60 protein-coding genes (2 of these 60 cut by a window edge) are annotated in these 53,590 nt (G+C 66.2%); 36 read left to right on the top strand and 24 right to left on the bottom strand.

The window, feature by feature from the left end:
• A protein-coding gene (locus tag AC1RM6_RS09100) for an FkbM family methyltransferase (RefSeq protein ID WP_493100307.1) crosses the window boundary here: on the bottom strand, nt 1-346 show its 5' portion. It extends 593 nt beyond the left edge of the window; the window shows 346 of its 939 coding nt (coding positions 1-346); the start codon lies at nt 344-346; the stop codon falls past the left edge of the window.
• A gap of 155 nt (nt 347-501) precedes the next feature.
• Here AC1RM6_RS09100 and AC1RM6_RS09095 point away from each other — a divergent pair, with 155 nt between their 5' ends.
• From AC1RM6_RS09095 to AC1RM6_RS09080, 4 genes are all read left to right on the top strand, one after another.
• Complete coding sequence (locus tag AC1RM6_RS09095) at nt 502-1,332, top strand: LytTR family DNA-binding domain-containing protein (RefSeq protein ID WP_493100305.1); 831 nt, start codon at nt 502-504, stop codon at nt 1,330-1,332.
• Nucleotides 1,333-1,525: 193 nt separating this feature from the next.
• The gene (locus tag AC1RM6_RS09090; RefSeq protein WP_493100303.1) at nt 1,526-1,732 is read left to right on the top strand and encodes a hypothetical protein; all 207 of its coding nucleotides are present in this window, start codon (nt 1,526-1,528) and stop codon (nt 1,730-1,732) included.
• Nucleotides 1,732-1,959, top strand: a complete 228-nt coding sequence (locus AC1RM6_RS09085; RefSeq protein ID WP_493100301.1) for a DUF6326 family protein — start codon at nt 1,732-1,734, stop codon at nt 1,957-1,959. Before AC1RM6_RS09090 ends, AC1RM6_RS09085 begins: the two co-directional genes overlap by 1 nt.
• Nucleotides 1,956-2,699, top strand: a complete 744-nt coding sequence (locus tag AC1RM6_RS09080) for a DUF4386 domain-containing protein (protein WP_493100299.1) — start codon at nt 1,956-1,958, stop codon at nt 2,697-2,699. The genes AC1RM6_RS09085 and AC1RM6_RS09080 overlap by 4 nt, the downstream gene beginning before the upstream one ends.
• Here AC1RM6_RS09080 and AC1RM6_RS09075 read toward each other — a convergent pair.
• On the bottom strand, nt 2,668-3,045 hold the full coding sequence (locus tag AC1RM6_RS09075) for a MerC domain-containing protein (protein ID WP_493100298.1): 378 nt from the start codon (nt 3,043-3,045) through the stop codon (nt 2,668-2,670). The two genes, AC1RM6_RS09080 and AC1RM6_RS09075, sit on opposite strands and share 32 nt — an antisense overlap.
• 129 nt (nt 3,046-3,174) lie before the next feature.
• Here AC1RM6_RS09075 and AC1RM6_RS09070 point away from each other — a divergent pair, with 129 nt between their 5' ends.
• From AC1RM6_RS09070 to rpsI, 5 genes are all read left to right on the top strand, one after another.
• Nucleotides 3,175-3,420 carry a hypothetical protein gene (locus AC1RM6_RS09070; protein ID WP_493100296.1) on the top strand — a complete coding sequence of 82 codons (246 nt, stop codon included), beginning with the start codon at nt 3,175-3,177 and terminating at the stop codon, nt 3,418-3,420.
• Between the two features lie 28 nt (nt 3,421-3,448).
• Nucleotides 3,449-3,799 (top strand): diacylglycerol kinase, encoded by a 351-nt coding sequence (locus AC1RM6_RS09065; protein WP_493100294.1) that lies wholly within the window; start codon nt 3,449-3,451, stop codon nt 3,797-3,799.
• 59 nt (nt 3,800-3,858) lie between these two features.
• Nucleotides 3,859-4,920, top strand: a complete 1,062-nt coding sequence (locus AC1RM6_RS09060; protein WP_493100292.1) for a COX15/CtaA family protein — start codon at nt 3,859-3,861, stop codon at nt 4,918-4,920.
• A gap of 123 nt (nt 4,921-5,043) precedes the next feature.
• Nucleotides 5,044-5,523, top strand: coding sequence for a 50S ribosomal protein L13 (rplM, locus tag AC1RM6_RS09055; RefSeq protein ID WP_493100290.1), 480 nt, complete (start codon nt 5,044-5,046; stop codon nt 5,521-5,523).
• Nucleotides 5,523-6,077 carry a 30S ribosomal protein S9 gene (gene rpsI, locus AC1RM6_RS09050; protein ID WP_493100288.1) on the top strand — a complete coding sequence of 185 codons (555 nt, stop codon included), beginning with the start codon at nt 5,523-5,525 and terminating at the stop codon, nt 6,075-6,077. Before rplM ends, rpsI begins: the two co-directional genes overlap by 1 nt.
• Before the next feature lie 185 nt (nt 6,078-6,262).
• Here rpsI and AC1RM6_RS09045 read toward each other — a convergent pair whose 3' ends face one another.
• A complete protein-coding gene (locus AC1RM6_RS09045; protein WP_493100286.1) occupies nt 6,263-6,691 on the bottom strand; it encodes a Ros/MucR family transcriptional regulator in 429 nt (142 codons plus the stop codon).
• A gap of 318 nt (nt 6,692-7,009) precedes the next feature.
• Here AC1RM6_RS09045 and AC1RM6_RS09040 point away from each other — a divergent pair, with 318 nt between their 5' ends.
• From AC1RM6_RS09040 to AC1RM6_RS09025, 4 genes are read left to right on the top strand one after another with little or no spacing between them, the layout of a single operon-like run.
• Nucleotides 7,010-7,609, top strand: coding sequence for a TIGR02466 family protein (locus AC1RM6_RS09040; protein ID WP_493100284.1), 600 nt, complete (start codon nt 7,010-7,012; stop codon nt 7,607-7,609).
• Entirely contained in the window at nt 7,602-8,663 is a 1,062-nt protein-coding gene (locus tag AC1RM6_RS09035; protein ID WP_493100282.1) for a PLP-dependent cysteine synthase family protein, read from the top strand. The genes AC1RM6_RS09040 and AC1RM6_RS09035 overlap by 8 nt, the downstream gene beginning before the upstream one ends.
• 32 nt (nt 8,664-8,695) lie before the next feature.
• Nucleotides 8,696-9,241 (top strand): helix-turn-helix domain-containing protein, encoded by a 546-nt coding sequence (locus AC1RM6_RS09030; protein WP_493100280.1) that lies wholly within the window; start codon nt 8,696-8,698, stop codon nt 9,239-9,241.
• A gap of 58 nt (nt 9,242-9,299) precedes the next feature.
• Nucleotides 9,300-10,532, top strand: a complete 1,233-nt coding sequence (locus AC1RM6_RS09025) for an MFS transporter (protein WP_493100278.1) — start codon at nt 9,300-9,302, stop codon at nt 10,530-10,532.
• Here the strand turns inward: AC1RM6_RS09025 and AC1RM6_RS09020 are convergent.
• The 4 genes from AC1RM6_RS09020 to AC1RM6_RS09005 all read right to left on the bottom strand — a co-directional run bounded on the left by AC1RM6_RS09020 (nt 10,475) and on the right by AC1RM6_RS09005 (nt 14,153).
• A complete protein-coding gene (locus tag AC1RM6_RS09020; protein WP_493100276.1) occupies nt 10,475-11,431 on the bottom strand; it encodes a TIGR03557 family F420-dependent LLM class oxidoreductase in 957 nt (318 codons plus the stop codon). The genes AC1RM6_RS09025 and AC1RM6_RS09020 overlap by 58 nt on opposite strands.
• Before the next feature lie 83 nt (nt 11,432-11,514).
• Nucleotides 11,515-12,714, bottom strand: coding sequence for an MFS transporter (locus AC1RM6_RS09015; protein ID WP_493100274.1), 1,200 nt, complete (start codon nt 12,712-12,714; stop codon nt 11,515-11,517).
• Nucleotides 12,715-12,823: 109 nt separating this feature from the next.
• Entirely contained in the window at nt 12,824-13,819 is a 996-nt protein-coding gene (locus AC1RM6_RS09010) for an amidohydrolase family protein (protein WP_493100272.1), read from the bottom strand.
• A gap of 76 nt (nt 13,820-13,895) precedes the next feature.
• Complete coding sequence (locus tag AC1RM6_RS09005; protein ID WP_493100270.1) at nt 13,896-14,153, bottom strand: hypothetical protein; 258 nt, start codon at nt 14,151-14,153, stop codon at nt 13,896-13,898.
• A gap of 163 nt (nt 14,154-14,316) precedes the next feature.
• On the opposite strand from AC1RM6_RS09005, the gene AC1RM6_RS09000 reads away from it, so the two are divergent.
• Nucleotides 14,317-14,730: an HIRAN domain-containing protein gene (locus tag AC1RM6_RS09000; RefSeq protein WP_493100268.1), complete on the top strand. Its 414-nt coding sequence runs from the start codon at nt 14,317-14,319 to the stop codon at nt 14,728-14,730.
• A gap of 68 nt (nt 14,731-14,798) precedes the next feature.
• The gene (locus AC1RM6_RS08995; protein ID WP_493100266.1) at nt 14,799-14,972 is read left to right on the top strand and encodes a hypothetical protein; all 174 of its coding nucleotides are present in this window, start codon (nt 14,799-14,801) and stop codon (nt 14,970-14,972) included.
• Nucleotides 14,973-14,991: 19 nt separating this feature from the next.
• Here AC1RM6_RS08995 and AC1RM6_RS08990 read toward each other — a convergent pair whose 3' ends face one another.
• Entirely contained in the window at nt 14,992-15,378 is a 387-nt protein-coding gene (locus tag AC1RM6_RS08990) for a winged helix-turn-helix transcriptional regulator (protein ID WP_493100264.1), read from the bottom strand.
• Between the two features lie 104 nt (nt 15,379-15,482).
• Between AC1RM6_RS08990 and AC1RM6_RS08985 the strand changes: the two genes are divergently transcribed.
• The 3 genes from AC1RM6_RS08985 (at nt 15,483) to AC1RM6_RS08975 (ending at nt 19,203) form a co-directional block, all read left to right on the top strand.
• Nucleotides 15,483-16,238 (top strand): SDR family oxidoreductase, encoded by a 756-nt coding sequence (locus tag AC1RM6_RS08985; RefSeq protein WP_493100262.1) that lies wholly within the window; start codon nt 15,483-15,485, stop codon nt 16,236-16,238.
• A 56-nt stretch (nt 16,239-16,294) separates the two neighbouring features.
• Entirely contained in the window at nt 16,295-17,677 is a 1,383-nt protein-coding gene (locus AC1RM6_RS08980; protein ID WP_493100260.1) for a glycoside hydrolase family 47 protein, read from the top strand.
• A gap of 128 nt (nt 17,678-17,805) precedes the next feature.
• Nucleotides 17,806-19,203, top strand: a complete 1,398-nt coding sequence (locus AC1RM6_RS08975) for an aromatic ring-hydroxylating oxygenase subunit alpha (RefSeq protein WP_493100258.1) — start codon at nt 17,806-17,808, stop codon at nt 19,201-19,203.
• A 38-nt stretch (nt 19,204-19,241) separates the two neighbouring features.
• On the opposite strand, the gene AC1RM6_RS08970 is transcribed toward AC1RM6_RS08975, so the two are convergent.
• A complete protein-coding gene (locus AC1RM6_RS08970) occupies nt 19,242-19,766 on the bottom strand; it encodes a GNAT family N-acetyltransferase (RefSeq protein WP_493100256.1) in 525 nt (174 codons plus the stop codon).
• 30 nt (nt 19,767-19,796) lie between these two features.
• Entirely contained in the window at nt 19,797-20,282 is a 486-nt protein-coding gene (locus AC1RM6_RS08965; RefSeq protein WP_493100254.1) for an SH3 domain-containing protein, read from the bottom strand.
• Between the two features lie 171 nt (nt 20,283-20,453).
• On the opposite strand from AC1RM6_RS08965, the gene AC1RM6_RS08960 reads away from it, so the two are divergent.
• Nucleotides 20,454-20,744 carry a hypothetical protein gene (locus AC1RM6_RS08960; RefSeq protein ID WP_493100252.1) on the top strand — a complete coding sequence of 97 codons (291 nt, stop codon included), beginning with the start codon at nt 20,454-20,456 and terminating at the stop codon, nt 20,742-20,744.
• Between the two features lie 64 nt (nt 20,745-20,808).
• On the opposite strand, the gene AC1RM6_RS08955 is transcribed toward AC1RM6_RS08960, so the two are convergent.
• The 4 genes from AC1RM6_RS08955 to AC1RM6_RS08940 form a co-directional block, all read right to left on the bottom strand.
• A complete protein-coding gene (locus AC1RM6_RS08955) occupies nt 20,809-21,507 on the bottom strand; it encodes a glutamine amidotransferase (RefSeq protein WP_493100250.1) in 699 nt (232 codons plus the stop codon).
• A gap of 78 nt (nt 21,508-21,585) precedes the next feature.
• Entirely contained in the window at nt 21,586-22,989 is a 1,404-nt protein-coding gene (locus AC1RM6_RS08950) for an NAD(P)H-dependent flavin oxidoreductase (protein WP_493100248.1), read from the bottom strand.
• A gap of 72 nt (nt 22,990-23,061) precedes the next feature.
• Nucleotides 23,062-24,204, bottom strand: a complete 1,143-nt coding sequence (locus AC1RM6_RS08945; RefSeq protein ID WP_493100247.1) for a glycosyltransferase — start codon at nt 24,202-24,204, stop codon at nt 23,062-23,064.
• The gene (locus tag AC1RM6_RS08940; protein WP_493100244.1) at nt 24,204-25,088 is read right to left on the bottom strand and encodes an alpha/beta fold hydrolase; all 885 of its coding nucleotides are present in this window, start codon (nt 25,086-25,088) and stop codon (nt 24,204-24,206) included. Before AC1RM6_RS08940 ends, AC1RM6_RS08945 begins: the two co-directional genes overlap by 1 nt.
• 138 nt (nt 25,089-25,226) lie before the next feature.
• Between AC1RM6_RS08940 and AC1RM6_RS08935 the strand changes: the two genes are divergently transcribed.
• The 7 genes from AC1RM6_RS08935 to AC1RM6_RS08905 all read left to right on the top strand — a co-directional run bounded on the left by AC1RM6_RS08935 (nt 25,227) and on the right by AC1RM6_RS08905 (nt 31,343).
• On the top strand, nt 25,227-26,615 hold the full coding sequence (locus tag AC1RM6_RS08935; RefSeq protein ID WP_493100240.1) for an ethanolamine ammonia-lyase subunit EutB: 1,389 nt from the start codon (nt 25,227-25,229) through the stop codon (nt 26,613-26,615).
• Nucleotides 26,612-27,349 carry an ethanolamine ammonia-lyase subunit EutC gene (gene eutC / locus AC1RM6_RS08930; RefSeq protein WP_493100238.1) on the top strand — a complete coding sequence of 246 codons (738 nt, stop codon included), beginning with the start codon at nt 26,612-26,614 and terminating at the stop codon, nt 27,347-27,349. Before AC1RM6_RS08935 ends, eutC begins: the two co-directional genes overlap by 4 nt.
• Nucleotides 27,350-27,418: 69 nt before the next feature.
• A complete protein-coding gene (cobA, locus tag AC1RM6_RS08925) occupies nt 27,419-28,213 on the top strand; it encodes a uroporphyrinogen-III C-methyltransferase (protein WP_493100236.1) in 795 nt (264 codons plus the stop codon).
• Nucleotides 28,214-28,237: 24 nt separating this feature from the next.
• On the top strand, nt 28,238-28,525 hold the full coding sequence (locus tag AC1RM6_RS08920) for a DUF2849 domain-containing protein (RefSeq protein ID WP_493100234.1): 288 nt from the start codon (nt 28,238-28,240) through the stop codon (nt 28,523-28,525).
• A gap of 8 nt (nt 28,526-28,533) precedes the next feature.
• Nucleotides 28,534-30,168, top strand: a complete 1,635-nt coding sequence (locus AC1RM6_RS08915) for a nitrite/sulfite reductase (protein WP_493100232.1) — start codon at nt 28,534-28,536, stop codon at nt 30,166-30,168.
• Nucleotides 30,161-30,586, top strand: a complete 426-nt coding sequence (locus AC1RM6_RS08910) for a DUF934 domain-containing protein (RefSeq protein ID WP_493100230.1) — start codon at nt 30,161-30,163, stop codon at nt 30,584-30,586. The genes AC1RM6_RS08915 and AC1RM6_RS08910 overlap by 8 nt, the downstream gene beginning before the upstream one ends.
• Nucleotides 30,579-31,343, top strand: coding sequence for a phosphoadenylyl-sulfate reductase (locus AC1RM6_RS08905; protein WP_493100228.1), 765 nt, complete (start codon nt 30,579-30,581; stop codon nt 31,341-31,343). Before AC1RM6_RS08910 ends, AC1RM6_RS08905 begins: the two co-directional genes overlap by 8 nt.
• A 482-nt stretch (nt 31,344-31,825) precedes the next feature.
• On the opposite strand, the gene AC1RM6_RS08900 is transcribed toward AC1RM6_RS08905, so the two are convergent.
• Nucleotides 31,826-33,340: a replicative DNA helicase gene (locus AC1RM6_RS08900; RefSeq protein ID WP_493100226.1), complete on the bottom strand. Its 1,515-nt coding sequence runs from the start codon at nt 33,338-33,340 to the stop codon at nt 31,826-31,828.
• Nucleotides 33,341-33,488: 148 nt separating this feature from the next.
• On the opposite strand from AC1RM6_RS08900, the gene AC1RM6_RS08895 reads away from it, so the two are divergent.
• The 7 genes from AC1RM6_RS08895 to AC1RM6_RS08865 all read left to right on the top strand — a co-directional run bounded on the left by AC1RM6_RS08895 (nt 33,489) and on the right by AC1RM6_RS08865 (nt 39,139).
• Nucleotides 33,489-33,971 carry a UPF0262 family protein gene (locus tag AC1RM6_RS08895; RefSeq protein WP_493100224.1) on the top strand — a complete coding sequence of 161 codons (483 nt, stop codon included), beginning with the start codon at nt 33,489-33,491 and terminating at the stop codon, nt 33,969-33,971.
• 10 nt (nt 33,972-33,981) lie between these two features.
• Complete coding sequence (locus AC1RM6_RS08890; protein ID WP_493100222.1) at nt 33,982-34,440, top strand: cytidine deaminase; 459 nt, start codon at nt 33,982-33,984, stop codon at nt 34,438-34,440.
• A gap of 7 nt (nt 34,441-34,447) precedes the next feature.
• Complete coding sequence (gene dcd / locus AC1RM6_RS08885) at nt 34,448-35,002, top strand: dCTP deaminase (RefSeq protein WP_493100220.1); 555 nt, start codon at nt 34,448-34,450, stop codon at nt 35,000-35,002.
• Nucleotides 35,003-35,155: 153 nt separating this feature from the next.
• On the top strand, nt 35,156-35,827 hold the full coding sequence (locus AC1RM6_RS08880; RefSeq protein WP_493100218.1) for a phosphorylase family protein: 672 nt from the start codon (nt 35,156-35,158) through the stop codon (nt 35,825-35,827).
• 134 nt (nt 35,828-35,961) lie between these two features.
• A complete protein-coding gene (locus tag AC1RM6_RS08875) occupies nt 35,962-37,491 on the top strand; it encodes a M20/M25/M40 family metallo-hydrolase (RefSeq protein WP_493100217.1) in 1,530 nt (509 codons plus the stop codon).
• Between the two features lie 270 nt (nt 37,492-37,761).
• On the top strand, nt 37,762-38,610 hold the full coding sequence (locus AC1RM6_RS08870; RefSeq protein WP_493100216.1) for a DUF4386 domain-containing protein: 849 nt from the start codon (nt 37,762-37,764) through the stop codon (nt 38,608-38,610).
• A gap of 304 nt (nt 38,611-38,914) precedes the next feature.
• The gene (locus tag AC1RM6_RS08865) at nt 38,915-39,139 is read left to right on the top strand and encodes a hexameric tyrosine-coordinated heme protein (RefSeq protein WP_493100214.1); all 225 of its coding nucleotides are present in this window, start codon (nt 38,915-38,917) and stop codon (nt 39,137-39,139) included.
• 54 nt (nt 39,140-39,193) lie between these two features.
• Here the strand turns inward: AC1RM6_RS08865 and AC1RM6_RS08860 are convergent, their stop codons facing one another.
• Together AC1RM6_RS08860 and AC1RM6_RS08855 are read right to left on the bottom strand one after the other, a co-directional pair.
• Nucleotides 39,194-39,601: a hypothetical protein gene (locus AC1RM6_RS08860; RefSeq protein ID WP_493100213.1), complete on the bottom strand. Its 408-nt coding sequence runs from the start codon at nt 39,599-39,601 to the stop codon at nt 39,194-39,196.
• A gap of 270 nt (nt 39,602-39,871) precedes the next feature.
• Nucleotides 39,872-40,888 carry an NADP-dependent oxidoreductase gene (locus tag AC1RM6_RS08855; protein WP_493100211.1) on the bottom strand — a complete coding sequence of 339 codons (1,017 nt, stop codon included), beginning with the start codon at nt 40,886-40,888 and terminating at the stop codon, nt 39,872-39,874.
• A 92-nt stretch (nt 40,889-40,980) separates the two neighbouring features.
• Here AC1RM6_RS08855 and AC1RM6_RS08850 point away from each other — a divergent pair, with 92 nt between their 5' ends.
• Nucleotides 40,981-41,910, top strand: a complete 930-nt coding sequence (locus tag AC1RM6_RS08850; RefSeq protein ID WP_493100209.1) for a LysR family transcriptional regulator — start codon at nt 40,981-40,983, stop codon at nt 41,908-41,910.
• Nucleotides 41,911-41,973: 63 nt separating this feature from the next.
• The gene (locus tag AC1RM6_RS08845; protein WP_493100207.1) at nt 41,974-42,138 is read left to right on the top strand and encodes an oxidoreductase-like domain-containing protein; all 165 of its coding nucleotides are present in this window, start codon (nt 41,974-41,976) and stop codon (nt 42,136-42,138) included.
• Nucleotides 42,139-42,435: 297 nt separating this feature from the next.
• Here AC1RM6_RS08845 and AC1RM6_RS08840 read toward each other — a convergent pair whose 3' ends face one another.
• The 6 genes from AC1RM6_RS08840 to AC1RM6_RS08815 form a co-directional block, all read right to left on the bottom strand.
• A complete protein-coding gene (locus AC1RM6_RS08840; protein ID WP_493100205.1) occupies nt 42,436-43,029 on the bottom strand; it encodes a TIGR02594 family protein in 594 nt (197 codons plus the stop codon).
• A 243-nt stretch (nt 43,030-43,272) separates the two neighbouring features.
• Nucleotides 43,273-46,533, bottom strand: coding sequence for a hypothetical protein (locus tag AC1RM6_RS08835; protein WP_493100203.1), 3,261 nt, complete (start codon nt 46,531-46,533; stop codon nt 43,273-43,275).
• Entirely contained in the window at nt 46,530-47,279 is a 750-nt protein-coding gene (locus AC1RM6_RS08830; protein WP_493100201.1) for a hypothetical protein, read from the bottom strand. The genes AC1RM6_RS08835 and AC1RM6_RS08830 overlap by 4 nt, the downstream gene beginning before the upstream one ends.
• Nucleotides 47,280-47,831: 552 nt before the next feature.
• Entirely contained in the window at nt 47,832-50,099 is a 2,268-nt protein-coding gene (locus AC1RM6_RS08825; RefSeq protein ID WP_493100199.1) for a ribonuclease R family protein, read from the bottom strand.
• A gap of 88 nt (nt 50,100-50,187) precedes the next feature.
• Nucleotides 50,188-51,300 carry a non-hydrolyzing UDP-N-acetylglucosamine 2-epimerase gene (wecB, locus tag AC1RM6_RS08820; RefSeq protein ID WP_493100197.1) on the bottom strand — a complete coding sequence of 371 codons (1,113 nt, stop codon included), beginning with the start codon at nt 51,298-51,300 and terminating at the stop codon, nt 50,188-50,190.
• Nucleotides 51,301-51,393: 93 nt separating this feature from the next.
• Entirely contained in the window at nt 51,394-52,485 is a 1,092-nt protein-coding gene (locus tag AC1RM6_RS08815; protein ID WP_493100195.1) for a cation diffusion facilitator family transporter, read from the bottom strand.
• A gap of 94 nt (nt 52,486-52,579) precedes the next feature.
• Between AC1RM6_RS08815 and AC1RM6_RS08810 the strand changes: the two genes are divergently transcribed.
• Nucleotides 52,580-53,359 carry a GDSL-type esterase/lipase family protein gene (locus AC1RM6_RS08810; protein WP_493100193.1) on the top strand — a complete coding sequence of 260 codons (780 nt, stop codon included), beginning with the start codon at nt 52,580-52,582 and terminating at the stop codon, nt 53,357-53,359.
• 43 nt (nt 53,360-53,402) lie between these two features.
• Here AC1RM6_RS08810 and AC1RM6_RS08805 read toward each other — a convergent pair whose 3' ends face one another.
• Nucleotides 53,403-53,590, bottom strand: partial view of an outer membrane protein gene (locus AC1RM6_RS08805; protein WP_493100192.1) — the final stretch only. It continues 631 nt past the right edge of the window; the window shows 188 of its 819 coding nt (coding positions 632-819); its start codon lies beyond the right edge, outside the window — the gene reads right to left on this strand; the stop codon is at nt 53,403-53,405.

The following is a 53,590-nucleotide window of genomic DNA, read 5'->3' as shown; positions in this document are numbered from 1 at the left end:
TGAAATAGCCGAAATTCGCGCCGACATCGATGCAATGGCTATCGCGCTTCAAATGGCGAACGAAGAAGCGGGTCAGATCGAGTTCGAACTTGCCGGTAACGATGAACCATGGGCTGAGCAGGCGGTCGTCGGCCTCGACATAATAAGCGATGGTGCGATTGCCGACCCTCGCCCCCAGCAACACCCGGTTGTTGCCGACATAAGTGGCGATCGGACGACGTCCTTCGACAAAATGATACCGCACCCAGGCGAGCAGCCTGAACTTTAGCCATGCGAGGCGCCTCTTCAGCGTCGGGCGCTGTTGCCAGCGTGGCTTCACCACCTTGTCCGAGGTTCTCGCCAGCATCGTCCGGATTCCCTAGCTTCGTCGTCTTGCCTGATCCCGGCGCCCTTCTTTGCGATCGCGTGGCGGCAGGCGAACGATAGTTCGCGAATGGGCGAATGGGCGAACGGGCGCGCGGATCGTCTTGATGAATGCCGGGCGTTGGCACATCATGGGCTATGGACTTCGACGATCTCCTCGGGCGCCCCGAACGCTGGGCGAGCGTGCTCGGCTGGGCGACGCTCGCGGGGATCGAGTTCGGCCTGATCGGCCCGTTCGGCAGCTATGCCTCACACCTGTTCACGCGGGTCGCCTATTGGACCGCGCTGTTCTGGGTCGGCAGCCTGCTGCTCTGGCCGAGCGTGGTCACGGGGCTCAGACTGGGACCGCGCCGCGGTTTTCCGCCGCTGTTCTCGGGCGTCGCGGTCTGCCTGATCGCCTGTGTCCCGCTCGCCGCGCTCGGCGCCGTCGAGACCTATATCTTCTGGCCGATGCGCGCGTCGCGGATGCGCCTGCTCGACTGGTATGCGCTGACCGTGGTGGTCGCGCTCCCGGCGATGGCCGCGCTGATGTGGCTCGAACTGCGCGGCGGGGTCTCGATCCGGGCCCGTCTGGCGCACGCTTCGAACGACGGGACCGGTGTCGACGACAGCATCGGCCAGCCCGTTCAGCCCGCCTTGCCCGACCATATCCTCGCAACCGCTTCATGCCTGCAGATGGAGGACCATCATGTCCGCGTGCACCTGCATGGCCGATCCTTCCTCCATTTCGCGGTGATGCGGGAGGTCGTCGAAGCCATGGACGCACAGCGCGGAGCGCAGGTGCACCGGTCCTGGTGGGTGGCCCGCGACGCCGTACGGGGCTGGTACCGCGAAGACCGCGCGGTCATGCTCGTCCTGATCAACGGCCTGCGCGTGCCCGTCGCCCGCAACCGCGTCGCCAGCCTGCGCGCGCAGGGCTGGCTCGATGGCGCGACCGAATGCCGGAATCTGGAGCAAGACCTGGCGTGATACCGGCCCGTGCGGCGCTTGAGCCAATCTATCTGGAATGCGTCGGCATCTTCAGCATTGCCTGCCCGCATCCAGCCCGGGTTCGGCACCGCCCGTCGATCGTCCAACCGACGAAAACCCGAAAAGACGTTCGAGACTTGCGTCGATCGGCACCTTGTGTATTATATTAATAATACAGTCGATGAGGTCGCTCATGCCATATCGTCTCAGCGTCCCGCTCGAGGATTTTCGCCCAGCGCCCCAGCAGCGCCTGTCGGCGCTCTGGGTCTCGCTGATGTTCTGTTACAGCTATGGCGACTATTTCGGCCCGTATCTGCCTGGCAAGCTGATGGCGATGAACGCGGGACGGATGGGGCCGCTGGGCCTTTTGACTCGGCGAAACTGGTCGCGGTCTCGCTGATGATGGCGATCCCCGGCCTCATGGTCGCCATGTCGCTGCTGCTGCCACCGACCATCAATCGCTGGCTCAACCTCGTTCTGGGCGCCGCTTACAGCGCGATCATGCTGCTGACCCTGACCGGCGGCGCGCCGCCTTATTATCTTGTGCTCGCCATTGTCGAGATCGCCCTTTGCCTCGCTATCATGCTGACCGCCTGGACATGGCCGCGCAAGGCTCGCGGAGCATGATCCTGGTCGAGGACGCATCCACGACCGCATCCCCGTTTCCGCAGGCAAAGGCGCGTCTTGCCGGCCTCCTTTATCTCGCTACGATCGTCGCGGGCCTGTTTGCCGAGATCGGCGCCCGGTCGTCGGTTTCGGTCCGCGGCGACGGCAGCGCGACCGCCGCCGCCATCGTGAAGAATATCGCCTTGTACCGTGCCGGCGAAGCCGCCGATATCGTGATGCTCGGTTGCTACATCGGCGTGACGGCCCTGCTCTACGAACTGTTCGCGCGCTCGGGCCGTGCGCTCTCGCTGACGGCGATGGGGTTCAGTCTGGTCGGGATCGCGGTACTGGCCGCCAATGGCCTGTTCCACATGGCGCCGCTGGTGCTGCTCGACGGGGCGGGGACGCCTGCCCTGCCGATCGCGCAGCGCGACGCGCTGATCCGGCTTTCGCTCGATCTTCATGGCGACCTCTATGGCGTCAGCCTGATCTTCTTCGGCATCTATTGCATCCTGATCGGTTGGCTGGCGATCCGCAGCCGGGCGCTTCCGCCCGCGGTGGGTGCGCTGATGATCGTCGGCGGATCCTGTCATCTATTGACGAAGCTTACCGCGATCCTGGCACCCGAACTGGCACATGGGCTGCCCGGCCTGATGAACCTTGCGCCGCTGGTCGGTGAGACCGCGTTGTCTGCATGGCTGCTGCTGTTCGGAGTCCGGATGCCGAACCTCAGTGCGCGGCAACCATGGCCCGGCGGTTGAGGATATGGGCGAGCGCGACGCACATGACCCCGCTCATCGTGTAAGCGACTTCGCCGAGGCCGTGCTGCGAAAGCAGCGCGATCCCCATCAGCACGATGCCGGCACTCCCGAGCATCATCGGCATCGGACGGCGGTGCGCGAGGAAACCGCGGCCGAGGCCGAACAGCGCCAACACGATCGCAAGGCCCAGCCCGATCTCATGAATCGCCGGGTGAAGCAGCGCCCCGCCCGCCGACGCAAGGAAGGCGACGAACGCGACGCTCGCCGCGCAATGCACGAGACACAGCGCCGACAGGCCGATCGCCAGTCGGTCGAACAGATCGCGTGCGGGGGTCAGACTGGTCACGGACAGATCATCCTCTCGAAGGCCCCAATGCCATAGCGAAGATTAAGATACAATATATCATTGCAAGATTCCTTGCCGATGACACCGCATCGATCCCGGTGTAAGCATCGCTCGATCAGGGAGGTCGATATGCTGGCGATGCTGATGATGGCCGCGGTCGTTGCGAACGACGCGAAGGCACCCGATACATGTTTGAAGATCGAGCCCGCCATGGCCGTCGCCGCCGAACGAGGTGCCGGCTTCAAGCGACTCGGCGACCTGCCGCCGGCCGCGCATGTGCTGAGCGTCTTTCGCAAGATCGATGGCTGCGTGACCCCGGTGGTGCTGCGCAACGGAATCGAAGCGGGCGTGACGACGGCGCCGGCGCAGGAATGACATAGGCAAGCGACGCGACCATCTCCGCGTGAAGAACCGGCCCTTCCATGTCCGGCTGGGCTATGCGCTCGCCGGTCTGCGCGCATGCTGGCGCAGCGAACGCAGCTTTCGCACCCATGTCGCGCTCGGCAGCCTCGCCGCCATCGGCCTGCTGGCAGTGCGGCCGGCGCCGGTCTGGTGGGCGCTCGTCGGGCTGGTGATCATGCTCGTACTCGGTTTCGAGCTGATCAATTCGGCGTTCGAACGGCTGATCGACCATCTCCATCCCGAAATCCATCCCGAGATCGGCCTGATCAAGGATATGGCCGCCGGCGGCGTGCTGCTGATCAGCGTCGCCGCACTGATCATTGCCGCCGCACTGCTCGTAGATCGGATGTGAGCATGCCGCACCTGCGGGCATGCTTGCCCTCGCCCATCCGCTGACGCATTAGCCCGCGCATGTCATCGAGCCCGTTCGCGCGTCCCGCCGCCCCCGCCCCCCGCCCCCATGCGCTCGCGCTCTGGCTGCTGGTCGTCGCCGCCCTGGTGTTCGCGATCGTCGTCGTCGGCGGGATCACCCGGCTGACCGAATCCGGGCTGTCGATCACCGAGTGGAAGCCGATCCGCGGGATCGTCCCGCCGCTGAACCAAGCCGAATGGCAGGCCGAATTCGATAATTACAAGACGATCCCGCAATATGCGGCGTTCAACACCGGCATGACCCTCGACGGGTTCAAGGCGATCTTCTTCTGGGAATATCTCCACCGGCTGCTCGCGCGCGGAATCGGGATGGTGCTCGCCGCGGTGATGCTGGTCGCCTGGTGGAAGCGCGCGATCCCCACCGGCTATGGCCGGCGGATGCTGATCATCTTCGCGCTGGGCGGGCTGCAGGGGGTAATCGGCTGGTGGATGGTCTATTCGGGCCTGTCCGAACGCACCGAGGTCAGCCATTTGCGGCTGGCCACCCATCTGGTCGCGGCGCTGATCATCTTCTCCGCGCTGATCTGGACCGCGCTCGATCTGTTCGCGCTCGCCCGCAACCCCGGCTATCGACCGGCGCGGATCACCCGGCTGGGGGCGATCGCGCTGCTGATCCTGACGATCCAGATCATCCTCGGCGCGTTCGTCGCCGGGCTGCGCGCGGGCTATGCCTATGCCAGCTGGCCGAAAATGGGCGACGAATGGTTTCCGAGCGGCGGCTGGAACGCCGCGTGGGACCCGATCCGCAACGCGATCGACAATCCGATCGTCGTCCAGTTCCTCCACCGCTGGTGGGCGTGGGTCGCGGTCGCAGCCGCCATGATGCTCGCGCGCCGCGCCCGCGAAACCGGTGCGATCGGGCCGGTCCATGCGATCGGCACCTTCGTCGCGCTGCAGATCCTGCTCGGCATCGGCACGCTGATGACCGGGGTGATGATCCCGATCGCCGCCGCGCACCAGGCGGTCGCGGCGCTGCTGCTGGCGTCGATGGTCGCCGCTGCGCACCATATCGGCCGAGTCCGGAATGGCGCGGTATTATAATACCTCTTTTAATTGAGCCCGGAAATCTTGACTCTTTTGGGCATGTCTGCGCATTAGCCCCCGGTCAGCGCCGCTCCTCACCGGGCGGCGCGGTTCGTTTCAGGAACAAAAGGTCTAAAGCCCATGAAGGCGCTCATGAAGACCACCAAGGTGGCGACGCCCGCCACGGTGGAAAAGAAATGGCATATCGTCGATGCCGAAGGTCTGGTCGTCGGCCGCATGGCGTCGATCATCGCCAACATCCTGCGCGGCAAGCATAAGCCGAGCTACACGCCGTTCATCGATTGTGGCGACAACGTCATCATCATCAACGCCGAGAAGGTTCGCTTCACCGGCAAGAAGGCGAGCCAGAAGGTCTATTATCGCCACACCGGCTATGCCGGCGGCATCAAGGAAGCCCGCGCGGACAAGATCCTCGAAGGCCGCTTCCCCGAGCGCGTGCTCGAAAAGGCGATCGAACGCATGATCCCGCGCGGTCCGCTGGGCCGTCAGCAGATGCGCAACCTGCGCATCTTCAAGGGCACCGAGCATCCGCACGCCGCCCAGAACCCCGAGACCCTCGACATCGGGTCGATGAACCGCAAGAACAAGGTGGGCGCATAATGTCCGACAATCGCCAGTCCCTTTCGGACCTCGCGTCGCTGACCGGCGCTCCTGCCCCGGTCGAAGCGGCTGCTCCGGCCAGCGACGGCCCGGCCTACACCACCACCGAAGCGCCGATCGCACCGGTGCTGCCGACGATGCCGCTGCGCGAGCAGATCATCGACGCGCAGGGCCGCGCTTATGCGACCGGCCGCCGCAAGGACGCCGTCGCCCGCGTGTGGATCAAGCCGGGCACCGGCAAGATCACCGTCAACGGCCGCGACCAGGAAGTCTATTTCGCACGTCCGACGCTGCGTCTCGTCATCAACCAGCCGTTCGGTATCGCCGAGCGCGAGGGCCAGTATGACGTCGTCTGCACCGTCAAGGGCGGCGGGCTTTCGGGCCAGGCCGGCGCGGTCAAGCATGGCATCAGCCAGGCACTGACCAAGTACGAGCCGATCCTGCGCGCCCCGGTCAAGGCCGCGGGCTTCCTGACCCGCGACAGCCGCGCGGTCGAGCGTAAGAAGTACGGCAAGGCGAAGGCCCGCCGCAGCTTCCAGTTCTCGAAGCGCTAAGCCGAAGGGGTTCGCCCCTTACGCAAAAACGAACGGGCCGCCAGCGATGGCGGCCCGTTTTGTTTGTGCCTACCAAAATTTAGGCGGCGCTTTCCGCCAGGGTTTCGGCGAAGATGGACGAGCCTCCACCTTCGCCGGACCCTGATCGGGACATAAAAAGCCGGGGAAGGCCCCCGGCTCTTCATTCACTTCCGCGCAGTCTTCGCGGCCTTTGCGGGAACCTTGGTGCCCGGCTTGCGCCCAAGACCGATCTTGACCGCCAGTTCCTTGCGCTGCTGCGCATAGTTGGGGGCGACCATCGGATAGTCGGCGGGAAGCTTCCACTTCGCGCGATACTGTTCCGGCGTCATCTGATAATGCGTCATCAGGTGGCGCTTGAGCATCTTCAGCTTCTTGCCGTCCTCGAGGCAGACGATATAGTCTGGCTTGATCGACGAGCGGATCGAAACCGCCGGCTCCTGGGCCGGCTGCGGTTCGACGGTGGGGGTACCGAGGCCCTTGAGGGCTTCGTGGACGCTTTTGATGAGCGTGGGCAGATCGCTCACCGAAACACTATTATTCTCGACATGCGCCGATACGATCGCAGCCGTCAGTTCGACCAGTTCTTCGTTCATTTTTGAAACGCCTTACTCTTGCGGGACGGCTGTCTTACGCCGCTTCGCAGCGGCTGTCGCTATTTTCATTACTGTGGACAATCGAACAGGCGCCGCGCCCCAGTCGACCAAAGGAGACTTTGCCGAATTTGGCTGAATTGCGTCGATTTCGCCAAGCTTCGTCAAGGTTCCGACCGGTGCATGTTCATGGACGGCATCGATCCGGCGACTTGCGACGCCGCGATACGCCCTTCGCGCCAGACCCCGCCGGAACACCGCTGGGCCCGGGCAGAGACGACCAAGGCTTGATCCCGCCGATGTCCCGTGCTTGTGCGCGTCATGACTATCCGCACCCTGTTCGTGACCCGCCTCTACGAGGGCCAGCTCGACGATCCCGAGATGATCGACGAGATCGAAGCCTCGTGCCACATGCTCGCCGACGAAGATCGCGCCGGACGGCAATGGGCCAAGGCGCATGGATATCGCGGCTATACATCCTATGCGTCGCTCGACGACCTGCCGCAGCGCGATCCGGTCTTCGCCGATCTCAAACGCAAGCTCGACGCCCATGTCCGTCGCTTCGCCGAGGCATCGCATTTCGACCTCGGCCGCAAGCTCAAGCTCGACAGCCTGTGGGTCAACGTCCTGAAATCGGGCGGCGGCCATTCGGGGCACCTCCACCCGCACAGCGTGGTGTCGGGGACGCTCTACATCGCAGTGCCGCCGGGATCGGGATCGCTCAAGCTCGAGGATCCGCGGCTGCCGATGATGATGGCGGCGCCGGGCCGCACCGCCGACGCACCCGAGGACAGCCGCAGCTTCGTCTATGCCGAGCCTAAGCCCGGCACGATCTTCCTGTGGGAAAGCTGGCTGCGCCACGAAGTCCCCGCCGGCACCACCAAGACCGACCGGATCAGCGTGAGCTTCAACTATGCCTGAGCGCACATCGACCGACCGCCAATGGCTGCACTGGGCGGTCGGCGAGATCGAGGCCGATCTCGCGCGATCGGCCGACACCCATCTGGTGCGGGTGCCGATCGCCGGGCTGCCCGACATCGACATCTATCTGAAGGACGAATCGACCCATCCGTCGGGATCGCTCAAGCACCGGCTCGCCCGGTCGCTGTTCCTCTATGCGCTGTGCAATGGCTGGATCGGGCCCGACACCCCGGTGATCGAAGCGTCGTCGGGATCGACCGCGATCTCGGAGGCCTATTTCGCGCGGCTGCTGCGGCTGCGCTTCATCGTGGTGGTCCCCGAGGGGACCGCTCCCGCCAAGCTTGCCGAGATCGAGCGGCTCGGCGGCGAATGCCACCGCGTCACCGGCGCGATCTACCCGGCGGCCGAGGCCTTGGCGCGCGATCTCGGCGGCCACTACATGGATCAGTTCACCTTTGCCGAGCGGGCGACCGACTGGCGCGGCAACAACAACATCGCGCAATCGATCTTCGCGCAGATGGAGCGCGAACGGCACCCCTGCCCGTCATGGATCGTCGTCGGCGCCGGCACCGGCGGCACCTCGGCGACGATCGGCCGCTATATACGCTATCGCCGATCGAGCTGCCGCGACACGATGTTGGCGGTGGTCGATCCCGAACATTCGGTGTTCGCCGAGGCTTGGCGGACCGGGCGGACCGACCTCACCTCCGACCGCCGCTCGCGGATCGAGGGGATCGGCCGGCCACGGGTCGAGCCCTCATTCCAGGCGCAGGTGATCGACCGGATGATCGAGGTCGAGGACGATGCCAGCTTTGCCGCCGCCCGCTTCCTGTCCGAACGGCTCGGCCGGCGGGTAGGCCCGTCGACCGGCACCAATCTGGTCGGGGTGCTCCGGATCGCCGAGCAGATGGCAGCAGCGGGCGAAGCGGGCAGCATCGTCTCGCTGATCTGCGATCCCGGCGAGCGCTATATGGACAGCGCCTTCGACGAGGCGTGGCTCGACGCGAACATGCCCGACCATGGTCGCTGGGCGGCGTGGCTGGCGCGGTTCTAGCCCGTAACGACGATATCTGCTATCGACCGGGCATGATCAGCGATCTGCCCATCGGACGTGCGCTGCGCCGGTTCCGGCGGCTGAACGGCATCAAGCAGGGCCATGTCGCCGAGCTGCTGGCGGTGTCGCAGGGCAGCGTATCGCGCTGGGAAAGCGGCGCCCACGAACCCGAGGGCGTCCACCGCGAACGGATCGTCGCGATGATCGCCACCCATAGCGGCAACAAGGGCGATGCCGCGCTGAAGCGGCTGGTGTCGTCCTCGGCGCTGCCGCTGCACCTGATCTGCGACGCCACCCACCGGCTGCTCGCCGCCTCGCCGGTGCGCGCGGCGTCGTGGCAGGTCGATGTCGGTCCCTATCTCGGCACCTCGCTCTGGCGCTTCGCGACCCCCGAGATCGTCGCCGCCGAGGACAGCCTGGGCGATCGCGGCTGGTTCGAGCGGCCATGGCAGACCCTGTGCTTCGAGACCGGCGGCAACGGCAGCGACGAAATCCCGGTGCGGCCGAGCCGGATGCGCTGGGAAACGATCGCGCTGTCTGACGGGCGGGTCGGGCGACTGACGACGACCATCGGCTGACAGCTCGCGCATATTTTATTCGTAGGCTCCGCCGCTCTGCCGCCTTACGAGCCTGCGCATGACCAGCAACTGGCCCAGGATCATCGCACTCTGGCTGATCGGCATCTTCGCGGCAGGCCAGCTCGCCAAGGTCGCGACGCTGGCGCCCGCGCTGCGCTTCCGCTTCGGACTCTCCCTCGCGCAGACCGGCCTGCTGGTCTCGCTGCTCGAAATCGGCGGCGCGCTGTTCGGCTTCGCCGCGGGGCTGGCGGTCGGCCGCTTCGGAACCCGGCGTTTCCTGTTCTGGGGGCTCGCCATCCTGCTGCTCGCCGGCATGGCCGAGGCCGCGGCGTCGAACGGCGCCGTCTTCTTCGCCGCCCGCGCGGTCGAGGGGATCGGCTATCTGCTGGTGGTGATCGCGCTGCCGACCGCGATCGTCGCGCTGACCGACGAGCGCAACCGCGGCGCCGCGCTGACGCTGTGGAGCAGCTTCTTCGCGGTCGGGGTCGCGATCGGCAGCGTCGCCACCGGCTTTGCGAGTGGACTGGCGGGCCCGGGCGGGGCGCTGTGGTTCTGGGCGGCGATCGCCGCGGTCGCGCCCTTCCTGGTCGCGAAGATGCCGATCCCGACGCAGGCCGATCGCCGCGCGATCGCGCTGCCCGCAGCTGCAGCCTGGCTGTCGACCTTCGCCTTCGGCCTCTACACCATGGCCTTCTGCTCGCTGACGATGCTGCTGCCGACCTTCCTGATCGAGGTGACCGGCACGAACCTCGCCACCGCGAGCATCGTCGTCGGGCTGGTGTCGCTGGCATCGCTGCTGGCGACCGCGATCGGCGCCTGGCCGATGCGCGCGGGACCGGTCGAGGGTCGTCGCGTGATCGCGATCGTCGCCCCCGCCCTGCTGCTGTCCGCGCTGGCGGCCCCGGCGATCTTCCTCGCCGCCCGCCCGACCGGCGCCGCCCTGCTCGCCACCAGCGCGATCGCCATCGCGGTGGTGCTGCTCAGCACGATCGCCGCCCCCTTCATCTTCGCGCGGCTGCCGCTGATGGCCGGCGCCCGCACCGCCGACGATCCGCGGATCGCCGCGGTCAACGGCTTGGTCACCCAGTTCGGCGCGGGCGGCGCGCTGATCGGCCCGCCGCTCGCCGGGCTGGTCGTCGAGCGCTGGGGCTGGTCCGCACTGGGAATCGCGATGGCGGCGATCCTGACGGCAATGCTCGCGATGATCTGTCTCGCGGAATATCGGCTCGCCGTTCAGTCCGCGAGCGCGGGGCGCAGTTCCTTCTCGAAGAAGCGGATGAAGCCGTCCTGATCGGGGCCGATCCCGGTCAGGACGATATGGTCGAAACCGGCGTCGATATATTTGCGGATCGCGGCGAGATGGGTTTCGACATCCGGACCGGCAGCGATCGTCTCGGCAAGGTCGGCGGGCTTCACATATTTCGACGCCGCCTCGAAGCCCGCCACGGCGGGTAGCTCGCTGTTCACCGACCAGTCGAACGCCGAGAAGCGGAACCGGTCATGCGCAAGCTCGAGCGCCGCTTCCCTGGTCGCGCCGAGCGCCAGAGCGACCTCGGCATAGCAGGGGCCCTGCCCCTTGGCCTTGCGGAAACCCTCGACCAGTCCGGCCTCGGGCGAGGTCGTCATGATCCCGTCGGCCTTGTCGGCAGCGAGCGCGATCGAGGCCGGGCCGCTCACCCCGACCACCACCGGGATCGGCTTGGCGGGCAGGTCGTAAAGCTGGGCATGGTCGACGACGAAGCTCTCGCCCTTGAAGCTGTGAACGCCGCCGCTCCACAATGTCCGGAAGATGTCGATCGCCTCGCCGAGCATCGCATGGCGCTCGGGCACCGACGGCCAGCGCGCGCCGGTGACATGCTCGTTGAGCCGCTCGCCGGCGCCGACCGCCAGGGTGAAGCGGTCGCCGCTCATCACCGCGATCGTCGCCGCCGCCTGGGCGACGATCGCCGGATGATAGCGGATGATCGGGCAGGTCAGCCCGGTGGTGATCGCGATCCGGCTGGTGGCATGCGCGATCGCGCCGAGCACGCTCCACGCGAACGGGGCATGGCCCTGCGAATTGAGCCAGGGATGGAAATGGTCCGAGATCGAGACGAAATCGAAGCCTGCCGCCTCGGCCTTCACCGCATTGTCGACCAAGGCGACGGGGCCATGCTCTTCGGTCATCAGCTTGTACCCGAACTTCACCATCCGACGCCTCCTTCTTGTCAGGGGCGTCAATGCCGCGGACGGGCGAACGATCCGCTCGTTTCGCCCGCGGCGACGGAAGCGCTTCAGGCGATCGCGGGGGACCTGCGGGCGGCGAGGCTGTAGGAGACGAAAAAGATCAGCAGGCCGCCGGCAGCAAGCGCCGCACCGATCGGCCCGGTCGAGGTCCAGCCGAGTCCCGCCGCGATCGCGACCCCGCCGAGCCACGCGCCGAGCGCATTGGCGACGTTGAACGCGCTGTGGTTGAGTGCTGCGGCGAGCGCCTGGGCATCGGCGGCGACGTCCATCAGCCGGGTCTGCAGCGCCGGCCCGAGCGCCAGGCCAGCGAAGCCGATCATGAACAGGTTGAGCGCCGCGGTCACCGGATGGTGCGCGCTGAGCGCGAACAGCGACAATGTGGCGATGTTGAGCAGCATGATGATCAGGATCGCCCGCATCAGCCCGCGATCGGCGAGCCAGCCGCCGAACAGGCTGCCGGCGATCATCCCGAGGCCGATCGCCGACAGCATCGGCGGAACGCTCGACTCCTGCATGCCCGCGACGAACATCAGCGTCGGCGCGATATAGGAGTAGACCGCGAACAGCCCGCCGAAGCCGACCGCGGCGATGCCCAAGGTCAGCCAGACCTGCCCGCGCCTGAGCGCGCCCAGTTCGGTCATCGGGCTGGCATCGTCGGCGGCCGGCATCGGATGGAGGCACAGCCGCACCAGCGCCGCGGTGGCGAGGCCGGTGGCCGCGACCACGACGAACGCCGCGCGCCAGCCGGCGACCTGGCCGATCCAGGTCGCGAACGGCACGCCGATGACATTGGCGATGCTCAGCCCGAGCATCATCCGCGCCACCGCCTGCGCGCGCTTGTTGGGCGGCACCAGCGACGCCGCGACCAGCGAGGCGATCCCGAAATAGGCGCCGTGCGGCAGCCCCGCGACGAAGCGCGCGACCACCACGAAGCCATAGTTCGATGCAACCGCGCAGCCGAGATTGGCGAGCGCGAACAGCAGCATCAGCCCGATCAGCATCGTCCGCCGCCCGACCCGCGCGAACGCCGCGGCGATCAGCGGCGCGCCGATCACCACGCCCAGCGCATAGGCGCTGATCATATGGCCCGCGACCGGAATCGAGACATGGATGTCGCTCGCGACATTGGGCAGCAGCCCCATCGAGGCGAATTCGCCGGTGCCGAGCGCGAAGCCGCCCAGCGCCAGCGCGAACTCGGCGGCGGTCACGCCGTGCGGGGGCGCGGTTTCGGAGGTGATCGGGGTCATCGACGGTCCTGCGGAGATGAGCGGCATCTCTCCCGGGGACGGCACGTCGACGCGCTCTGCGCCCTATATGGGGACGCGAGGCGCCCGAGACAACCGCCGATGCCCGCGATCAGAAATGGCTATCGCGCTGCAACCGATCGATCGTGGCCGCATCGAGCCGCAGGAAGCGCGCGGCATTGTCGAACAATATGTCGCGCTTCTGCGCGGCGCTCAGCCGCGGGTCCTCCTCGATCACCGCGATCGACCGGCCGATCGTCTCCGGCCAGACCATCTGGTCCGATCCGAACAGGATGCGCTTGCCGAAACCGGCGGTGACGATCCGGCCGATATAGTCGTAAAAATCGGCGCGAGGCTGGGTGTAGACGATCACCCCGGTGTCCACATAGACCTGCGGGTGCGCGTACATCAGCGCCAGCAGGTCGTCGATCATCGGATAGCCGGCATGCATCAGATAGACGCGCAGCCGTGGATGCCTGACCAGCACCTCCTCCATCGTCAGCGCGCTGTGGAGCCGCGCCCGATAGCCGTCGGCGCCCATATAGATGATCCCGGGCGGCCCCGGACCGACATGGATCCCGACCGGGATGTCGAGCTTTTCGGCAAGCGCCCAATAGGGTTCGAGCCGGCGGTCGGTCGGCGCGATCCCTTCATATTGGGTGGTGACCTCGGCGAGTATGTCGAGCGTCCCCGCCTTGTGCAGCGCCTCGACCGTCGCGACCGGATAATCGCGGCCGATGTTGAAATCGAGCCCGCTCAGGAAACGCCCCGGCGCCGCCTTGCGCCACGCCGCCACCCGCGCCGGCGTGCCGCTGAGCACCCCGACGACATGATGCTTCTCCATCTCGGCGATGGTCCGCCGCATCAACTCGGGCTCGGTCGTCGGCGACCATACCGGATCCTGGCAGGCCGGCTTCTTGAACAGCTCGAGAAACTGGTCGGGATAGGGGGTGCGCTGGTCCCAGACCGGCATCGCCGCGAGCGGCGTGCACATCGCCATCGGCGGCGGTCCCTGATCGTCGGGCGCCATCGCGTGGAGGTGCATGTCGATCACCGGCGCCGCGGCATGCACCGCCTGCGCCGCGCAGATCAGGACAAGAATCGCCATCCACCGCATCGCGCTTTCCCCCCGTGAGCCAGCCTACCCTATAAACACGGGTCGATCACGCAAGCGGCAAGACGTTTCAGAGCGGCGCGAGCTTGGTCGTCGGCTGCAGCGCATCCTTGCGGACCTTCTCGCCGATCAGCGCCGACAGATTGCCCGAAATCGCCCGCACCGCACCGACCGGATCGACGGTGGCGTTGTCGACCCCGAAATGCGCGAAATCGGCGATGCTCATGATGAACTTGCGCGCCTCGCCATCGACGTCGCCGCTGAAGGCGATCATGCGCTTTTCCTTGAGCGCGCTCGAGGCATCGATCGAAATCACGGCATCGGTCATCTGTGGAACCCTGTCTGCAACATATAATGTGTGGATATGGCGCGCGATTAGCACAGATGCGCCGCAATGTCGGAGTTTTTCGCAGGTGCAGCATTCGGCTCAGCGGCCGATCGCCCTTGTCGGTTTGACCGCCACCCGATCGATGTGCTCCAGCGCAGCCATCATGCCCCAGCAATTGAGCCTCGCCGTGGTCGGCGCGATCCACAGCAACCCCGACGGCAGCAACCGGCTGTTCGAGATCGCGATGCTGCGGCCGGGCGAACCGGTCGCGCTTCGGCCGGAGCCGACCAACAAGGTCGATCCTTCGGCGGTCGCGGTCTTTTCGGCGCGCGGTATCCAGATCGGCTATCTGAGCGCCGAACGCTGCGGATGGATCGGCGGCCGGATCCGGCAGGGTCGCGACATCGTCGCGATCTTCCAGGAGAAGACGAGGACCGGCGCGGTCATCCGCGTCCATCTCGATGGCGGGACACCGACATTGCCTTCCCCGCGGACCGCTGTGGATGCGCCGCCGGCCGAGGGCCAGATCGATCCCGACGACGGCTTCTGGCCAGATTATATCCCGCCCGATGAATGACGGGCGGCCCGTTACGCTTTCGTAAGACGCGTCGATGCATGCTGCCCGCGGCTCAGGGGAGATCGACCATGGAAATCCACGCTTATGACTGGGATGCACCGACCGCGATGACCGCCAAGGGGCGGGCGCAGCATCGGATCAAGGTCGCGCGCACGACGCTGTCGGCGCTGTCGCTGGCGGGAACCGCGCTGGTCGGCGCCGGTATCCTGATGCGCTGGCGGAACAGCCACAAGAACGGCTGAACGACCGAACCGCCGCCACTCAAACCTCTTCGCGTTCGGCGAACGCCGCCCGCGCCGCCTCGATCTGGGCATGATAGGTTCCTGCCCAGATCCACACCCCGCAAAAGGCCGCCCCCAGGGTACGGCCGAGCTCGGTCAGGCTGTAATCGACCCGCGGCGGCACCACCGGATGGACGACCCGGCTGACCAGCCCGTCGCGCTCCATCTGCCGCACCGTCTTGGTCAGCATCTTCTGGCTGATGTCGCCGACATGTCGGCCAAGTTGGGTGAAGCGCAGCGTGCCATGCTCCTCGAGCGCCTCGAGGATCAGCATCGTCCATTTGTCGGCGACCCGGCCGATGATCTCCTGCACCAGCGCGGCGATCTTCGGATCGTCTTCGCCGGGATAGAAAGCGGGTTTGTCCATCACGGTATCCATCAGGTTAGTATCGCACTTTCAGGTGCCTACTTTCCAAAAGAGAGTGTCAGCTTTATCTCCGAATCACAACGTTTTTACGAGGTGATTTCGACATGAAGAGCAGCGACAACACGATATTGGTCACCGGCGGCGGATCGGGCATCGGCCGTGCGCTCGCCGAGAAATTCCATGGCTTGGGCAACCGGGTGATCATCGCCGGGCGCGATGCGGCGAAGCTCGAAGCGGTCGTCGCCGCCAATCCGGGCATGGCGTGGATGACCTTCGACGTCGGCGATGCCGGATCGATCGAAGCATTTGCGCGCGATCTGGTCGCGGCACACCCGACCCTCGACGTCATCGTCAACAATGCCGGCATCATGCAGGCCGAGGATCTGAAGGCCGCGCCCGCCAATCTCGCGACCAGCGAGGCGACGATCGCCACTAATCTGCTCGGGCCGATCCGGCTGACCTCGGCACTGCTGCCGCATCTGCTGACACGGCCGTCGGCGACGGTGATGATGGTGTCGTCGGGGCTCGCGTTCGTGCCGATGATCGCGACTCCGACCTACAGCGCCACCAAGGCCGCGATCCACGGCTATGCGATGGCGCTGCGCGAGCAGCTGCGCGGGACCTCGACCGACGTCGTCGAGATCGTCCCGCCTTATGTCCAGACCGAATTGATGGGCGACCGCCAGGCCAACGATCCCAATGCGATGCCGCTCGCCGCTTTCATCGACGAGGTGATGGCGATCCTCGCCGCCGATCCGGCGGTCGCCGAGGTGGTGGTCGAGCGTTGCAAGCCGCTGCGCTTCGCCGCGCAGAACGGCCATTTCGACCAGGTCTTCGCGATGGTCAACGCCCAGCATTGACGGCGCATTGTCGCCTCCTCAACCCGCGGCTACCTTGCCGCGCAGCGGAGGATGATATGCGGATCGGCAGGCGCGGCATGATGACGGGAACCGCGGCGGCGATCGCCGCTGCGGCCTCCCCCGCAATCTCCGCCGGCGAAAACTGGAAGGCGCTCGGCGCGGCGGTGAAGGCCGAGATGGCCTGGGCCTGGGATCTCTACCGCGAGCACGCCTGGGGCAAGGACGAGATCAAGCCGGTCAGCGGCGGCCATTCGAGCTTCCCGATCCGCAAGGGGCCGCATCTCGGACTGACCCTGATCGAGGCGCTCGACACGCTCTGGGTGATGGGGCTCGACGACCGCTTCCAGGACGGGATCGACTGGGTCAGGGCGCATGCCGATTTCGACGTCGACGGCGAGGTGTCGGTGTTCGAGACCTCGATCCGGCTGGTCGGCGGGCTGCTGTCGGCGCACCATGCCTCGGGCGATCCGGTGCTGCTCGCCAAGGCGCGCGACCTCGCCGACCGGCTGCTGCCGGCGTTCGATACCCCGACCGGTTTTCCATACCGCTTCATCAACCTGCGCACCGGCGCGGTGCGCGACCCCGAGACCAACCCGGCCGAGATCGGCAGCTTCCTGCCCGAATGGGGCACGCTCAGCCGGCTGACCGGCGACCGCCGTTATGGCGAGGTCACCAGGCGGGCGATGGTGACGCTGTTCGAGAAGCGCTCGAAGCTCGACCTGCTCGCGGTCAAGATTGACGCGCGCACCGGGCAATGGCTCGACCGGCGCGCGACGGTCGGCTCCTATGCCGACAGCTATTATGAATATCTGTGGGACGCCTGGCAGCTGTTCGGCGACAACGAATGCCGCCGCATGTACCAGGTCTGCACCGCGGCGATCCTGCGCCACCAGCAGGACTGGCGCGACGGCCGGCTGTGGATCGCCGACGTCGATTTCGAGACCGGCAGGATCGTCTCGACCGAACAGGACGAGCTCGCCTCCTTTTATGGCGGGCTGCTCGCGCAGGGCGGCGCGGTGAAGACCGGCGCCGCACTGACCGAAAGCTGGGCGGCGCTCCAGGATCGGTTCGGCGTGCTCCCCGAAGGCTATGACTATGCCACCGCCAGGCCGACCGCGCCCGGCAATGCGCTGCGCCCCGAGCTCGCCGATGCAGCCTTCAACCTCTGGCTGATCGACCGCAACCCGCGCCGGCGGGCGATCTGCGCCGCCCATTTCCGCGCGATGCAGCGCTGGAACAAGGCCCGCTACGGCTATACCGACCTCGCCGACGTCACCACCGATCCCAAGCGCCAGGCCGATCATTGTCCCGGCTATTGGTGGTCCGAGCAGATGAAATATTATTATCTGATCTTCGCCGACACGCCGCGCTTCGACTATCGCCGCAACTATCTGACCACCGAGGGCAACGTCCTGCTGGGCTTTCGCCGCGCCGGATGACGGGGCTTCATCGGCGTGGCGATATCGCGCATCGGCCCGGTTTGCGGGCGCTGGCGGAGCGATAGGCGTTTGCGAAGGCGGGGCCTTCCTGTACGATCGGCTACAGCAATGAAAACGAGGTAGTCCCGATGGCAGAGGGTGTGAGCGCTCCGATCAGGCCGGTGCCGTTCCTGGTCAAGGACCCGGAACAGATTCCGACCAAGCGCTATTATGACGAGGAATTCTACAAGCTCGAGAACGAGCGTCTCTGGCCGCATGTCTGGCAGATGGCGTGCCGGCTCGAGCAGATCCCGAACGTCGGCGACTTCATCGAATATAGCAATCTCGGCAAGTCGGTGGTCATCGTCCGCACCAAGGACGGGGTGAAGGCGTTCCACAATGCCTGCCGCCACCGCGGCGTCCAGCTCGCCGAGGGCCATGGCAACTGCAAGCGCGAGGGCTTCATCTGCCCCTTCCACGGCTGGCGCTGGAATATCGAGGGCAAGAACACCTTCGTCTATGGCCGCCACATGTTCAGCGAGGCCGCGCTCGAAGAGGCCGAACTGGCACTCAAGCCGTGCCGGGTCGAGGAGTTCATCGGCTGCGTCTTCATCAACCATGACGACGACGCGCTGTCGCTGCGCGAGAGCGTCGGCCCGCTCGCCGACGGCCTCGACGCCTACCAGTCGGACTCGATGCGCGCCGAATGGTGCTACGGCACGGTGCTGCCGGCCAACTGGAAGGTCGCGATGGAAGCCTTCATGGAAGGCTATCATGTGATGAAGACCCATCCGCAGCTCCAGCATGCGGTGCCGATCCTCTACAACATGATGTACGGCATGGAGACCGGCGGCATCGGCGTGCCGGTCAACCCGAACATGAGCATCCAGGACAATATCAAGGCGCAGTTCAAGCATCTCCAGCTGCTGAGCGAGGGCATGGCCGGTATGTGCCATGCCAAGGACGTCGCGGTCGCCGAACAGATGCTCGACGTGCCGCTACCCGAGGATCTCGGCCAGGCGATCATGACCTGGTACGGCATGCTCAACCATCAGGTGACCGAGGCCGCCCGCGCCCGCAACGAACCGGTCGGCGATCTCAACCACATCGCGGTCAACACGCCCGTGAAGGCTGTCGAGTTCATCTATCCGAACTATTTCCTGCTGCCGTTCCTGTCGAGCATGTCGGCCTACCGGATCCGTCCGCTCGGCCCCGAAAGCTGCATGTTCGAGATCTGGTCGCTGACCAACTTCCCCCCGGGCGAGGAGCCCGAGCCGGTGATGGAACCGATCATGCTGCCGCACGACAGCGACCAGTTCCCGCCGATCCCGCGCCAGGATTACAGCAACATCCCGCGTCAGCAGATCGGCCTGCACGCCGACGGTTTCGACTATATGCGGCTGTCGAAGGACATCGAGGGGCTGATCAGCAACTTCCACCGCCTGCTCGACGGCTATCTCCAGGGCGACGACGTCAAGAAGCTCGGTGCCGCCGGCGCGCATCTCAGCGGCAATTTCGATGGCCCGATCAAGGATCTCGGGCTCTGAGATAAAGGAGGCGCGGTCGTCGATCGCGCCTCTTCTCGCTATTGCGCCAGCCGTTCCAGCTTGAGCACCGTCTTGCCCTTGTAATCGGCCTCGCCGTAGGCCGCGAAACCCAGCTTCGCCGCGACCCGCAGCGACCCCAGATTGTTCGGATCGATGATGCACACGGTGCGCGGCGGCGCCCGGGTCTCCTCGATCCAGGCGAGCGCGGCGCGCGCCGCCTCGGTGGCATAGCCCTTGCCCGCCACGTCATGCGCCAGCATCCAGGCGAATTCGGGCGGCCCGTCGAAATCGGCGCCGAGCCCGCGATGGAAATCGCCGAGCCCGACCTCGCCGATCACCCGGCCGGTCGCGCGTTCCTCGACGATGAACAGGCCGTAGCCGAGCAGTGCCCAATGCCCCGCGAAGCGCAGCAGCCGCGCCCAGGTCTCCTCTGGGGTCATCGGCTTCTGGTAGATGAAGCGCACCGCCTCCGGATCGGTGGTCAGCGCGCAGCTCGCCGCGAAATCGGCGATCCGGTGCCCGCGCAGGATCAGCCGCTCGGTGGTCAGCGTCGGCGCGCTCATGCCGCGACCAGCCTCATTTCTCGAACCGCCTCATTGCTCGAACTGCTCGCCCGGCGAGACGCCCCAGATGCGTTCGGCGCGGACATAGCCCTTCTTGCCGCCGACGTTGAACAGGCACCAGCTGCCGTCGCACTCCTCGAGATTGCCGACGACCCCGGGTTCGGCCTGCCAGTTGAGCCCGGCATTGTCGTCGGGATCGGCGCGCATCGGCGCCAGCCCCTGCCCGGTGATCACCCCGGTGCGCCGGGCGCTGAGCAGTGTCGACAGCATCCAGCCTTCGGTGCCGTCGATCTCCTTGATCCGCCGCCAGTCGCCATAGACCTGGACGACCTGGATCGGCAGGTCGCGCCGGCGATAGCGCCAGATCGCCGGAAAGGTCTTCTCGGGGCCGGTGCGCATCAGCGCGTCGCCGGTGGCGAGCGATGCCCAATAAGGAATCTTGCGCTCTTCCGCGTCGGCGATCGCGCCGGACGCGAGGCAGACAATGGCGATAGCGATAAGGCCGATACGCGACACGGCGGCTCCCGAACTGTTGATATTTGGCCGCACCTTATCGCCTGCGGCCAAGCGTTCAAGCGCGTCGGCGAAACCTGTCATTTTGACAACGACATGAACGACGGAACAATGCCCGGTTCATCTCGTTCCTCGTACACAGTTCACCCAACGCATGTTGATTAGGAGCGTGATATGAAGTCGAACACTTTGATGGCGGCAGCGATCGCGCTGTCGTTTACCGCGGCCACCCCCGCTTTCGCCCAGAGTGCAGGCAAGCTCGCCAAGGGCGCGCTGATCGGCGGCGCCGGCGGCGCCGTTGCCGGCGCGATCATCCCCGGCCTCGGCACGGGCGAAGGTGCGCTGATCGGTGCGGCCGGCGGTGCGGCGATCACCGCACTCAACCACAAGGATCGCCGCTATTATCGCGACGGTTACGGCCGGAAATACTGGACCGACAAGCGCGGTCGCCGCCACTATAAATAAGCGCGTCACCGCTTGAAAACAGGCCGCTCCGGATATCCGGGGCGGCCTTTTTCATGGGGGCGGTTCAGATCTCCAGCCGCACCAGCCAGTCCTCGATCATCCGGCGCCCCGCCTTGACCGCGGGAGGCCCGTGCGCGGCATGCTGGTCGCGCATCCCCGCGATCGTCTGCCCCGCCGATACGACATAGGGTTCGTCGGCGAGCCACGCCTCGAACCGTTCGTCCTCGCCCATTTCGGGATGGCATTGCAGCGCGAGCAGATTGGTGCCGCGTCGGAACGCCTGATGCGCATATTTGGCCGACGAGGCGAGCAGCTCGGTGCCTTCGGGCAGGTCGAACGTGTCGCCATGCCAGTGAAGCACCGGCACATCCTCGATATGGCGGACCGGCGATCCCAGCCCGGCCGCGCTCAGCTCGATCGGCGCGAAGCCGACCTCTTTGACCGGCCCCGGATAGACCCTCGCGCCCATGGCGGCCGCTATCATCTGGCTGCCGAGACACACGCCCAGCGTCGGCCGGTCGAGCATGATCCGCCGGGTGAGCCGGGTGATCTCGCAGGCGATCCATGGATGGCGATCGGTCTCATAGACCCCCATCGGCCCGCCCATCATCACGACGAGGTCGGGCTCGTCGAAGTCGACGCTCGAAAAGCGCGGATCGGTGACGTCGATCCGGTCGATCACGAAACCGGCCTCCTCGACCGGCGCGCGGAAGGCGGCAATCCCTTCATAGGGGGTATGGCGGATCACGAGACAGGTCTTCATCGCGCCAAGACTAGCGTCGCAACCGCCGATTCCAACCGCAGTGCTTCTTTAGGTGCGTAAACTCGCCGCGCGGCCCACTCAGTCGCCGGTGAGGATACGATCGACCAGTTGCTTCACCGTCGGCACGAACCCGTTCGAATAGAAGGGATCCTGCTTGAACTTGTACGCGGCGTGGCCCGCGAACATCAGATTCTCGTCGATCGGACCACCATGGGCGATGTCCTGGAGCGTCTTCTGGATGCAGAAGCTGCGCGGATCGGCGAGACGGCCGGTCGAATTGCCCTCGGAATCGGCCCAGGCCGAGAAACCGCACTGGCTCAGGCACCCCATGCAATCGGCCTGGTCCTTGCGGATGATCTTGGTCTCTTCGGGGGTCTCGAACACCAACGTGTTGTCCGGCGTCTTGAGCGCCATGGTGAAACCCTGGCCATACCATTCACGGGCGCGGTGGAGGTCGCCCAGCGTCACCCAGAAATTCTTGCCCTTGATGCCGACGTCGAGCTGATACTGATGATCGCCCGCGGCCTCGCCCGAAAAGGCGATCTGGCGTTCGGACCGCGCTTCGAGGCTGCGCAGGAACGGATTGCGCACCGCCGACGAATAGAAGCCGGTCGGCGAGAAACGGTGGAGCAGCACGTCGCCGGGCTCGAGCGTGGTCAGATGGTCCTTCCACCCCTGCGGGATCGGGCTTTCCTGGGTCAGCAGCGGGCGGGTACCGAACTGGAAGGCGATCGTTCCGAGTTCGGGATTGTCGATCCACTCGGCCCAGTCGCGCAGGAACCAGACGCCGCCGGCCATGATGATCGGCACATCGTCCGAAATGCCGCCGCTGCGCATCGTCTCGCGCAGCTGCTTGACCCGCGGATAGGGATCCTGCGGCTGCTTGGGGTCCTCGGCGTTCGACAGACCATTATGGCCGCCGGCGAGCCAGGGATCCTCATAGACCACGCCGGCCAGCCATTCGGCGGCCTTCGAATAGGCCCGCTTCCACAGCGCGCTGAACGCGCGGCCCGACGAGACGATCGGCAGATAGCTGACGCCGTAGGAGGCGGCGATCTCGGACAGCTTGTACGGCATGCCGGCACCGCAGGTGACACCGGCGACCATGCCCTTGGTGCGCTCGAGCACGCCATGGAGGATCCGCTGGGCGCCGCCCATTTCCCACAGCACGTTGATGTTGATCGCGCCCTTGCCGCCGGCGATCTCGAACGCGCGGCGGACCTGCTCGACCGCGCCGTCGATGGCATAGGCGATCAGTTCCTCATGCCGCTCGCGGCGCGACAGCGCGCGGTAGATCTGCGGGATGATCTTGCCCTCGGCATCGTAGCTGTCGGCGTTGACCGCCGAAACGGTGCCGATGCCGCCGGCCGCGGCCCAGGCGCCCGAACTCGCATGGTTGGTCGCGGAGACGCCCTTGCCGCCTTCGATCAGCGGCCACACCTCGCGGCCACCATAGAGAATCGGCCGAACGCCCTTGAACAACGATGCCTCCTACGCAGAATGGGCGCCATATAAGGATGCGCGCAAAAAATTGCGCGTAAAATCGCGCCGGCCCTATCCGAGCGCGCCGGGCCGCCCGATCGCGGCTTCGTACAACTTATGATAATAGCCGATCATCGCCTCCTCGGCAAATTCGGCCAGCGCCAGCGCCCGGTTGGCGCTCCCCACCGAGCGCCGCAGCCCGGGGTCGGCGCACAGCATCGCCAGCGCCCGCGCCAGCCCCTTCTCGTCGGCGGCGGGGACGATGAACGGCCGGTTCTCGGGCGCCGCCATCGACGCGATGTCGCCGACATCGGTGCACAGGGCGGGCAGGCCGCAGGCCATCGCCTCGACCAGCGAGATCGGGAACTGCTCGCTGTCCGACGTCAGCGCGAAGATGTCGAACGCCGCCATCGCCCCCGCCGGATCGCGCACGAAGCCGGGCAGGATCAGCCGGTCGGCAACCCCCAGCCGCTCCGCTTCGGCAACGATCGCGCCGCGCTCGGGCCCTTCGCCCAGGATCACCAGTCGGGCATCGGCGGGCGCCCCATCCGCGAAGATCCGCACCAGCCGCGGCAGATTCTTGACCGCGCGCAAGCCTGCGACGGTGCCGATCAGCAGCCCCGGGCCGGGCTCGACCCCAGGGATCGGCCGGGGATCGGCCAACTCGGCATCGCTCGGCAGGCGGATGCCGTTCGACAGCCGCAGCACGCGCCTGGCGGGCTGCCACCAGATCGTCCGCGCGATCGTCTCGAGCCGCCGCGAGGGCACCACCACCACCCGCGCCGCCGGCAGCATCAGCCGGCGGAACCACACGCGCTTCGGATTCTGGCGCACCACCTCGTCCTGGTTGAACCCGTCCTCGGCATGGATCAGCGGCGGCAGCGTCATGAATGGCGCCCACATCCGCCGCGCCCCGACCGCGTCCATCGCCCCCCAATTATAGGTGAGCACCAGGTCGAAGCCCTGCATATAGGCGGCGAGCCGGCGATAACGCCCCGGCGACGGCTTGCCGTGGAGCGCCGGCGCGGCATCGCCGGGAAAGTCGACCTTGATCGCCGGATCGATCGCGTCGCGCGCGCCCAGCGCATCGGGCACCGCGCTCAGCACGACATGTTCGGCGGCCGAACCGAACGCGTTCATCAGCCGCACCGCCCGCGCCTCCTTGCCGCCCAGGCTGAAGGTCGAATGGCAATGGAGGATGCGGACCGGCGCCATCAGGCGGCCGTGCCCCGGTCGGCGTCGATCCGCGCCAGCAGCCGGTCGATCGCGGCCTCGCTTTCGGGCTCCCACAGCGTCGGCGCATGGCCGATCCGCGGCAGCACCAGTTCCTCCATCAGCGGCAGCTCGCCGACCATCCGTGCGGCGGTCGCGTTGGAGATGATGTCCGACAGCCCGCCGCGGATCAGCAGGCTCGGGATCGGCTTGAGCGCCTCGACCGCCGGCCACAGATCGACCCCGGCCTCGCCGCCCGGCACCTTGAACGGCTCGCCGATCGCCATGTCGTAATCATAGACGATCCGGCCCGCCGCGGTCAGCCGGCACAGCCGTTTCGCCATGCCGAGCCAGTCTTCGAGCTCATAATCGGGATAGGCCTGGCGCTGCCCCTCGCCGAGCGCGCGCGCGGCATGCAGCCAGGTCGGATAGCTCGCCGACTTGCCGACATAGCCGCGAATTCGCGCCAACCCCTCGGCCTCGGCCTTCGGGCCGATATCGTTGAGCAGCAGGCCCGCCACCTGGCCCTGGTGGGTCGAGGCGATCAGCATCGACAAGATGCCGCCGAGCGAGGTGCCGAACAGGATGAAGCGGTCGAGCTTCAGATCGTCGAGCAGCGCCTGGACGTCCTGCAGATAGGTGAGCGGGACATAGGTGTTGGCGTCCTTGGCATAGGCGCTCTCGCCGCGCCCGCGCAGTTCGACCAGGATCAGCCGGCGCTGTCCGGCAAGCCGGGCCGCGACCGGCGCGAAATCGCGCGCGTTGCGGGTCAAGCCGGCGAGACAGATGATCGGCGGGCCGTCATGCCCGGCGCCGGCGCCATAGCTGCGATAATGGAGACGCAGGCCGTCGCGGGACCACCAATAGCCGTCATCCCAGTCCGCCACGCCCGGTACTCCTCGCTGCCCGCGCATTCTCTATCGCCGCAGGACCGTCGCCCCGCAAGCCGCACGATCGTGCGCCGCCCGCCGGCACCATTGTCGATCGCGCTATCCCGCCCTAATCTGCGCTTTCTCCAGCCGGGAGTGCGCGTCCTGCCGAGCTACCAGACCGACCTTGGCGGCACCCGCCACCGCTTCGCCGACCTGCGGACCCTGCTCGCCCACGCCACCCCGCTGCGGTCGGGCGACTTGCTCGCCGGGATCGCCGCCGACAGCGCCGAACGCCGGGTCGCCGCGCGCTACGCCCTCGCCGACCTGCCGCTCGCGACCTTCCTCCAGGATCTGGTGATCCCCTACGAGACCGACGAGGTCAGCCGGCTGATCGTCGACCGCCATGACCCCGCCGCCTTCGCGCCCGTCGCGCATCTGACCGTCGGCGGCTTTCGCGAATGGCTACTCGCGACCGACGCAATCGGCGCGATCGCCGCCGGCATCACCCCCGAAATGGCGGCGGCGGTCTCGAAGCTGATGCGCAACCAGGATCTGATCGCGGTCGCCCGCAAGATCCGGGTGACCAGCGCCTTCCGCAGCACGATCGGCCTGCCCGGCCGGCTGTCGGTGCGGCTCCAGCCCAACCATCCGACCGACGATCCCGCCGGGATCGCCGCCACCATCCTCGACGGGCTGCTGATGGGTTCGGGCGACGCGGTGATCGGGATCAACCCGGCGACCGACAATGTCGCGACCGCGGCGGCATTGCTCGACCTGATCGACGAGGTGCGCCAGGCCTATGCGATCCCGACCCAGAGCTGCGTGCTCACCCATGTCACCAACAGCCTCGAACTGATCGGACGCGGCGCACCGCTCGACCTGTGCTTCCAGTCGATCGCCGGCACCCAGGCCGCCAATCGCGGCTTCGGCATCGACCTCGCGCTGCTCGCCGAGGCGCATGACGCAACCCTCGCGCTCGGCCGCGGCACCGTCGGCCGCGACGTGATGTATTTCGAGACCGGCCAAGGATCGGCGCTGTCGGCCGACGCGCATCACGGCGTCGACCAGCAGACGCTCGAAGCGCGCGCTTATGCGGTCGCGCGGGCGTTCAGGCCGCTGCTCGTCAACTCGGTGGTCGGCTTCATCGGCCCCGAATATCTCTACGACGGCAAACAGATCCTGCGCGCCGCGCTCGAGGATCATTTCTGCGGCAAGCTGCTCGGCCTGCCGATGGGGCTCGACATCTGCTACACCAACCATGCCGAGGCCGATCAGGACGACATGGACGGAATCCTCACCCTGCTCGGGGTCGCCGGCGTCAATTTCGTGATGGGCGTCCCCGGTGCCGACGACATCATGCTCAACTATCAGTCGACCAGCTTCCACGACGCGCTCTATCTGCGCGAGACGCTCGGCCTGCGCCCCGCCCCCGAGTTCGAGGCCTGGCTCGCCGAGGTCGGCCTGATCGACGCGCAGGGCCGGATCGGCGCGCCCGAACGCTCGCTGCTCGCCAGGCGGCCGGTGGGATTGCCCGCCTCATGAGCGGCGAGCCGACCGACCTCGCCCGGCGGCTGCGCGCGGTGACCCAGGCCCGGGTCGCGCTCGGCCGCGCCGGACAGGGGCTGCCGACCGCGCCGATGCTCGATTTCCAGCTCGCCCATGCCCGCGCGCGCGACGCGGTTCATGCCGAACTCGACACGCCCGCGCTGTCGGCAGCGCTCGGCACCCCGATCCTCGAGGTCGCCAGCCAGGCGAACGACCGCGCGACCTATCTCCAGCGTCCCGATCTCGGCCGGCGGCTGGGCGTCCATGATCTCGCCCCGACCGATGCCGAGGTCGCCTTCGTCATCGCCGACGGGCTGTCGGCGACCGCGGTCCAGGCGCATGCCGCGCCTTTGGTCGCGGCCTTGCAGGCGCGGCTGGGCGACTGGCGCATCGCCCCGATCGTCGTCGCGCGCCACGCACGGGTCGCGCTCGGCGACGCGATCGGCGCGGCGCTCGGAGTCGACATGGTGGTGGTGCTGATCGGCGAGCGGCCGGGCCTGAGTGCCCCCGACAGCCTCGGCGCCTATCTGACCTGGGCGCCGCGGCCGGGCCGCAGCGACAGCGAGCGCAACTGCGTGTCGAACATCCGGCCGCCGCACGGGCTCGACTATCACGCCGCCGCGGGCCGGATCATGTGGCTGATGCGTGAGGCGCGCGATCGCCGGCTCAGCGGGGTCGCGTTGAAGGACGCATCGACGCCGCCGGCGCCCACCCTTCCCGAAACCCGATAAAAGAAAATTTCTTTGCATCCCAAGCAAGCGTCATTTGCGCATCGCCGCGTCCGGGGCCATCTGGCAGCCATGGCCAGTCTGCTCGATCCTGATGCGCGGGGACGCGTGATCCTCGTTGGTGCCGGTCCCGGCGATCCGGGGCTGTTGACCGTGCGCGCGGTCGAGGCGCTCAAGATCGCCGATGTCGTCGTCCATGACGGGCTGATCGATATGCGCGTGCTCGACATCGCTCCCGCCGCCGCCCAGCGCATTTCGGTCGCCAAGAAACGCGATCGCCACACTTTGTCGCAGGAGGCGATCAACGCGCTGATCATCGCCCATGTGAAGGCCGGATCGATCGTGGTGCGGCTGAAGGGCGGCGATCCGTTCGTGTTCGGTCGCGGCGGCGAAGAGGTCGAGGCGGTGCGCGCCGAGGGGCTCGCGGTCGAGGTGATCCCCGGCGTGTCGTCGGCGCTGGGCTGCGCGGCCGAGGCGATGCTGCCCTTGACCCACCGCGACTGGTCGAGCGCGGTCAGCTTCGTCGCCGGCACCTGCCGCGGCCTGTCCGAACAGAATTGGGCGGGGCTCGCCGGCCAGGGCCGCACCCTCGTCATCTATATGGGGGTGACCTGCGCCGGGCTGATCGCCGACAAGCTGATGGCCGACGGCGTCGCCCCCGACATGCCGGTCGCGGTGCTCGAACGCGGGACGCTCGCGGGCAGCCGGGCGATGCGCACCCTGCTCGCCGATCTCGGCGACATGGTCGCGCGCGAAGACGTGCTCAGCCCCGCGATCATCGTGGTGGGCGAAGTCGTGCTGCTGTCGGATGCCGAAAACCGGCTGAACAGCCTGGCGCGCCAGGCCGAAGTGATGAAAGACGCGTGAGGAACAGGGCTTGAGGAACAGGGCGTGAAAATCGTGACGGGCAATGATCTGGTGACCGGCGACGTCACCTGGTGGACGGGCAAGGGCTGGTCGCGCCACGTCGCCGACGCGGTCGATGTCGGCCATGACGGCGAACATGTCGCCAAGGTCGAGGAAGCGGCGCTGCGGGTCAACGGTCCGATCGTGATCGATGCCGAGCTGACCGATCAGGGCCCGGTGCCCGCCCATATCAAGGACCGCATCCGTGCGGCGGGGCCGACCGTGCGTGCCGACCTGGCCATTCGCCCCGACTTCCAGATCGAGAAGGCCTGACCTCTCTTATGTATAAATATGACGAATATGATCAGGCGATCGTCGACGCCCGCGTCGAGGAATTTCGCGATCAGGTGCGCCGTCGCCTGTCGGGCGAGATGTCGGAGGACCAGTTCAAGCCGCTGCGGCTGATGAACGGCCTCTATCTCCAGCTCCACGCCTATATGCTGCGCGTCGCGGTGCCCTATGGCACGATGAACGGCCGGCAGATGCGGATGCTCGCGCATATCGCGCGCAAATACGACAAGGATTACGGGCATTTCACCACCCGCCAGAACATCCAGTATAACTGGATCAACCTGGCCGAGACCCCCGATATCCTCGCCGAGCTCGCCACGGTCGAGATGCATGCGATCCAGACCAGCGGCAACTGCATCCGCAACATCTCGTCCGACCAGTTCGCCGGCGCCGCCGCCGACGAGGTCGAGGATCCGCGCCCATGGGCCGAGCTGCTGCGCCAATGGTCGACCTTCCATCCCGAATTCACCTATCTGCCGCGCAAGTTCAAAATCGCGGTGATCGGTGCCGAGGAGGATCGCGCCGCGGTCAAGCTCCACGACATCGGCCTGCAGCTGCACAGCAACGACGCCGGCGAGACCGGCTTCCGGGTGTTCGTCGGCGGCGGCATGGGCCGCACCCCGATGATCGCGCCGGTGATCCGCGAGTTCCTGCCCAAGGCCGACTTCCTGAGCTATATGGAAGCCTGCCTGCGCGTCTATAACCGCTTCGGACGGCGCGATAATCTCTACAAGGCGCGGATCAAGATCCTCGTCCACGAGATCGGCGCCGACGAATATCGCCGCCAGGTCGAGGAGGAATTCCTCCACACGAGCACCCTCGGGCTCGACGCCCCCGAGGCCGAGTTCCAGCGGATCGCCGCCGGCTTCGCGCCGCCCGCGTTCGAAGCCGGCCTGCCCGACGCGATCGATCGTGCAGATCCCGACTTCGCGCTCTGGGTCGATCAGAATGTCCGCGCCCACAAGGCGCCGGGCTATGCGATCGTCAACATCAGCCTCAAGCCGACCGCGGGCATCCCCGGCGACGCCTCCTCGGCGCAGATGGACGTGATGGCGGGCCTCGCCGAGCGCTACGGCCTCGACGAGCTGCGCGTCACCCATGCCCAGAACATCGTCCTGCCGCATGTCAGGAAGGCCGATCTCCATGCGGTCTGGCAGGCGCTCGACGAAGCCGGTCTCGCCACCGCCAATCTCGACCTGATCGGCGACATCATCGCCTGCCCCGGGCTCGATTATTGCGCGCTCGCCAATGCCCGCTCGATCCCGCTCGCGCAGAAGATCGCCCAGCGCTTCGCCGATCTCGACCGCCAGCGCGACCTCGGCGAACTCAAGCTCAAGATCTCGGGCTGCATCAACGCCTGCGGCCACCACCATGCCGGCCATATCGGCATCCTCGGCGTCGACCGGAAGGGCGAGGAGAATTACCAGCTCTCGTTCGGCGGATCGGCGGCGGAGGATACCAGCATCGCCAAGATCATCGGCCCCGGCTTCAACGAGGACGGCGTCGTCGACGCGATCGAAAAGGCGGTCGGCGTCTACACCGCCCAGCGTGCCGACGGCGAACGCTTCGTCGACACCTATCGCCGGATCGGCGAGGCCCCGTTCAAGGAAGCGATCTATGGTTAAGTCCCTCCGCTTCCGCGACGACGAGGCTCACGAAGAACCCGCGGTCACCCTCGACGCCTTTCTCGGCCAGTCGAACGCGACCGCGGTCCGGCTCGAATCGACCGACGATCCGCGCGCGCTGATCGAACATCTGCCGCGGCTGGCGCTGATCGAGGTCGCCTTCGCCAAGTTCCGCGACGGGCGCGGCTATTCGATCGGATCGATCCTGCGCGAGGCCGGCTATGCGGGCGAACTGCGCGCCGCCGGTGACGTGCTCGTCGACCAGATCCCGCCGATGCGCCGCTGCGGCTTCGACAGCTTCGTCGCCGATGCCGAGATCGACGAAGAGGTGCTCGAACGGCTGTTCGCGCTTCAGGGCAAGATCTACCAGAAGACCGTCGATGGACGTGCGCCCGTCTGGGCGCTGCGCCATGGCTGAGGGCGCGCGCGCCATCGACCGGATCGACACGTCGCCGCGCTTCACCGCGGCCGACGCGTTGCGCCTCAACACCCGCTTCGCGGGCGTCGGGACGACCGAGATGCTGCGCGCGGTGCTCGGCGAGCATCTGTTGGGCCGGGCGACGGTGGTGTCGTCCTTCGGCGCCGAATCGGCGGTGCTGCTCCATCTCGTCGCCAGCGTCGACCGGTCGGTGCCGGTGCTGTTCCTCGACACCGGCAAGATGTTCGACGAGACCATCGCCTATCGCGACCTGCTGATCGAACGGCTCGGCCTCACCGACGTCCGCATCCTCAAGCCCGACAGCGATGTGGTCGAAAAGAAGGACGCGACCGGGCTGCGCTGGTCCTATGATCCCGACGGCTGCTGCGAGATCCGCAAGGTGATCCCGCTGGCCAAGGGGATGGTGGGCTTCGATGCGCAGATCACCGGCCGCAAGGGCTTCCAGTCGTCGACCCGCTCGGGCCTCGCCCGCTTCGAACTCGACGGCGACCGGATCAAGTTCAACCCGCTCGCCGACTGGACCAAGGACGATCTCGACGCCTATTTCTCAGGCCACGACCTGCCGCGCCATCCGCTCGAGGCCGAAGGCTATCTGTCGATCGGCTGCGCGCCGTGCACCAGCATCGTCAAGCCGGGCGAAGATCCCCGCGCGGGCCGCTGGCGCGGCTGGGACAAGGTCGAATGCGGCATCCATGGCGAGCCGCTGGTGAAACCCGGGGAAGAACCGGTTTTCTGAGGCGCGCGTCGTCTCGCGAGCGCCCCAATATCGTCATCCCGGCGGAGGCCGGGATCTCGTTCGGGTAGAACGCGCCCTTGCCCCCTCCAATCCCGGCTTGGCCGGTATGGCTGCTGAGCAAAGCCGTGGAAATCAGCCGAAAATGAACGCCCCGAGCTGATAGACCAGATAGAGCGGCGCGGCGAGCACGGCGCTGCCCATGGCGGTTTCGATCAGCTGTTCGATCTGGATCATCATCTCTCTCCTGAACCGCCTGCCCTTTTCGGGTCTCTGCGGAAGCGCGGAGAAAAGCATGAAATCGGGAGGCTGTCACCTCCCGATTGCCAAGCGCGTTTCGTAGGGCCGATCGACATTCGGCTCGGGCTGTGACGAAAATGGTGTCTTTCGAGAACCGGAGCGCAGCGTTCCTGTATGGACGTGAGCACCGGAAGCGCAGAAAGGCGCCATTTGCAGGCCAGTCCGAGTGAATGTCGGTCGGCCCGTTATTCGTAGTCGTCGGCCGGCGCGTAAAAGTCCTCGGCAAGATCGGAGAATTTGGTGATCCGCGCCTCGAACTTGAGCCGGACCTTGCCGGTCGAGCCGTGGCGCTGCTTGGCGATGATCAGCTCGGAAATGCCGAAGGCGCGTTCCATGTCGCGGGCCCAGTTCTCGTGCGCCTCGAAGGTCTTGGCGTCGTCGCCGTCGATCGGCCGCTTGGGCTCGCGCGACTGGACATAATATTCGTCGCGATAGACGAACCACACCATATCGGCGTCCTGCTCGATCGACCCCGATTCGCGAAGATCCGACAGCTGCGGGCGCTTGTCCTCGCGCTGCTCGACCGCGCGGCTGAGCTGCGACAGCGCGATCACCGGCACGCTCAGCTCCTTGGCGAGCTGCTTGAGACCGCGGCTGATCTCCGAGATTTCCTGGACGCGGTTGCTCTCGCGGCCGTTGCCCGATCCCTGGAGCAGCTGGAGATAGTCGACGATCACGACGCCGATCCCACGCTGGCGCTTGAGCCGGCGCGCGCGGGTGCGCAGCGCGGCGATCGTCAGACCCGGGGTGTCGTCGATATAGAGCGGCAGATTTTCGAGATCCTGCGCGGCCCGCGCGAGATTCTTGAACTCCTGGTTGCTGATCTTGCCCATGCGCAGATTTTCGGAGCTGATCCCCGACTGCTCGGACAGGATACGCGTCGCCAGCTGGTCGGCCGACATTTCGAGGCTGAAGAAGGCGACCCCGGCCCCGACCGACTTCTCGTCTTCGATCCCGGCGTCGCGATCGCGGGTCAGCCGGATCGCCGCGTTGAAGGCGATGTTGGTGACGAGCGAGGTCTTGCCCATGCCCGGACGGCCGGCGAGGATGATCAGATCCGACGGGTGCAGGCCGCCGATCTTGTTGTTGACGCTGTCGAGCCCGGTGGTGATGCCCGAGACATGCCCGCCCGAATTGAGCGCGCGCTCGGCGACCTGGACCGCCAGCTTGGTCGCCTGGCCGAAGCTCTTGACGCTGCCCTGCTCGCCGCCTTCCTCGGCGACGCGGTAGAGCGCGACCTCGGCCGCCTCGATCTGGCTCTTGGGGTCGACCGATTCGCTGGTGTCGAGCGCGGTCTCGACCATTTCGCGGCCGACCCCGATCAGCGCACGCAGCAGCGCGAGATCGTAGATCTGGGTCGCGAAGTCTCGCGCGCCGATCAGCGCGGCGCCGCTGCCGGTCAATTGCGCCAGATAGCCCGCGCCACCGAGCTCTCGCATCGCGACGTCGGTCTCGAACATCGGCCGCAGCGTGACCGGGTTGGCGACCATGTTCTTGTCGACCAGCCGCAGCACCGCCTCATAGATGCGGCCATGGAGCGGCTCGAAGAAATGCTCGGAGCGCAGCCGGACCTGAACATCCTCGGCGATTCGGTTGTCGATCATCATCGCGCCGAGCAGGGCCGCCTCCGCCTCGACATTATGGGGCAGAGTCTGGCCTTCGGGCTCGGGAGAGCCCGGCGCGGGAATGGGTGCTAGCATGAGATGATTATCCGCTCATGTGCGCGCCGGCTCAAGAGACCCGCTGAAAGATGCCGGGGGCGCTTCTGTGGATAAGGCCATATCATCCCTATTTTCGGTGCTATCGGGTGATTTCACCCGAAAGGAAAATGTTCTACGGCCTTGCTGCATGTCTCAGCCGCGCATCATCGCCATCGACCTCGACGACAAGACGATCGTCCGTCGCAACGCCGATATCGAGCATGAGCGCCGGATCGCGATCGCCGATCTGCTCGAGGAAAATCATTTCGCGCCGAAGCGCGACTATCCCTTATCCTACAAGGGCCCGTTCCGCATCACCCTGCGGATCGAGGAGAACCGGCTGGCGATCGACATCGCCGCCGAGAATGGCACCCTGCTCGAGACGCTGGTGCTCGCGCTCGGCAGCTTCCGCCGGGTGATCAAGGATTATTTCGCGATCTGCGACAGCTATTTCGCCGCCGTCCGCCAGTCGGTGGCCGAGCGGATCGAGACCGTCGACATGGCCCGGCGCGGCATCCACAACGACGCCGCCCAGCTGCTCCAGGACCGGCTCGAGAGCAAGATCGACCTCGATTTCGACACCGCCCGGCGACTGTTCACCCTGATCTGCGTGCTCCACGTCCGTGGCTGAGCCGGTCGATATGAGCCTGGTCGCGGGCCATGTGCTGGTCGATGCCGCACGCGAGGCCGCGCGCCATGCCCATGCGCCCTATTCGCGCTTCGGGGTCGGCGCCGCGGTGCTGCTGACCGACGGATCGGTCGTCACCGGCACCAATTTCGAAAATGCCAGCTACGGCCTGTCGCTGTGCGCCGAGACGGTCGCGCTGGCGACCGTCAATGCCCAGGGCCGCTTCCGCGACGTCGTCGCGATCGGCATCATCGGCGGCGCGCTGGCGAAGGACGGGACGATCTCGGGCGACGCCGCGATCTATCCGTGCGGCCGCTGCCGCCAGATCATCAACGAAGCCGCCCAGATCGGCGGCCGCGACATCGACATTCATTGCGGATCGGCCGATGGCCGCAAGGTCGAGCGCCACAAGGCGTCCGAACTGCTGCCGTTCGCGTTCGGGCCGGCCGATCTCGGCATCACGGGGAACTGAAACTTTCATGTCGATCATGTCGGACAAGTGGATTCGCGACCGCGCGCAGCAGGACGGGATGATCGAACCCTTCGTCGAGGCCCAGCGCCGCGACGGCTGCATCAGCTATGGTCTGTCCTCCTATGGCTATGATGCGCGGGTCTCGAACGAGTTCAAGATCTTCACCAATGTCGATTCGGCGACGGTCGACCCGAAGAATTTCGCAGCCAACAGCTTCGTCGACCGCACCACCGATTGCTGCGTGATCCCGCCCAACAGCTTCGCGCTGGCGCGGACGGTCGAATATTTCCGGGTGCCGCGCGACGTGCTGGTGATCTGCCTCGGCAAGTCGACCTATGCCCGCTGCGGAATCATCGTCAACGTGACCCCGCTCGAACCCGGTTGGGAAGGGCACGTCACCCTCGAATTCTCGAACACCACCCCGCTGCCCGCCAAGATCTACGCCAATGAAGGCGCCTGCCAGTTCCTGTTCCTCCAGGGCAACGAGCCCTGCGAGGTCAGCTATGCCGACCGCGCCGGCAAATATATGGGCCAGCAGGGCGTGACCCTCCCCCGGCTGTAACACCGCGGTCACGCATCGTGGCTAGGCGCCGATTGCAACCGCGAGCTGGACGCTCTTCTGCCCCTCTCCCGCTTTTCGCGGGAGAGGCCGGGTGAGGGTCTTCTTCTTGTCTTCTCCCAATCGGCGCCTGCCGGCCCTCCAACCGGAGCATCCATGAAGCGCATCGGCATCGTCACCGGCATGCCCGCCGAACTGGCGGCCTTCGCCCCCGACACCCCCGGCGAGACAATCCCCGGCCCGATCGCGGTCCGCCGGGTCGACCTCGGCGCCAGGAGCGTCTTCCTCGCCTGCGCCGGCATCGGCAAGGTCGCCTCGGCGAGCGCAGCGGCGCTGCTGGCACATGTCCACCAGGTCGAACTGCTGATGGTGATCGGCACCGCGGCGCGGATCGGCCTGGGGCCCGGCGGCGCCTTCCGCATCGTCGACGCGGTCCAGACCGATTATGGCGCGCGCAGCGAGGCGCGCTTCGCCCGCTTCGATCCGGGGTCGATCCCGTTCGGTCCCGAGCCGGTGCTGACCCCTTATGCGGCGCGCGCCCTGCCCGGCCTCGCCGCCCTGCCGCCGGCGCGGATCGCCAGCGCCGACATGTTCGTCGAGAGCGCGGGCCACGCCGCCGAGATCGGACAGACGCTCGGCGCGACCCTGATCGACATGGAGACCGCCGCGGTCGCGCAGGCCGCGCAACTGCTCGGCCTGCCCTGGGCGGCGGTCAAGGCCGCCACCGACGCCGCCGACGAGGACAGCGCGACGTCCTTCCTCGACCAGCTCGCCCGCGCCGCGCGCGAGGCAGCGTTCGCCGCCGAACGGGCGATCGCGCTGCTGTAACAGGGCTCGAATATCGAAGCCCCTCCCACCGTTCGTGTCGAGCGGATCGGCCGTTTTCCGCCCTTTTCATAGCATCTTGTCGAAACCCCGGATTCCCCTTCTATTGGCCGGACAGGACCAACAGGGAGGCGATCATGGGCGAAGGGTTCGACAACGGCCGGCGGATGCTGCTCAAGACCGTAGCGGCCGGCGCCACGCTGATCGGGTCGACCAATGCGCTCGCCGCCACCGGCAGCAGCGACACCGCCGCGATCCGCAAGGCCGTCACTGCCGCCCACGAGCCCAATGTCCAGCGGCTGCGCGACTGGATCGCGCTGCCCTCGATCGCCGCCGAGAATCGCGCGATGGAGGAGGGCTGCAAATATATGATGGAGCTGGCGCGCGACGCCGGCTTCCAGCATGTCGAGCGGGTGCCGTCGCGCGGCGTGCCCGGCGTGTTCGCGACGATGGACAATGGCGCCAAACAGACGCTCGGCCTCTATTTCATGTACGACGTCAAACAGTACGACCCGAAGGAATGGTCGTCGCCGCCGCTCGAAGGCCGGATCGTCGACAAGCCCGGGCTCGGCAAGGTCATGGTCGGCCGCGGCGCCACCAACCAGAAGGGCCCCGAGGCGCTGATGCTCGCCGCCCTCCACGGCTTCAAGGCCGCCGGCCGCAAGCCCCCGGTCAACCTGGTGCTGGTATGCGAGGGCGAGGAGGAGATCGGCTCGCCGCATTTCGCCGACATCGTCCGCCGCCCCGACATCACCGCGGCGCTGAAGAAGTCGATCGGGGTGGTGATCCCGTCGAGCTGGCAGAGCCCGGTCGACGGCGCGGTCGTCGTCAATCTCGGCGCCAAGGGGGTGATCGAACTCGAGCTGGTCGCCTCGGGCGAGAAATGGGGCCGGGGTCCCGCAAAGGATCTCCATTCGAGCAACAAGGCGATCGTCGACAGCCCCGCCTGGCATCTGGTCGAGGCGCTCGGCACGCTCGTCACCCCCGACGGCAACACCCCGGCGATCGACGGCTGGTTCGACAAGGTCCGCGCGCTGTCGCCGCGCGAAAAGGCGCTGATCGCCGATTCGGCCGCCAAGCGGAACTCGGCCGACGAGATGAAGCAGATGGGGGTCAAGGCCTGGGTCGGCGATCTCGGCTGGGTCGAGACCCAGCAGCGGCTCGCGGCCATGCCGACGGTCAACATCGAAGGGCTGGTCGCCGGCTATACCGGCACCGGCGGCAAGACCATCCTGCCGAGCCGCGCGGTCGCCAAGCTCGACCTGCGGCTGGTGCCCGACCAGACCTATGAGGACTGCGTCGCCAAGATCAAGGCGCACCTCGCCAAGCGCGGCTATGCCGATATCGAGGTCAATGTCTCGGGCGGCTACGACCCGACCGAAACCGACGAGAACGCACCCCTGATCAAGGCCGAGCTCGCCGCCTATCAGAAGGCCGGGATCAAGACCTCGGTCTATCCGCGCCTCGCCGGCTCGTGGCCCGGCTATGTCTTCACCTCGGCGCCGGTCTCGCTCCCCGCCGGCCAGTTCGGCTTCGGCCATGGCTCGGGCGCGCACGCCCCCGACGAATATCTGCTGATCGAAAGCAGCAACCCCAAGGTGCTCGGCTTCGACGACGCGACGATGGGCTTCGTCGAATTCCTCTATCAATGCGCGAAGGTGCGGTGAACCAGCTGGAGCGATATGACATTTGGTGGCTCGAATATCGCTGCATATCGGTGACTTGGAACAGATGATCCGACGCGCGCAGATGTCATCCTGCCTTTAACCCATCCCGGTGGGTCTGGCTCACCGGGATGGGTATCCGCTCGTGCGGCGCCTTCCGGTAATGGCCGCCCGACCTGTCGCACGCGCAGCATTAATTATCGTTTTTCGATAAATTTGTTGACGCAGCGCCGAACACCTCTTATTGAATATCGATAAGATGTGCGGCGAAAGATGCTGCCGCTGCTCTTCTTCGAGATGGCGGGGAAGCCGATCCGGTTGGTCCGGATCGCGCCGCCGCCGCGCGCCGGCAAGACGACAATGGGAAACCGAACCATGCAAGATTTCCGTAAACTGGTTCCGATGGCGGCGCTCCTTTACGGACTCGACGCCGTGATTGCGCCGGTGTCGTTCGCGCTCGATCCGGGCAAGCTGATCGATGGCGCCGGAGCGGGCGGTATGGCCATGCGCATCGCCGCCGCCGAGCCGATGATCCGGCTGAACATCTTGAGCGAGGCGGTCTATCAGACCGTCGAGATCTTTCTCGCGATCCAGATGTACCGCATGTTCAAGCCGGTCAGCGGCAACCTGGCGCGGCAGATGTTCGTGCTGGCGCTCGTGCCGATCCCGATCATGTTCCTCAACCTGCTGACCGAGGTCGGCGCGCTGGCGCTGGCGCTCGATCCGGGCATCGCGAACGCGCTCGCGCCGGCACAACGCGATGCACTTGCGGGTTTGATGATCCGTCTTCACGGTCAGGGTGTCGGCATAGCCGGCATTTTCTGGGGGCTGTGGCTCCTCCCCCTTGGCCTGCTCATCATCCGAAGCAACTGCGTTCCGAAGCTGCTTGGGCTGTGCGAACTGGCGGGCGGCGCGGGCTGGCTGCTCGGGTCCGGCGCGATGCTGGTCATGCCCGGTCTGGTGCCCGCCGGAGCGATCGCAAGCTGCGAGAGGATCGCGTCCCTGCTGCAGCTTGGCGAACTGCCCTTCATCGTCTGGCTGCTCGCCGTGGCGACACGCATGACCTTCCGGCGGCAACATCGACACGCCGGCATCACGCAGCAAGCCCCTGAGCAAGCATGACGATCCGATCGCCCGGCGGCTCGAAAAGGCGCTCGCGCGTAGCGCCTGCCTGCACCGCTCGCGCGATCCCGCGAGAGGGCAGGACGCGGCCGACGCGCTTCGCGACGAAGGGTTGAAGGCGACCTTGGTTGCGCTGATCATCGCTGACGAAGCGAACATCGCACCGGCGTGCCGCGATACCCGTTTGCGCGCATTTCGCACCAGGCACGGCACGTCCATTCAAGCGCCGATCGTTCCAGCGGACCATGGTCGACGGGCCCCGGAGCAACGCGCTCCGAAAGGGCCATGGAAGGGGATGGATGACATGTCGACCTGGCTCGAAACCTTGCAGACCACGACGCCCGAACAGGGCTTCGAACTCGCCCTGAAACTCTCGAGGATGGGGGTGAAATATACCCAGCCGTCGGACGAGATCCGCAAGACGCTGCGTCCGGTCTATGAAAAGGACGCCGACGCGCTGATCGCCGCCTCCCAGGTCGTCGCGATCAACTTCCAGACGATCGCCGCCGCCAACGCCTATTGGCGATAACGGCGGCCTATACGAGGGCGCTATACCTGATTCCCGAGCGTTTAATTCCCGCTATCAGCGCCCCGCCGCGGGCAGGCAGACCCGCATCTCGTCCTTGACCGTGCTACTCGCCTTATATTTCGCGGTGAAGGCGTCCCAGCCCGCATCATGGGCCGGCGGGATCTTGTCGGCATAGCGGGTGATCGTCACCGCATCGCTGTCCGACACGGTCGCGCCACCGCCACGGCCGGCGAGCGTGCGCACGATGATCGTGCTCGTGCCATTGTCATGCCTGGCATACCAGGCCTGATGCTCGGCGACCGCCTTTGCGAACGTCGCCCATTTACCGGGCAACACCTCACTGTGCCGGATCGTCGCATATTGGGTTCCGGCGGGGCAGGCCGGACGAACGCCAGCTGGAACCTGCGCATGGGCGACGGCTCCCGCGGACAGCGCGGCGATAATGAGGATCGACCTGATCATGATACATCCTTCCTGTTGCATGGCGCGAGCCGTGCGCAAACATTAGAGAGAGATCATTACTGACGCGAGACGAATATGCGCCAATCGCTATTTCCACTAGGCAGCAAAAATGCCGATATTCGCTGGAAAGACCGGTGTGCGCATATGCGATCTGCTTTGATCGGCCAGGAACCATTGCATCGCTGCCGCCATCTTCTTGCACCGCTCGCGCGATCGCCGTTCCCCGCCACGCTGCGTCGACCTGAAGGATGATCCTCCAGGCCAACACGCTCACGCCACTTCGAGCACGATCTTGCCCTGGATATGCCCCCGCGCCGCCCGCTCATGCGCGCCCCGCGCATCGGCAAGCGGATAGACGCTGTCGATCACGACCCGGATCGTCCCGTCGTCGAGCAACCGCGCGAGTTCGGCGAGTTGCGCCCCGCTCGATCGGACCTGCGTCGCCGAGACGGTGACCCCCAGCCGCGCCGCCTCGTCGCCATCGGCAAAGCCCAGCGGGAAGATCGGGAACAACGCACCGCCTGGCTTCAGCGTGCGCAGCAAGCGACCGGTGCTCGCGCCACCGACCGCGTCGACGACCAGATCGACACCCTGCGCGACCGTCTCGGGCGGCGTCTTGGCATAGTCGATGAACGCATCTGCGCCGAGTTCGCGCAGCAGCGCCTCGTGCCGGCCGGAGGCGACCGCGATCACATGCGCGCCCTTCAGCCTGGCGATCTGCACCGCGAAATGCCCGACGCCGCCCGCGGCGCCGTTGACGAGCACGGTCCTGCCCGCGAGCGGCACCGGCACATGCCGGTCGGGCTGGAGCGGATTCGGCGCGTCATGGCCCAAATCGACGAGGAACTGCCAGGCGGTGAGCAGCGACATCGGCGCGCCCGCGGCGTGACGATGATCGATGCCCGCAGGCTTGCGCGCGAGTTCCGACGCCGGAACGCTGACATATTCGGCATAGGCCGCGCTTTCTCCGGCAAGCCCGGTCGGAAAGCGGACCATCGCATAGACCGCGTCGCCGATGGCGAAGCCCTCGGCCCCCTCGCCGACCGCCGTTACCACCCCCGAGACATCGGTGCCGACGATCACCGGGAACGTCACCTGCGGCTGCCATTCGGGCGGCAGCATTTTGTAGCCTTCGCGCAGATACCAGTCGGGCGGATTGACCCCGACCGCATGGACGCGGACGAGCAGTTCGCCCGGCTGCGGCGCAGGCTTCGGCGCATCCTCGTAAACCAGCATCTCGGGGCCACCGAACGCATGCAGCCGCACCGCCTTCATCCTGTCGCTCATGATCGTCTCCATCCGGCGCGATGGCGCCGCCTCACCCACATAGGTCGCGATCCCGCATTGATAATCGACGCCATATTCGTCTTAATCATGCCATGAAGGAACAAATGATCCTCGAACGGCTGACCGGCCTGATCGCCTTCGCACGGGCCGGGTCGTTGGGCAGCTATACCGCCGCCGCGCGTGCGCTGGCGATCTCGCCCTCGGCGGTGAGCAAGAGCGTCCAGCGGCTCGAGCGCAACCTCGGAGTATCGCTGTTCACCCGCACCACCCGCTCGCTGACGCTCACCCCGGAGGGGCGCGACCTGCACGACCGCGCGCTGCGGCTGCTGCGCGACGCCGAAGATATCGAGCAGGCGGCGCTGGCGGCCCGGTCGGAACCGGCGGGGAGCCTGCGGATCGCGGCGTCGCTCCCGATCGGCATCCACCTGATCGCGCCCGCGCTGCCGATGTTCCGCAGGCTCCACCCGCAGCTGTCGATCGACCTGCGCCTCGACGACCGGATGATCGACATCGTCGAGGACGGGATCGACGTCGCGATCCGCATCGGCGAGCTGGCCGATTCGCAGTTGCTGTCGCGCCGGCTCGCGCCGCACCGGCTCGGCTGCTTCGCGTCGCCCGCTTATCTGGCGGCGCGCGGCATGCCCGTGCACCCCGACGAGCTGGCGGTCCATGACACCGTCAACCTGCGCTACAAGAGCAGCGGCCAGCTCTTTCGCTGGCCGTTCGACATGGGCGACCGCGAGGTCGAGATCGTGCCCGCGTCCGGCATCGTCGTCGATGCGAGCGAGGCGGTGATCGCCGCCGTCGCCGCAGGCGGCGGGATCGGCATGGGCGCGAGCTTCGCCGCCGCCCCCTATATCGCGCGCGGCGAACTGGTCCCGCTGCTGTCCGGCTTCGCCGTCGAGCGCCACAACATCACCGCAGTCTGGCCGGAAAGCCGCCGCGCCAACCCCGCCGTGCGCGTCTTCCTCGCCTTCCTGCAGCATATCTCCCGAACGGGCGCCTCGGCACCGCTGGCATGATCGGTGCCTGCGCGACGTCGCGACGCTCTGTCGCGACGTCGATGGCTGTGCGAAGTTCGGCCCATGCCCGAGTCCGCGCTCCCACCGCCGCCCGAAAAACCCGAGCCCTATGAATGCTGCGGCCGCGGGTGCGAGCCCTGCATCTTCGACTATTATTACGCCGCGCTCGATCGCTGGTCGGCACGTGTGCGGGAGCTCGGTCATGATCCGAGCGTAGATTTCGAATGAACAGCGCTTTGGCCAACCCCAATCTGCTGAAGATCGCTTTTGAAATCGCAGCCTGAAGCAGGATGTATCGGGTACCGGATTCCGGTGGGTCGACCACCTGAATCCGGTATCTGCCGTACGACGCCCGAACAAATCGATCTCGGATGCGAGGCATCGTCGAGATCACATGTTTATTGCATAAGATGGCCTGCTCCAACGAGATATGAAATCAGGTGGATCACCCGATGATGACTCGCATATCGCGAAAAATCAGAAGCTTGGACCAGATGATCTGACGCAGTCGGATTTCATCCTACTCTATGCCTCGGCGACGGCGACCAACGCCCCCGTGGAAGAAAGCACGACGCGGCGCGCGCCCGCAGGTTTGTTCGTATAGGACGGACGGCGCACCGCATAAATGCGGCTCGTATCGAACTCGGCGAACGAAACTGAATTATTCTGGTTGCCGCCGATACCCATCACCCGCTTGCCATCTTCGCTCACCCCGACGGCGATGAATACATGTCCTCCGCCCTGCCGCGTGATCGCGACAACGTCGCCCACCTCGATGTCATCTTTCGAAACGGTCACCCCCCAATTGGCCCAGGCCAAAGCGGCGAGATATTTGTTGGGCGGGAAACGCTCGGGCCGCCCCTGCGATGCACGCGCGGCCGCAACCGCGACGAACAGGCCGCACCAGGCGATCGAGTCGGCATTGAAGAAGTCCGCAGCCCAATTGTCATAAGGGCGGTTGGTCAATTTCGCGATCTCATCGGCCCAACCGAGGATCACCGGATTGTCGGCCGTGCCGGGCCCCTCGATCGTGCCCTGCATGTCGAGGGCGATCCGCACCATCAGCGGCGGCAGCGGCTCCTGGCGCAAATAGGAATAGCGGCTTGGAACATTTGGCATGGATGCCCCCTCATCCGGCGGTTTGCAGAAACAGCGACGCAACCCTAAATAGGCAAATATTATTTCTTGATGCCCGGCGTTCTAGGCCGACGTGTAAATGCCGCGAGGACGTCGGCGGCTGAGCGCACATTGTAGATGACGTCGCCCGTGCGGGCCACTTCCTCACTCGGCGGGCTTCCACGATTGATCGTTACCGTCGGAAGCGAAGCCAACTTGCCCGACATCGGCGAATTGGCACCTGGCTTATCTGGTGGATTCATTGACCACTCCTTCGAAAGCATCCGCGTCTGCCAACCATTCGAGCGTAAACGCGTAGCGACTCCGTTCGGCCTGTGAAACAGCCAGGATCGGCCTATCCTGGGGCTTCTCGGCACCATGCAACGCCAAGTCTTCCGTCAAGCTGACGAACAACAGCCCGCGCGGCCGATCCGGGGCTCCGTTAGCGATCGTCGAGATCGCCAGGTCGTCATTCGCATTCCACGGTTCCATATAGGGCAATTGGCCCATTTTCGCCAGATGCCGCAGCAGGCCGACATCGAATCCCAGCGCGCGAAGGCCCGCGAAAAATGCCCATGCCGGCGCCGTCGCCGGGCCACCGTCATCGTCACGAAGCGCCGCAATGACCAGCCTGCTCCAGTCGGCGATCGACATGTCGGCCAAGCTGTAACGAAACAAGCTTCCCGGTGCCTGTCCCGCGGCCGCCGCAAGCAGATCGGCATAGCTCACCGAAGGCGCGGGAAGCGGTTGCCCCGTCAGATAGGAGAGGCAGTTCTTCTGCCATATTGGCCATGTATCCACCATCACCGTCACCGCACGCCCTTGCAGACTGGCTACGAACTGCGCGAGAATGACGCCAAAGGCTTCGATGGTTGACGAATAGCGTTTCAGCGGTTGCGGCGGCGTCAGGCCGGCGGGCATATCACGCATCTCACCCCCCGGCGCGAGGGTCGCCAACGGCGCGTGGCGCGTGATCGCGTGCACCACGTCACCGGTGGTGCAGTTGGGTCGATCATGCTTGAGCGCGGCAATCCACAACAGCAGCATGCCGATCGCGAAACCATGCTGATCGAGCGCATTGCCCAGTGCGTTGGCCGTCACACAGCCGCGATTCACTCCCTCATCCCAAAGGCCTCGCTTAAGCGCGTCATCGAAGTTGGCCAGCGCCTCGGCCAACGCCGTGGTCCGGCTTTCGCCCGGCACCAATCCAAGGTTGAACAGATCGTCTACCGAGAGCCCGGCCACATCGAGCAGGCGCCTGACGCCATCGATAAGATTCCGGGCAGAGGTGATAACGGTGCGACCGTCGTCATCGATCCATTCGACGTCGGTCTTCTTCAGGGATACGGCGCGCTCGTCGAGCAGGAAATGATAACAAAATGCCTTCGGACCAGCCTGGATCAGTCCCGTTTCGACCGACGTCAACACGACATCGCTCAGCCGCCATTCCACGGCGTTGGGGGCGACCTTGACCGCCGTGGCGAGCTTCTTGAAATCGACGAGATATGCCGCAAGATTGAGCGTCATATCGATCAGCATGCGAAGATCCGGTGGGCTGATCGAAACCGGCGGGAGCTCTTCCTCGCGCATTCCACCGTCGTCGTCGGCCTCATGATCGGGTGCACCCTCATCGACCGATTTCGACGGATCGTCGTCGGTCGGCGGACCAAGGCAGTCCAGATCCGGCTCCCCCCCTGCTGCCCCGCCCACAGCTTCGGGAGCAGATTCCGGTACAGCGGGGCTCGCTTCTCGCTCCGCATCGCTTGATGCCGCGCCTCGCGTCTGAATTCGTGCGATCAGGTCCGCCCCGATATCCTCCGGACACAGGCTGACCGCCTCGTCGGTGTTGCGCTCCCAGCAACGGGATATGTAGTAGAGCGCGTCGATCGCCATCTGCGCGAATGCGGGATCATCACGGAATCGCGTCGCAATCGGTTCCGTACGCAAGACTTCATTGATCGCCAGCTGGATCGTCGCGGCCAGCCTCAGGTCGAACCGGTTCGGCATATCCTCGGCCGCGACGATCATCCGATCGTCGGGCCCGGCAAGATGTGCGACCTCGCGCGCGACATCGGTGAAGTTCAGCTTGGATCGATAGATGACCGCCAGCGCAAAGATCGACGCTGCCAACTTGTCGGTTTCCGTGAGCTTCCCTTCGGGCGTCTTGCTGTCCGAGTCGGCCAGCGCGACCAGATAGGCGAACAGATCTTCGGGTCGGTTGTAGATCAGCAGCCGCTCGCTGAAATATGTATGCTCGGTCGGATAGGCCTCGACGGCGACCTTGCGCTCGATCCGATCATAATAATCGCGATTGGTCAGGAAACAGAAGAATCCGTAGTCGGCGACGAGATGCTTAAGCCGGTTGAATATCTGGGTGATCGTATCCGATTCGGCATCGAGTTTGTCGAGTTCGTCGATCACGAACACCGGCGCCAGTCCGGCATTGCGCACCCGGTCGATCACGATCGGTAATTCGCGGTCGAGCGTCTGGATCGAACGGTCCCGGATGAACTTGAAATCGGCCGTATCATCACTTTTTTGTTGCCGCATTCCGGTGATTTTCAGCACGGTGGCGCTTAGCAGCCAAACCGCGACGCCCGCCCCCACTCCGCTGAGGCTGCTCGACGTGCCGGCAACGGTGCCGCCGACGACTCCGCCTGCCATTAATGCGCCGAGCCGCTCGATCACCCCCTTGATGTCAATGCTGCTGTCGATCTTGTTGTCGTCGACGGCGGTCGCTTTCTTGGTAACCGCATAGGATACCCGACCCGAGCAAATCTGATAGGTCTGCCCCGCCGTCGCGACGGCCATGATTTCGCGCAGCCCCTGATCGTAGATCGAGCGGGCACGCAGTGTCTCGTCACTATTTTCAGGCCATAATATGCCCTTCGAAAGCCGTCCGATACTGCTCCAATAGCGTCGCAGGCCCGACGGCTCCGGTCCGCCATCCAGGTCCAATGCGAGCTGTGCTGCCAGTTCCAGCCGCGCGTCGCGCTCACCCGGCGCGCAGCCGCCCGCATGGATCGCAAAGCCGGAGGCAACTTCCTGCGCCAGCGCGCGGTACAATGCGATGGCGATGTGGACCAGCGCGCTCTCGACCTGGTCATGTTTTTCATCGGCCTGATCGGCCGTGTCGTAGGTCCCATCGGCCTTCTCCGACGGCAGCCGCGGCGGCGGCGTGATCAGCGATTGGCCGATCAGCTTGACGAGCAAAGGCCGCTGCAGCCGCGATCGTCGCCCAAGAGTTGACGCCTCGGCGCTCGCCGATTCCTGCAGGATGCGATTGCGCACTTCCAGGATCGCCCGTGCCACCATCGTCGTCTTGCCAGCACCGCGATGTCCGGCGATCAGGTAAGATCGCCCGGCGATCTCATCGCGTGAGTAGCGATGGAGGTCGCGACACAGAAGCTCATAGGCACGCGAGGTCGCGTGATGCGGTTCGCCCGACAGAGGCCAGTTGCCGATCGGTTCGACCCGCGTCCAACCCTCGGTCAGCCGAAGTGTCATCGGCTACCGCCCTTGGGCGCGTTTTCAGGATCGGCGACCTCGCCTCCCGGACCTGCCACCACCGCATTCTGGCCGTCGGCGGTTTGGACCAGTTGGGCCTGCTTTTCCTCCGGCTTGCGCTCGCCCGCCTCGTTCGCACCCGCCTCGTTCGCGCCCGACTCTACCTGATTGGGGAGGTTCTGTTCCGGCCGATTGGGCAAGCCGGCCGCCATCGTCGCGCCGAGGAACGTCAGCGTGATCAACAAAGTCGTGGTCGTCGGCGACAGCCGCCAACCGCCCAGGCCTCCCCCAAGCCCGCCCCAATTGCTGTCGATGCTTATACTCTTGCCTCGAGCAAGATCATCGAGCACGTAGCCGCCCGCGACCAGCGTCAGCGTTCCCAGCAGCAGCACCATCGCACCTTGGAGTGCCGGCATTTGCCCGACCCGCACCGCCTGAATCATCATCACCCCGGACGCCGCGATCGCGAGACCGAAAATAGGGGCGAGCCTAACGAGCGATGGCCGATCCACACTCGATTCCACGTCCGCTGAAGAAACATCCGCCGGCCGCCCGTAATGATAGCCGAACACTCCCCCGGCGACCGCGACGATCAGCGCGACAACGGGTAGCAGGACCGTGAGCGCCTCGCGATCGAGGGCGAACTCAGACCCGCTCAGCGCATGTACCATATCGATCAGAAATGGTCCTATTGCCGCCCCACCCAGGATCGCCATTCCCGCGATCACCATGACAATGGTCCGCATCCACCCAGCCCTCCCCTGGCATCCCCCGATCGCCCACCAACACCGATGGAAAGTGTCCGCCAACGGCTTCCACACGGATATATAAAAACCGCCTTCGGTGCGATATATTTTTAATATCCCGGCGCCACTTCTCGTTTAACGACTCACCCATTCGCAAAACACTCTATCTTCCTTTCAGATATTCAACGACCTCCGATGTTTGCAACATTAAAATCTCCGCTGCCTGCGGTTATATTATTCTATTAATTTATAGCCTTCTCTTCACACCGGCGATATATCGGCAATAGATGCCGCCTTCACGATATTTCATCCGATCCCACGACATGGGAATGCGCGGGATAGCGGAGATATTGATCGACATGGCGCGATGGATATACGAGCGACATCGAATGCGGGATCCAGCTAATTATAGCGATCCACGCCTTCTTCGGAAAACGACTTTGACGCCTCTCCGGCGGCTCTGCCGATCCGACGGCCCGGCGCATCCCCGAATCTACAATCGACTTACCCCGATAGGCCGGCAGCCCCGAAAGGCCCCGTTCTTGCAGTCGCCTATCGCCGCCGGTTGCTGTGCCGGATATTTGCCGGCCGGCCGCGCCGCCCCATCGGCGGGCGCCGGTCCTTGCCGCCGCCGCGCGGCCTCGGCAGGCCGCCCTCGGCATTTTCCAGCTCGAAGCGCAGCGATCCGGTGATCGGACTCGCTTCGACCAGCCGCAGCTTGAGCCGCTGGCCCGACCGGTAGCTTTCGCCGCTGGTCTCGCCGACCAGCGCCTGCGACTTTTCGTCATAGCGGAAAAATTCGCTGCCCAGCGTCGACACCGGCACCAGTCCGTCGCCGCCGATGCTCTCGACCGTCGCGAAGAAACCGAACGGCTGGACCCCGGTGATCCGGGTTTCCATCAGCTCGCCGACATGCTGGCTGAGATAGGCGGCGACATAGCGGTCGATCGTGTCGCGCTCGGCCTCCATCGCGCGGCGTTCGGCCTGGCTGATCGCCTCGCCGAGCACCGTCATCCGCTCGGCCTCGTCCGATGTCAGCGCGGTGGTCGCGGCGATCCCATCGGTGCGGCCGCCGCCATGGAGCACCGGCTTGCCGGCCTCGAGCTTGTAGGCGCCGACCAGCGAGCGGTGGACGAGCAGATCGGCATAGCGCCGGATCGGACTGGTGAAATGGGCGTAGGAGCCGAGCGCCAGCCCGAAATGGCCGGTGTTCTGCGGCGCATAATAGGCCTGGGTCTGCGACCTGAGCACCTGCTCCATGACCTGCGGCCGGATCGCGTCGTCGGTGACCTTGCCGAGGATATGGTTGAAGGTCGACGGCTTGACGACCTGGCCGAGCGCGAACTCGATGTCGAAGGTCGCGAGATAATCCTTGAGCGCGACCAGCTTCTCGCGGCTCGGCGCCTCATGGTCGCGGTACATCACCGGCGCCTTCTTCTTTTCGAGCGCTTTGGCCGCCGCGACATTGGCGGCGATCATATAATCCTCGACCAGCCGGTGCGCATCGAGCCGCTCGCGCGCCGCGACCGACATGATCCGCCCCTTCTCGTCGAGCACCACCCGCCGCTCGGGCAGGTCGAGGTCGAGCGGCTCGCGCTTGTCGCGCGCCTTGGCCAGCGCCGCCCAGCAGGCCCAGAGCGGCCTGAGCGCGACGTCGGTCAGCGGGTGATCGATCCTGCCGTCGATCGCCGCCTGCGCATCCTCATAGGGGATATTGGCGGCGATCCGCACCACCGCGCGGGTGAAGCGCCAGTCCTTGATGACCCCATCGGCGCTGATCGTCAGATGGCAGACCAGAGCGGCGCGATCCTGCCCCTGCTTGAGCGAGCAGATATCGGCCGACAGCGCCTCGGGCAGCATCGGCACCACCCGATCGGGGAAATAGACGCTGTTGCCGCGCTTCTTCGCCTCGCGATCGATCGCCGATCCGGGGCGGACATAGAAGGACACGTCGGCGATCGCGACGATCGCGACGAAGCCGCCCGGATTGGCGGAGTCCTCGTCGGGCGCCGCCCAGATCGCATCGTCATGGTCGCGCGCATCGACCGGATCGATCGCGACGATCGGCACGTCGCGCAGATCCTCGCGATGCTCGCCCAGTTCGAGCCGCGGCACGACCACCGCCTCCTCGAGCGCGGCCTCGGGAAAGACGTCGGGAATGCCGAGCTTGTGGATCGCGACCAGGCTGAAGCTGCGCGGCGCGAATGGATCGCCGAGCCGCTCGACCACCTTCGCGGTGATCCGCGGCGGCCGACCCGCCTTTTCGGCGAGCACCAGATCGCCCGCGCTGGCATCGCCGGCGTCGGACACCAGCGTCTCGCGCCGTTCCTTCTTGTCGACCGGTCGCAGCCACAGCCGGTCGCCGTCGCGGTGGAGGATGCCGAGGATCATCTCCTCGCCGCGCGCCAGCTTCTTCATCGGATGCGCGATCCAGCCGCGCCCGGCCTCTTCGGTCCGCACCAGCAGCCGGTCGCCGACGCCCAGCGCCGGTCCCTTGCGCCCGCGCAGTTCCTTGATGCGAAGCTGCGGCGGCGCGCCCTCGCCATGCCAGGTCTCGGGCACCGCCAGCGGCACGCCCTCGTCGGTGACGTCGGTGACCCGCACCACCGTGACCTTGGGGATGCCACCCATCTGGTGGAAAGCGCGGCCGCGTTCGCTGTCGATCAGCCCTTCGTCGGCCATGTCCTTGAGCAGCGCCTTGAGCTGGATCTTCTCATTGCCCTGCAGCCCGAAGGCCCGCGCGATCTCGCGCTTGCCCGCCGGGGTCGGCGATGTGGTGATGAAGTCGAGGATCTGCTCGCGGGTCGGCAGACCAGGCATGGGAGGCTTGGGCATTCACGATATGTAGAGCCACGCGCGGTCAATAGCGAGCCGCGACGCGCCATCGGCTTTCCGTCGCCGGGCGTCCTCAGCCGAAGGTTCGCCGCCGCAGATCCTCGACGCAGCGTCCGGCGGTCTCGCCATCCCAATATTCGGGACGCTTGCGATCCTGCTTCGGCTGGGCGAGCGCATCCTCGAGCTCGGCAAGCAGCGCCGGCGCCTTGACCAGCCGGGCGGTGCCCTCGCTGATCGTGATCGGCCGCTCGGTGTTGTCGCGCAGGGTCAGGCAGGGAATGCCGAGATAGGTGGTCTCTTCCTGGATGCCGCCCGAATCGGTGATCACCGCCGCCGCGCCCGACACCAGGCTCATGAAGCGGATGTAGGCGGCGGGGCCGACCAGGGTGACCCCGGCAGCCTCGAGCTTCGCGCGACCGGCCTCGCCCAGCCGCTGGTTGGTGCGCGGATGGACCGGGAAGATCAGCGGCAGCCGCGCCTGGACCGCGACCAGCGCCTCGACCAGCTCGGCGAGCTTTTCGGGAACGTCGACATTCGACGGGCGGTGGAGGGTGACGACACCATAGCCGCCCTTGGCATGGCCCAGTTCGGCGGCATAATCGGCGGCCTCGATCGCCGGACGGACCAGCTCATAGCTGTCCATCATGATATTGCCGACCCGGGTGATCCGCTCGGCCGGGATGCCCTCGGCGATCAGATTGGCGTCGGCATCGGGCGACGGGGTCCACAGCACGTCGGCAAGCACGTCGGTGACGAGCCGGTTGAGCTCTTCGGGCATGTCGCGGTCGCGGCTGCGCAGGCCGGCTTCGAGGTGGATCGTCGGGATGCGCAGCTTGCCCGCCGCCATCGCGCAGGCCGCGGTCGAATTGACGTCGCCGACGACGATCAGCCAGTCGGGCCGCTCCTCGGTCGCGAGCTTCTCATAGGCGATCATCACCCGGCCGGTCTGCTCGGCATGGGTGCCCGATCCGATGCCGAGATGATGGTCGGGCGCGGGCAGCCGCAGGTCGGCGAAGATGTCGTCGGACATCGCCGCATCATAATGCTGGCCGGTATGGACGACGATCGGCGTGAAGTCGGGCGCGGCCGACAGCGCATGCCACAGCGGCGCGACCTTCATGAAATTGGGCCGCGCGGCGGCGATCAGATGGACCCGCGCCGGATTTCGCGTGGCGGACGATGACATGGACAAGACGCTCCCCAGATGCGGCTGTGTCGCATGCGGCCTGGCCTGCCTCAAGGATTAAGTGGCTTGCGGGTCGCCGGATGCACCGATCCGTCAGTGGCAGGCGGAACCATGCGCCCCCACCGGCGAACCGTCGGCACAGATGCCGCGCTCGACCTGGAAGGTGCTGTGGGCGATGCCGAAATCCTGACGCATCAGCGCCGCCGTCGACACCAGGAAATCGTCGCCCGCCGCCCCCGCCGGCATCAGCAGATGCGCGGTGAGCGCGACCTCGGTGGTGCTGGTCGGCCAGATATGGAGATGGTGGACCGCGTCGACCCCCGGCAGCCCGGCGAGCCGCGCGGTGACCGCGACCGGGTCGATCCGCCCGGGCACGCCCTGGAGCGACATCGTCAGCGAGTCGCGGAACAGCCCCCAGGTGCCGGCGACGATCACCCCGACGATCAGCAGGCTGATCACCGGGTCGACCCAGGTCAGGCCGGTATAGAGCACGATCAGCCCGGCGATCACCACCCCGGCCGAGACCGCGGCGTCGGCGGCCATGTGCAGGAAGGCCCCCTTGATGTTGATGTCGTCATGGCTGCCGCGCATGAACATCAGCGCGGTGCCGAGGTTGATCGCGATCCCGACCGTAGCGACCGCCATCATCAGCCCGCCCTGGACGGGCGCCGGCTCGAACAGCCGCTCGACCGCGCCGAGCGTGATCGCGCCGCAGGCGATCAGCAGCAGGATCGCGTTGAACAGTGCCGCCAGGATCGACGATCCGCGCAGGCCATAAGTGTAGCGCACCGACGCCGGCCGCTTGGACAGCGTGATCGCCGCCCACGCCATCAGCAGGCCGAGCACGTCGGAGAGATTATGTCCCGCGTCGGCGATCAGCGCGACCGAGTCGGCAAACCAGCCCGCCGCACCCTCGGCGACGACGAAGGCGAGGTTGAGGGTGATGCCGACCGCGAAGGCGCGTCCGAAGGTCGCCGGCGCATGGCTGTGACCATGGCCGCCACCATGGCCGTGGCTATGCCCGTGCCCGTGATGGCCATGGTCGTGCCCATGCTCGTCATGCCCGTGCTCGTCATGCTTATGGTCATGGGCGGCGTGGTCATGATGCCCATGGTCATGCGCGCCATGGTCGTCATGGCGGCCATGCGCGTGCGGCTGGCCATGATCATGGGTGCGGGCGGACATAGTGGGTCTTTGCGGCGAAAGCCCGGACAGGGCAAGCGGTGACGCGCCGCGGCGATTTCGGAATCGGCCGAATCATGCTATATGCGGTCGCGCAATGCGGCGGCGCAGCACTATAGACCTCTTCGGCACCCTGTTCGCCCTGACCGGCGTGGCGCCGCTCCACGCCGCGATGCCCGCGCCGGCGCCGTTGAACACGCCCGGCAAGGCCCCGCCGGCGCTGGCGGCCCCGCTTCCGGTTCCGATTTCACCGTTCGACCGCGAGATCGCCGCCTTTACCGCACGCGACGCGGCCGATGGCGCGATCACGGGATCGACCCTGTTCATCGGCAGCTCGAGCATCCGCCTGTGGAACGTCGCACAGAGCTTCCCGACGGCCGCCGCGATCAACCGCGGCTTCGGCGGATCGACCACCACCGACGTGCTCCATTATTATCCGCAGCTGGTCGGCCGGCTCCATGCCGCCTCGGTGATCGTCTATGTCGGCGAGAATGACGTCGAGCTCGGCGCGACCGCCGACCAGGTGGTCGCCAATGTCGCGACGCTGATGACCAAGCTGCGCCAGGACATGCCCGGCGCGCGGATCGCCTATCTGTCGCTGAAGCCGACCCCTGCCCGCTGGAAGCTGTGGCCGGTGATGGCGGCGATCAACAGCGCGGTGCGGGCGAAGGCGGGCTCGACCAGCTACGACTTCATCGATGTCGGCAGCGTGCTGCTCGATCCGGCCGGCCTGCCCGATCTTCAATATTTTCGCGGTGATCGGCTGCACCTCAACGATCGCGGCTATGCGCTGTGGACGGTGCTGATCGATGCCTGGCTCAAGCCCAGGAAGAAGCTCGACATCCCGGTGCCAGCCGAGCAGGCCGCGCTGCAGTAGGCCAGGACAAGGGAGGAGCGCTCGCGCGCCCCTCCCCGATCGATCAGAAGCGATAGCTCGCGCTGGTCGCGATCGTGTGATAGCCGAACTTCGAGAAGCTGCGGCGGAAGTCGGTGCCCGACGTGTTCTGCACCGTGAACGGGCCACCGACCGCGCCGCCCGACAGGCGAACCCGGAAATCGTCATTCTTGAGGCTGGTGAACAGATAGTTCAGCCCGATCGAGAATTTGC

This window comes from Rhizorhabdus sp. GW822-FHT03C02 (assembly GCF_058801765.1).
Note: the sequence above shows the minus strand (reverse complement) of the source record. Positions and strands in the feature narration are given on the sequence as shown.

Excerpts from the sequence above, each read along its gene's own strand:
- AC1RM6_RS09095 (WP_493100305.1), top strand. The coding sequence starts at position 502 with ATGGACTTCGACGATCTCCTCGGGCGCCCCGAACGCTGGGCGAGCGTG.
- AC1RM6_RS09090 (WP_493100303.1), top strand. The coding sequence starts at position 1,526 with ATGCCATATCGTCTCAGCGTCCCGCTCGAGGATTTTCGCCCAGCGCCC.
- AC1RM6_RS09085 (WP_493100301.1), top strand. The coding sequence starts at position 1,732 with ATGATGGCGATCCCCGGCCTCATGGTCGCCATGTCGCTGCTGCTGCCA.
- AC1RM6_RS09080 (WP_493100299.1), top strand. The coding sequence starts at position 1,956 with ATGATCCTGGTCGAGGACGCATCCACGACCGCATCCCCGTTTCCGCAG.
- AC1RM6_RS09070 (WP_493100296.1), top strand. The coding sequence starts at position 3,175 with ATGCTGGCGATGCTGATGATGGCCGCGGTCGTTGCGAACGACGCGAAG.
- AC1RM6_RS09060 (WP_493100292.1), top strand. The coding sequence starts at position 3,859 with ATGTCATCGAGCCCGTTCGCGCGTCCCGCCGCCCCCGCCCCCCGCCCC.
- rplM (WP_493100290.1), top strand. The coding sequence starts at position 5,044 with ATGAAGGCGCTCATGAAGACCACCAAGGTGGCGACGCCCGCCACGGTG.
- rpsI (WP_493100288.1), top strand. The coding sequence starts at position 5,523 with ATGTCCGACAATCGCCAGTCCCTTTCGGACCTCGCGTCGCTGACCGGC.
- AC1RM6_RS09045 (WP_493100286.1), bottom strand. The coding sequence starts at position 6,691 with ATGAACGAAGAACTGGTCGAACTGACGGCTGCGATCGTATCGGCGCAT.
- AC1RM6_RS09040 (WP_493100284.1), top strand. The coding sequence starts at position 7,010 with ATGACTATCCGCACCCTGTTCGTGACCCGCCTCTACGAGGGCCAGCTC.
- AC1RM6_RS09035 (WP_493100282.1), top strand. The coding sequence starts at position 7,602 with ATGCCTGAGCGCACATCGACCGACCGCCAATGGCTGCACTGGGCGGTC.
- AC1RM6_RS09030 (WP_493100280.1), top strand. The coding sequence starts at position 8,696 with ATGATCAGCGATCTGCCCATCGGACGTGCGCTGCGCCGGTTCCGGCGG.
- AC1RM6_RS09025 (WP_493100278.1), top strand. The coding sequence starts at position 9,300 with ATGACCAGCAACTGGCCCAGGATCATCGCACTCTGGCTGATCGGCATC.
- AC1RM6_RS09020 (WP_493100276.1), bottom strand. The coding sequence starts at position 11,431 with ATGGTGAAGTTCGGGTACAAGCTGATGACCGAAGAGCATGGCCCCGTC.
- AC1RM6_RS09015 (WP_493100274.1), bottom strand. The coding sequence starts at position 12,714 with ATGACCCCGATCACCTCCGAAACCGCGCCCCCGCACGGCGTGACCGCC.
- AC1RM6_RS09010 (WP_493100272.1), bottom strand. The coding sequence starts at position 13,819 with ATGGCGATTCTTGTCCTGATCTGCGCGGCGCAGGCGGTGCATGCCGCG.
- AC1RM6_RS09005 (WP_493100270.1), bottom strand. The coding sequence starts at position 14,153 with ATGACCGATGCCGTGATTTCGATCGATGCCTCGAGCGCGCTCAAGGAA.
- AC1RM6_RS09000 (WP_493100268.1), top strand. The coding sequence starts at position 14,317 with ATGCCCCAGCAATTGAGCCTCGCCGTGGTCGGCGCGATCCACAGCAAC.
- AC1RM6_RS08995 (WP_493100266.1), top strand. The coding sequence starts at position 14,799 with ATGGAAATCCACGCTTATGACTGGGATGCACCGACCGCGATGACCGCC.
- AC1RM6_RS08990 (WP_493100264.1), bottom strand. The coding sequence starts at position 15,378 with ATGGACAAACCCGCTTTCTATCCCGGCGAAGACGATCCGAAGATCGCC.
- AC1RM6_RS08985 (WP_493100262.1), top strand. The coding sequence starts at position 15,483 with ATGAAGAGCAGCGACAACACGATATTGGTCACCGGCGGCGGATCGGGC.
- AC1RM6_RS08980 (WP_493100260.1), top strand. The coding sequence starts at position 16,295 with ATGCGGATCGGCAGGCGCGGCATGATGACGGGAACCGCGGCGGCGATC.
- AC1RM6_RS08975 (WP_493100258.1), top strand. The coding sequence starts at position 17,806 with ATGGCAGAGGGTGTGAGCGCTCCGATCAGGCCGGTGCCGTTCCTGGTC.
- AC1RM6_RS08970 (WP_493100256.1), bottom strand. The coding sequence starts at position 19,766 with ATGAGCGCGCCGACGCTGACCACCGAGCGGCTGATCCTGCGCGGGCAC.
- AC1RM6_RS08960 (WP_493100252.1), top strand. The coding sequence starts at position 20,454 with ATGAAGTCGAACACTTTGATGGCGGCAGCGATCGCGCTGTCGTTTACC.
- AC1RM6_RS08955 (WP_493100250.1), bottom strand. The coding sequence starts at position 21,507 with ATGAAGACCTGTCTCGTGATCCGCCATACCCCCTATGAAGGGATTGCC.
- AC1RM6_RS08945 (WP_493100247.1), bottom strand. The coding sequence starts at position 24,204 with ATGGCGCCGGTCCGCATCCTCCATTGCCATTCGACCTTCAGCCTGGGC.
- eutC (WP_493100238.1), top strand. The coding sequence starts at position 26,612 with ATGAGCGGCGAGCCGACCGACCTCGCCCGGCGGCTGCGCGCGGTGACC.
- cobA (WP_493100236.1), top strand. The coding sequence starts at position 27,419 with ATGGCCAGTCTGCTCGATCCTGATGCGCGGGGACGCGTGATCCTCGTT.
- AC1RM6_RS08915 (WP_493100232.1), top strand. The coding sequence starts at position 28,534 with ATGTATAAATATGACGAATATGATCAGGCGATCGTCGACGCCCGCGTC.
- AC1RM6_RS08910 (WP_493100230.1), top strand. The coding sequence starts at position 30,161 with ATGGTTAAGTCCCTCCGCTTCCGCGACGACGAGGCTCACGAAGAACCC.
- AC1RM6_RS08905 (WP_493100228.1), top strand. The coding sequence starts at position 30,579 with ATGGCTGAGGGCGCGCGCGCCATCGACCGGATCGACACGTCGCCGCGC.
- AC1RM6_RS08900 (WP_493100226.1), bottom strand. The coding sequence starts at position 33,340 with ATGCTAGCACCCATTCCCGCGCCGGGCTCTCCCGAGCCCGAAGGCCAG.
- AC1RM6_RS08895 (WP_493100224.1), top strand. The coding sequence starts at position 33,489 with ATGTCTCAGCCGCGCATCATCGCCATCGACCTCGACGACAAGACGATC.
- AC1RM6_RS08890 (WP_493100222.1), top strand. The coding sequence starts at position 33,982 with ATGAGCCTGGTCGCGGGCCATGTGCTGGTCGATGCCGCACGCGAGGCC.
- dcd (WP_493100220.1), top strand. The coding sequence starts at position 34,448 with ATGTCGATCATGTCGGACAAGTGGATTCGCGACCGCGCGCAGCAGGAC.
- AC1RM6_RS08880 (WP_493100218.1), top strand. The coding sequence starts at position 35,156 with ATGAAGCGCATCGGCATCGTCACCGGCATGCCCGCCGAACTGGCGGCC.
- AC1RM6_RS08875 (WP_493100217.1), top strand. The coding sequence starts at position 35,962 with ATGGGCGAAGGGTTCGACAACGGCCGGCGGATGCTGCTCAAGACCGTA.
- AC1RM6_RS08870 (WP_493100216.1), top strand. The coding sequence starts at position 37,762 with ATGCTGCCGCTGCTCTTCTTCGAGATGGCGGGGAAGCCGATCCGGTTG.
- AC1RM6_RS08865 (WP_493100214.1), top strand. The coding sequence starts at position 38,915 with ATGTCGACCTGGCTCGAAACCTTGCAGACCACGACGCCCGAACAGGGC.
- AC1RM6_RS08860 (WP_493100213.1), bottom strand. The coding sequence starts at position 39,601 with ATGATCAGGTCGATCCTCATTATCGCCGCGCTGTCCGCGGGAGCCGTC.
- AC1RM6_RS08855 (WP_493100211.1), bottom strand. The coding sequence starts at position 40,888 with ATGAGCGACAGGATGAAGGCGGTGCGGCTGCATGCGTTCGGTGGCCCC.
- AC1RM6_RS08850 (WP_493100209.1), top strand. The coding sequence starts at position 40,981 with ATGAAGGAACAAATGATCCTCGAACGGCTGACCGGCCTGATCGCCTTC.
- AC1RM6_RS08845 (WP_493100207.1), top strand. The coding sequence starts at position 41,974 with ATGCCCGAGTCCGCGCTCCCACCGCCGCCCGAAAAACCCGAGCCCTAT.
- AC1RM6_RS08840 (WP_493100205.1), bottom strand. The coding sequence starts at position 43,029 with ATGCCAAATGTTCCAAGCCGCTATTCCTATTTGCGCCAGGAGCCGCTG.
- AC1RM6_RS08835 (WP_493100203.1), bottom strand. The coding sequence starts at position 46,533 with ATGACACTTCGGCTGACCGAGGGTTGGACGCGGGTCGAACCGATCGGC.
- AC1RM6_RS08830 (WP_493100201.1), bottom strand. The coding sequence starts at position 47,279 with ATGCGGACCATTGTCATGGTGATCGCGGGAATGGCGATCCTGGGTGGG.
- AC1RM6_RS08825 (WP_493100199.1), bottom strand. The coding sequence starts at position 50,099 with ATGCCTGGTCTGCCGACCCGCGAGCAGATCCTCGACTTCATCACCACA.
- wecB (WP_493100197.1), bottom strand. The coding sequence starts at position 51,300 with ATGTCATCGTCCGCCACGCGAAATCCGGCGCGGGTCCATCTGATCGCC.
- AC1RM6_RS08815 (WP_493100195.1), bottom strand. The coding sequence starts at position 52,485 with ATGTCCGCCCGCACCCATGATCATGGCCAGCCGCACGCGCATGGCCGC.
- AC1RM6_RS08810 (WP_493100193.1), top strand. The coding sequence starts at position 52,580 with ATGCGGCGGCGCAGCACTATAGACCTCTTCGGCACCCTGTTCGCCCTG.